At 37.9% G+C, this 56984-nt stretch carries 64 protein-coding genes, 1 pseudogene and 1 riboswitch (2 of these 66 cut by a window edge); of the genes and pseudogenes, 45 read left to right on the top strand and 20 right to left on the bottom strand.

All coding sequences use genetic code 11. From position 1 onward, the window contains the following. From BMSHG_RS15145 to BMSHG_RS29290, 3 genes are all read left to right on the top strand, one after another. A protein-coding gene (locus BMSHG_RS15145) for a Ger(x)C family spore germination protein (protein ID WP_019155297.1) crosses the window boundary here: on the top strand, window positions 1-108 show its end. It extends 1116 nt beyond the left edge of the window; the window shows 108 of its 1224 coding nt (coding positions 1117-1224); its start codon lies off the left edge, out of view; it ends in the stop codon at window positions 106-108. 67 nt (window positions 109-175) lie between these two features. Beyond that, window positions 176-1318, top strand: a complete 1143-nt coding sequence (locus BMSHG_RS15140; protein ID WP_019155296.1) for a DEAD/DEAH box helicase — start codon at window positions 176-178, stop codon at window positions 1316-1318. Between the two features lie 81 nt (window positions 1319-1399). Further along, window positions 1400-1531, top strand: a complete 132-nt coding sequence (locus BMSHG_RS29290; protein ID WP_019155295.1) for a hypothetical protein — start codon at window positions 1400-1402, stop codon at window positions 1529-1531. Window positions 1532-2051: 520 nt separating this feature from the next. On the opposite strand, the gene BMSHG_RS15130 is transcribed toward BMSHG_RS29290, so the two are convergent. Further along, window positions 2052-3563: an FAD-dependent oxidoreductase gene (locus BMSHG_RS15130; protein WP_392397255.1), complete on the bottom strand. Its 1512-nt coding sequence runs from the start codon at window positions 3561-3563 to the stop codon at window positions 2052-2054. Window positions 3564-3721: 158 nt separating this feature from the next. Continuing rightward, on the bottom strand, window positions 3722-3862 hold the full coding sequence (locus tag BMSHG_RS28730) for a hypothetical protein (RefSeq protein WP_019155293.1): 141 nt from the start codon (window positions 3860-3862) through the stop codon (window positions 3722-3724). A 126-nt stretch (window positions 3863-3988) separates the two neighbouring features. Between BMSHG_RS28730 and rraA the strand changes: the two genes are divergently transcribed. The 12 genes from rraA (at window position 3989) to BMSHG_RS15065 (ending at window position 14811) form a co-directional block, all read left to right on the top strand. Next, window positions 3989-4465 (top strand): ribonuclease E activity regulator RraA, encoded by a 477-nt coding sequence (gene rraA, locus BMSHG_RS15120; protein WP_019155292.1) that lies wholly within the window; start codon window positions 3989-3991, stop codon window positions 4463-4465. Window positions 4466-4535: 70 nt separating this feature from the next. Continuing rightward, entirely contained in the window at window positions 4536-5150 is a 615-nt protein-coding gene (gene safA, locus BMSHG_RS15115; RefSeq protein ID WP_019155291.1) for a SafA/ExsA family spore coat assembly protein, read from the top strand. A gap of 144 nt (window positions 5151-5294) precedes the next feature. Beyond that, window positions 5295-5639: a lmo0954 family membrane protein gene (locus BMSHG_RS15110; RefSeq protein ID WP_019155290.1), complete on the top strand. Its 345-nt coding sequence runs from the start codon at window positions 5295-5297 to the stop codon at window positions 5637-5639. Window positions 5640-5655: 16 nt separating this feature from the next. Further along, window positions 5656-6303 (top strand): PspA/IM30 family protein, encoded by a 648-nt coding sequence (locus BMSHG_RS15105; RefSeq protein ID WP_019155289.1) that lies wholly within the window; start codon window positions 5656-5658, stop codon window positions 6301-6303. A 159-nt stretch (window positions 6304-6462) separates the two neighbouring features. Then, window positions 6463-7188 (top strand): cell wall-active antibiotics response protein LiaF, encoded by a 726-nt coding sequence (gene liaF / locus BMSHG_RS15100; protein WP_019155288.1) that lies wholly within the window; start codon window positions 6463-6465, stop codon window positions 7186-7188. Further along, entirely contained in the window at window positions 7185-8216 is a 1032-nt protein-coding gene (locus BMSHG_RS15095) for a sensor histidine kinase (protein ID WP_019155287.1), read from the top strand. The genes liaF and BMSHG_RS15095 overlap by 4 nt, the downstream gene beginning before the upstream one ends. Next, on the top strand, window positions 8209-8841 hold the full coding sequence (locus tag BMSHG_RS15090; RefSeq protein WP_019155286.1) for a response regulator transcription factor: 633 nt from the start codon (window positions 8209-8211) through the stop codon (window positions 8839-8841). Before BMSHG_RS15095 ends, BMSHG_RS15090 begins: the two co-directional genes overlap by 8 nt. 754 nt (window positions 8842-9595) lie before the next feature. Next, window positions 9596-10924: a polysaccharide biosynthesis protein gene (locus BMSHG_RS15085; protein ID WP_019155285.1), complete on the top strand. Its 1329-nt coding sequence runs from the start codon at window positions 9596-9598 to the stop codon at window positions 10922-10924. Between the two features lie 312 nt (window positions 10925-11236). Next, window positions 11237-11749, top strand: coding sequence for a DoxX family membrane protein (locus BMSHG_RS15080; RefSeq protein WP_019155284.1), 513 nt, complete (start codon window positions 11237-11239; stop codon window positions 11747-11749). Window positions 11750-11895: 146 nt separating this feature from the next. After that, a complete protein-coding gene (locus BMSHG_RS15075) occupies window positions 11896-12426 on the top strand; it encodes an RNA polymerase sigma factor (protein ID WP_019155283.1) in 531 nt (176 codons plus the stop codon). A gap of 241 nt (window positions 12427-12667) precedes the next feature. Beyond that, entirely contained in the window at window positions 12668-13657 is a 990-nt protein-coding gene (locus tag BMSHG_RS15070) for a DMT family transporter (protein ID WP_019155282.1), read from the top strand. A gap of 317 nt (window positions 13658-13974) precedes the next feature. Next, window positions 13975-14811 carry an SDR family oxidoreductase gene (locus BMSHG_RS15065; RefSeq protein WP_019155281.1) on the top strand — a complete coding sequence of 279 codons (837 nt, stop codon included), beginning with the start codon at window positions 13975-13977 and terminating at the stop codon, window positions 14809-14811. A 26-nt stretch (window positions 14812-14837) separates the two neighbouring features. Here the strand turns inward: BMSHG_RS15065 and mscL are convergent, their stop codons facing one another. After that, window positions 14838-15209 (bottom strand): large conductance mechanosensitive channel protein MscL, encoded by a 372-nt coding sequence (gene mscL / locus BMSHG_RS15060; RefSeq protein ID WP_019155280.1) that lies wholly within the window; start codon window positions 15207-15209, stop codon window positions 14838-14840. A 130-nt stretch (window positions 15210-15339) separates the two neighbouring features. Here mscL and BMSHG_RS15055 point away from each other — a divergent pair, with 130 nt between their 5' ends. Together BMSHG_RS15055 and panF are read left to right on the top strand one after the other, a co-directional pair. Then, window positions 15340-15624 carry a YhdT family protein gene (locus BMSHG_RS15055; RefSeq protein WP_019155279.1) on the top strand — a complete coding sequence of 95 codons (285 nt, stop codon included), beginning with the start codon at window positions 15340-15342 and terminating at the stop codon, window positions 15622-15624. Next, window positions 15621-17054 carry a sodium/pantothenate symporter gene (panF, locus tag BMSHG_RS15050; RefSeq protein WP_019155278.1) on the top strand — a complete coding sequence of 478 codons (1434 nt, stop codon included), beginning with the start codon at window positions 15621-15623 and terminating at the stop codon, window positions 17052-17054. The genes BMSHG_RS15055 and panF overlap by 4 nt, the downstream gene beginning before the upstream one ends. A 190-nt stretch (window positions 17055-17244) precedes the next feature. Here the strand turns inward: panF and BMSHG_RS15045 are convergent, their stop codons facing one another. From BMSHG_RS15045 to BMSHG_RS15030, 4 genes are all read right to left on the bottom strand, one after another. Then, window positions 17245-17517: an acylphosphatase gene (locus tag BMSHG_RS15045; RefSeq protein WP_019155277.1), complete on the bottom strand. Its 273-nt coding sequence runs from the start codon at window positions 17515-17517 to the stop codon at window positions 17245-17247. Between the two features lie 127 nt (window positions 17518-17644). Next, window positions 17645-18877: an aminopeptidase gene (locus tag BMSHG_RS15040; protein WP_019155276.1), complete on the bottom strand. Its 1233-nt coding sequence runs from the start codon at window positions 18875-18877 to the stop codon at window positions 17645-17647. Between the two features lie 336 nt (window positions 18878-19213). Continuing rightward, window positions 19214-19933, bottom strand: a complete 720-nt coding sequence (locus tag BMSHG_RS15035) for a YebC/PmpR family DNA-binding transcriptional regulator (RefSeq protein ID WP_026073480.1) — start codon at window positions 19931-19933, stop codon at window positions 19214-19216. 148 nt (window positions 19934-20081) lie between these two features. Beyond that, complete coding sequence (locus tag BMSHG_RS15030) at window positions 20082-22169, bottom strand: DNA topoisomerase III (protein WP_019155274.1); 2088 nt, start codon at window positions 22167-22169, stop codon at window positions 20082-20084. A gap of 89 nt (window positions 22170-22258) precedes the next feature. Between BMSHG_RS15030 and BMSHG_RS15025 the strand changes: the two genes are divergently transcribed. Next, window positions 22259-22708 carry a GNAT family N-acetyltransferase gene (locus BMSHG_RS15025; protein ID WP_019155273.1) on the top strand — a complete coding sequence of 150 codons (450 nt, stop codon included), beginning with the start codon at window positions 22259-22261 and terminating at the stop codon, window positions 22706-22708. A gap of 26 nt (window positions 22709-22734) precedes the next feature. Here the strand turns inward: BMSHG_RS15025 and BMSHG_RS15020 are convergent, their stop codons facing one another. Together BMSHG_RS15020 and BMSHG_RS28725 are read right to left on the bottom strand one after the other, a co-directional pair. Further along, entirely contained in the window at window positions 22735-23058 is a 324-nt protein-coding gene (locus BMSHG_RS15020; RefSeq protein WP_019155272.1) for a YbjQ family protein, read from the bottom strand. Window positions 23059-23178: 120 nt separating this feature from the next. After that, window positions 23179-23343, bottom strand: coding sequence for a hypothetical protein (locus BMSHG_RS28725; protein WP_019155271.1), 165 nt, complete (start codon window positions 23341-23343; stop codon window positions 23179-23181). 162 nt (window positions 23344-23505) lie between these two features. Here BMSHG_RS28725 and BMSHG_RS28830 point away from each other — a divergent pair, with 162 nt between their 5' ends. The 5 genes from BMSHG_RS28830 to BMSHG_RS27640 all read left to right on the top strand — a co-directional run bounded on the left by BMSHG_RS28830 (window position 23506) and on the right by BMSHG_RS27640 (window position 26649). Further along, window positions 23506-23649, top strand: coding sequence for a hypothetical protein (locus BMSHG_RS28830; RefSeq protein WP_019155270.1), 144 nt, complete (start codon window positions 23506-23508; stop codon window positions 23647-23649). Window positions 23650-23915: 266 nt separating this feature from the next. Further along, window positions 23916-24710: a flagellar motor stator protein MotA gene (gene motA, locus BMSHG_RS15005; RefSeq protein ID WP_019155269.1), complete on the top strand. Its 795-nt coding sequence runs from the start codon at window positions 23916-23918 to the stop codon at window positions 24708-24710. Continuing rightward, window positions 24703-25461 carry a flagellar motor protein MotB gene (motB, locus tag BMSHG_RS15000; protein ID WP_026073479.1) on the top strand — a complete coding sequence of 253 codons (759 nt, stop codon included), beginning with the start codon at window positions 24703-24705 and terminating at the stop codon, window positions 25459-25461. The genes motA and motB overlap by 8 nt, the downstream gene beginning before the upstream one ends. A 483-nt stretch (window positions 25462-25944) precedes the next feature. Then, entirely contained in the window at window positions 25945-26163 is a 219-nt protein-coding gene (locus BMSHG_RS14990; RefSeq protein ID WP_019155266.1) for a hypothetical protein, read from the top strand. Window positions 26164-26403: 240 nt separating this feature from the next. After that, window positions 26404-26487: riboswitch (cyclic di-GMP riboswitch) on the top strand. 27 nt (window positions 26488-26514) lie between these two features. Beyond that, the gene (locus BMSHG_RS27640) at window positions 26515-26649 is read left to right on the top strand and encodes an anti-repressor SinI family protein (RefSeq protein WP_019155265.1); all 135 of its coding nucleotides are present in this window, start codon (window positions 26515-26517) and stop codon (window positions 26647-26649) included. Window positions 26650-26836: 187 nt separating this feature from the next. Here the strand turns inward: BMSHG_RS27640 and BMSHG_RS14980 are convergent, their stop codons facing one another. After that, entirely contained in the window at window positions 26837-27160 is a 324-nt protein-coding gene (locus BMSHG_RS14980; RefSeq protein ID WP_026073478.1) for a helix-turn-helix domain-containing protein, read from the bottom strand. Window positions 27161-27423: 263 nt separating this feature from the next. On the opposite strand from BMSHG_RS14980, the gene map reads away from it, so the two are divergent. Both map and BMSHG_RS14970 read left to right on the top strand, forming a co-directional pair. After that, window positions 27424-28173, top strand: coding sequence for a type I methionyl aminopeptidase (gene map / locus BMSHG_RS14975; protein WP_019155263.1), 750 nt, complete (start codon window positions 27424-27426; stop codon window positions 28171-28173). Between the two features lie 60 nt (window positions 28174-28233). After that, window positions 28234-29214: an HD-GYP domain-containing protein gene (locus tag BMSHG_RS14970; protein WP_019155262.1), complete on the top strand. Its 981-nt coding sequence runs from the start codon at window positions 28234-28236 to the stop codon at window positions 29212-29214. A gap of 63 nt (window positions 29215-29277) precedes the next feature. Here the strand turns inward: BMSHG_RS14970 and BMSHG_RS14965 are convergent, their stop codons facing one another. Continuing rightward, a complete protein-coding gene (locus BMSHG_RS14965) occupies window positions 29278-29502 on the bottom strand; it encodes a DUF1128 domain-containing protein (RefSeq protein ID WP_019155261.1) in 225 nt (74 codons plus the stop codon). A 235-nt stretch (window positions 29503-29737) separates the two neighbouring features. Between BMSHG_RS14965 and BMSHG_RS14960 the strand changes: the two genes are divergently transcribed. From BMSHG_RS14960 to BMSHG_RS14950, 3 genes are read left to right on the top strand one after another with little or no spacing between them, the layout of a single operon-like run. After that, window positions 29738-30211, top strand: coding sequence for a low molecular weight protein-tyrosine-phosphatase (locus tag BMSHG_RS14960; RefSeq protein ID WP_019155260.1), 474 nt, complete (start codon window positions 29738-29740; stop codon window positions 30209-30211). Window positions 30212-30264: 53 nt separating this feature from the next. Then, on the top strand, window positions 30265-30603 hold the full coding sequence (locus BMSHG_RS14955; RefSeq protein WP_019155259.1) for a YtxH domain-containing protein: 339 nt from the start codon (window positions 30265-30267) through the stop codon (window positions 30601-30603). 23 nt (window positions 30604-30626) lie between these two features. Next, complete coding sequence (locus tag BMSHG_RS14950; protein ID WP_019155258.1) at window positions 30627-31454, top strand: YihY/virulence factor BrkB family protein; 828 nt, start codon at window positions 30627-30629, stop codon at window positions 31452-31454. 46 nt (window positions 31455-31500) lie between these two features. Here the strand turns inward: BMSHG_RS14950 and BMSHG_RS14945 are convergent, their stop codons facing one another. Continuing rightward, window positions 31501-33420, bottom strand: coding sequence for a heavy metal translocating P-type ATPase (locus BMSHG_RS14945; protein WP_019155257.1), 1920 nt, complete (start codon window positions 33418-33420; stop codon window positions 31501-31503). Window positions 33421-33630: 210 nt separating this feature from the next. Further along, entirely contained in the window at window positions 33631-34797 is a 1167-nt protein-coding gene (locus BMSHG_RS26295) for an MFS transporter (RefSeq protein WP_019155256.1), read from the bottom strand. Between the two features lie 127 nt (window positions 34798-34924). Between BMSHG_RS26295 and BMSHG_RS14935 the strand changes: the two genes are divergently transcribed. Next, window positions 34925-35305: an OsmC family protein gene (locus tag BMSHG_RS14935; RefSeq protein WP_019155255.1), complete on the top strand. Its 381-nt coding sequence runs from the start codon at window positions 34925-34927 to the stop codon at window positions 35303-35305. A gap of 166 nt (window positions 35306-35471) precedes the next feature. Further along, on the top strand, window positions 35472-36221 hold the full coding sequence (locus BMSHG_RS14930; RefSeq protein ID WP_235776393.1) for a YfkD famly protein: 750 nt from the start codon (window positions 35472-35474) through the stop codon (window positions 36219-36221). Window positions 36222-36262: 41 nt separating this feature from the next. Here BMSHG_RS14930 and yfkAB read toward each other — a convergent pair whose 3' ends face one another. Beyond that, entirely contained in the window at window positions 36263-37384 is a 1122-nt protein-coding gene (yfkAB, locus tag BMSHG_RS14925; protein ID WP_019155253.1) for a radical SAM/CxCxxxxC motif protein YfkAB, read from the bottom strand. A gap of 215 nt (window positions 37385-37599) precedes the next feature. Between yfkAB and BMSHG_RS14920 the strand changes: the two genes are divergently transcribed. The 8 genes from BMSHG_RS14920 (at window position 37600) to rlmD (ending at window position 46712) form a co-directional block, all read left to right on the top strand. Further along, window positions 37600-37785, top strand: a complete 186-nt coding sequence (locus BMSHG_RS14920; protein WP_019155252.1) for an SE1561 family protein — start codon at window positions 37600-37602, stop codon at window positions 37783-37785. A gap of 868 nt (window positions 37786-38653) precedes the next feature. After that, window positions 38654-40198 carry a fumarate hydratase gene (locus BMSHG_RS14915; RefSeq protein ID WP_019155251.1) on the top strand — a complete coding sequence of 515 codons (1545 nt, stop codon included), beginning with the start codon at window positions 38654-38656 and terminating at the stop codon, window positions 40196-40198. A gap of 203 nt (window positions 40199-40401) precedes the next feature. After that, complete coding sequence (locus BMSHG_RS28720; RefSeq protein ID WP_173391070.1) at window positions 40402-40929, top strand: CueP family metal-binding protein; 528 nt, start codon at window positions 40402-40404, stop codon at window positions 40927-40929. 118 nt (window positions 40930-41047) lie between these two features. Further along, window positions 41048-41971: an ArsR/SmtB family transcription factor gene (locus tag BMSHG_RS14900; protein ID WP_019155248.1), complete on the top strand. Its 924-nt coding sequence runs from the start codon at window positions 41048-41050 to the stop codon at window positions 41969-41971. 11 nt (window positions 41972-41982) lie between these two features. After that, entirely contained in the window at window positions 41983-43221 is a 1239-nt protein-coding gene (locus tag BMSHG_RS14895; protein WP_019155247.1) for an MFS transporter, read from the top strand. 76 nt (window positions 43222-43297) lie between these two features. Then, window positions 43298-44110 (top strand): delta-lactam-biosynthetic de-N-acetylase, encoded by an 813-nt coding sequence (pdaA, locus tag BMSHG_RS14890; protein ID WP_019155246.1) that lies wholly within the window; start codon window positions 43298-43300, stop codon window positions 44108-44110. 333 nt (window positions 44111-44443) lie between these two features. Beyond that, window positions 44444-45292, top strand: coding sequence for a DNA-3-methyladenine glycosylase family protein (locus BMSHG_RS14885; RefSeq protein ID WP_019155245.1), 849 nt, complete (start codon window positions 44444-44446; stop codon window positions 45290-45292). A 34-nt stretch (window positions 45293-45326) separates the two neighbouring features. Next, complete coding sequence (gene rlmD, locus BMSHG_RS14880; protein WP_019155244.1) at window positions 45327-46712, top strand: 23S rRNA (uracil(1939)-C(5))-methyltransferase RlmD; 1386 nt, start codon at window positions 45327-45329, stop codon at window positions 46710-46712. A gap of 5 nt (window positions 46713-46717) precedes the next feature. On the opposite strand, the gene BMSHG_RS14875 is transcribed toward rlmD, so the two are convergent. Both BMSHG_RS14875 and BMSHG_RS28715 read right to left on the bottom strand, forming a co-directional pair. Continuing rightward, window positions 46718-48208, bottom strand: coding sequence for a recombinase family protein (locus BMSHG_RS14875; protein ID WP_019155243.1), 1491 nt, complete (start codon window positions 48206-48208; stop codon window positions 46718-46720). Continuing rightward, on the bottom strand, window positions 48205-48357 hold the full coding sequence (locus BMSHG_RS28715; RefSeq protein ID WP_019155242.1) for a hypothetical protein: 153 nt from the start codon (window positions 48355-48357) through the stop codon (window positions 48205-48207). The genes BMSHG_RS14875 and BMSHG_RS28715 overlap by 4 nt, the downstream gene beginning before the upstream one ends. Window positions 48358-48613: 256 nt before the next feature. Between BMSHG_RS28715 and BMSHG_RS14865 the strand changes: the two genes are divergently transcribed. Together BMSHG_RS14865 and BMSHG_RS14860 are read left to right on the top strand one after the other, a co-directional pair. Then, window positions 48614-49228, top strand: a complete 615-nt coding sequence (locus BMSHG_RS14865; protein WP_019155241.1) for a DUF4352 domain-containing protein — start codon at window positions 48614-48616, stop codon at window positions 49226-49228. 61 nt (window positions 49229-49289) lie between these two features. Next, window positions 49290-49619, top strand: a complete 330-nt coding sequence (locus BMSHG_RS14860; protein WP_019155240.1) for a hypothetical protein — start codon at window positions 49290-49292, stop codon at window positions 49617-49619. 384 nt (window positions 49620-50003) lie between these two features. Here the strand turns inward: BMSHG_RS14860 and BMSHG_RS14855 are convergent, their stop codons facing one another. The 4 genes from BMSHG_RS14855 to BMSHG_RS26290 all read right to left on the bottom strand — a co-directional run bounded on the left by BMSHG_RS14855 (window position 50004) and on the right by BMSHG_RS26290 (window position 52861). Next, window positions 50004-50822 carry a hypothetical protein gene (locus BMSHG_RS14855; protein WP_019155239.1) on the bottom strand — a complete coding sequence of 273 codons (819 nt, stop codon included), beginning with the start codon at window positions 50820-50822 and terminating at the stop codon, window positions 50004-50006. Between the two features lie 95 nt (window positions 50823-50917). Further along, complete coding sequence (locus BMSHG_RS14850; protein WP_019155238.1) at window positions 50918-51184, bottom strand: hypothetical protein; 267 nt, start codon at window positions 51182-51184, stop codon at window positions 50918-50920. Then, window positions 51181-51348, bottom strand: coding sequence for a helix-turn-helix domain-containing protein (locus BMSHG_RS14845; RefSeq protein WP_019155237.1), 168 nt, complete (start codon window positions 51346-51348; stop codon window positions 51181-51183). The genes BMSHG_RS14850 and BMSHG_RS14845 overlap by 4 nt, the downstream gene beginning before the upstream one ends. A 946-nt stretch (window positions 51349-52294) precedes the next feature. Continuing rightward, entirely contained in the window at window positions 52295-52861 is a 567-nt protein-coding gene (locus BMSHG_RS26290; RefSeq protein WP_019155236.1) for a TetR/AcrR family transcriptional regulator, read from the bottom strand. A gap of 170 nt (window positions 52862-53031) precedes the next feature. On the opposite strand from BMSHG_RS26290, the gene BMSHG_RS14835 reads away from it, so the two are divergent. The 5 genes and pseudogenes from BMSHG_RS14835 to BMSHG_RS14815 all read left to right on the top strand — a co-directional run. After that, window positions 53032-53865, top strand: a complete 834-nt coding sequence (locus tag BMSHG_RS14835; protein WP_019155235.1) for an oxidoreductase — start codon at window positions 53032-53034, stop codon at window positions 53863-53865. 85 nt (window positions 53866-53950) lie between these two features. Next, window positions 53951-54460, top strand: a pseudogene (locus BMSHG_RS28885) (SAR2788 family putative toxin); the annotation flags it as partial. A 9-nt stretch (window positions 54461-54469) separates the two neighbouring features. Beyond that, window positions 54470-54997 carry a hypothetical protein gene (locus BMSHG_RS14825; protein WP_392397254.1) on the top strand — a complete coding sequence of 176 codons (528 nt, stop codon included), beginning with the start codon at window positions 54470-54472 and terminating at the stop codon, window positions 54995-54997. 648 nt (window positions 54998-55645) lie between these two features. Continuing rightward, complete coding sequence (locus BMSHG_RS28825) at window positions 55646-56023, top strand: hypothetical protein (RefSeq protein WP_019155232.1); 378 nt, start codon at window positions 55646-55648, stop codon at window positions 56021-56023. 97 nt (window positions 56024-56120) lie between these two features. Beyond that, window positions 56121-56984, top strand: partial view of a DUF6994 family protein gene (locus tag BMSHG_RS14815; protein WP_019155231.1) — the 5' portion only. 27 nt of this gene lie beyond the right edge of the window; the window shows 864 of its 891 coding nt (coding positions 1-864); the start codon lies at window positions 56121-56123; its stop codon lies beyond the right edge, outside the window.

The following is a 56984-nucleotide window of genomic DNA, read 5'->3' as shown; positions in this document are numbered from 1 at the left end:
GAGGAGTTTACTCGTGCGGACGTTGAAGTCAATGTTCATTTGGCGCTCCGGAGAAGCGGAGTTCGAAATAAGAGCTTCTTATCTGAGTTACCTAGTAGTGAGGAATAGTGGTAGCTTTTTCTATCCTTTTTCTGTATCTTTAGAGAGGAACTAGTGATTGTAAAAGGAGAAAACGATGAGTGAGTTAATACAAGATAAGCTGAAAGGCTTTATTCAAGATGTATGGAAAAAAGAACAATTCGGCATGGCTACTCAAGTACAGGAGAGTGCCATTCCGTTAATTTTAGATGGAAAAGATGTTATTGCTGAATCTCCAACAGGAACAGGCAAAACACTCGCCTATTTATTACCTGTTTTAAATCAAATTGATCCAGATAAAAGAGCGATTCAAGCAGTAGTTTTAGCATCGTCCCAGGAACTTGTGATGCAAATTCTTCAAGAAATTCAAAAATGGAGTGAAGCAAGTGGTATTCGTTCTGCTTCTTTTATTGGCGGAGCGAATGTTAAAAGGCAGCTCGAAAAATTAAAAAAGCATCCCCATATCATTGCGGGAACACCGGGTCGACTATATGAATTAATAAAGCAAAAGAAAATCAAAATGCATGAAGTTAAAACAATTGTATTAGATGAAGGGGATCAATTGCTTACACATGAGCATCTGCCAACCGTCCAAAATATTATCCGTTCTGCATTAGCTGAGCGTCAAGTCGTTCTTTTTTCGGCGACCCTATCCGCTTATGTGGAAAAAGAGGCAAAAGATCTAATGAGAGAGCCTGAAGTGATTCGAATTGAAAAAGACGAAACGATTGCGGCAGGAAATGTGGAGCATATTTATTTTACAGCTGAACAGCGGGAGAAAATTAAGCTGTTGGAAAAAGTGTCCCGTTTGCCTGATGTGAAGGCGCTCGTGTTTATAAAGGATATCGGGAGTTTAACGGTTGCAAGTGAGAAGCTCGCCTTTGATGGAATTGACACAGCTATATTGCACAGTGATCTAAACAAGGATAAAAGAAAAAATGCCTTAAAGGATTTTAGGACTGGAAAAGTGAATATGTTACTCGCTACTGATGTGGCTGCAAGGGGCTTAGACATTAAAGGAGTAACCCATGTCGTTCACTTAGATTTCCCTAAGGATTTGGAGCAATATGTGCATCGTTCAGGACGTACGGGACGCTTTGGTGCAGATGGAATTGTTATCTCCCTTGTAACCGATCGTGAAGAAAGGGAATTAAAGAAATACGCTCGTGAGTTCGGTGTAGAAGTTAATCGTAAGATGTTTTTTAAAGGGGATATTGTTAGCCCTGAAGACAGAAGGTAAATTTTACTTTTGTCAGATTGCATGAGGTGCGTGTCGACGACTCATACTACCTATGAATTGATCGAGAAGGAGTTGAAATCGTTGGGACGCACAAAAATGGGCAACGCCAATGCCGAACGCAATAAGAATAAAAAACAAAAACAAAAAGTGAGCTCTGAATTAGTGGAATTTACGCCAAAAGACGAACGTAACCAGAAGCGAATTGTCGATTAGAATGGGTAGGCGATCCATAGATAAGGACTACCGATGTAGTCGCGAAACAAATTGTCCGCATACAAAGATGTGTATGCGGACAATTTATGTTTTCGTACAGTAGAGGGTCATGAGGACAAACTTTGGTAAAAAAGCGGTGGAGTTTGTCCACATAAGAGGTTCATGAGGACAAACTCCGGAAGAAAAGCGGTGAAGTTTGTCCACATAAGAGGTTCATGAGGACAAACTCTGGAAGAAAAGTGGTGAAGTTTGTCCACAAAAGAGGTTCATGAGGACAAACTCCGGAAGAAAAGCGGTGGAGTTTGTCCACATAAGGGGTTCATGAGGACAAACTTTGGAAGAAAAGCGAAGAAGTTTGTCCACATAAGAGGTTCATGAGGACAAACTCCGGAAGAAAAGCGAAGAAGTTTGTCCACATAAGGGGTTCATGAGGACAAACTCTGGAAGAAAAGCGGTGGAGTTTGTCCACATAAGAGGCTCAAGAGGACTTCTTTCCAAACGCACATCTTATTTTGTTTTTCTATTTTTCCCATTCAATTTTCTCCAGCGGATTCACAGCTGGACCATCAAGAACTTCTCCGTCAATGGAAAATCGAGAGCCGTGGCATGGGCAATCCCATGTTCGTTCGCCATGATTCCATTCGACCTCACATCCTAAATGAGTACAGGTTGTATCTAAAATGTGTAACTGTCCGTCCTGATCCTTGTAAGCACCACAACGTCTGCCGTCCACCATAACCGGTGAGCCCTCATCAATCGCTAGTTCATCTGGAGTTTTCGGAATAAACTCAAGTTTCCCTTGAATAAAATGTTTTGCGACATCGGCATTAACACTGATAAATTTCTTCACTTCTGGATCAGCATGGAATCTTTGAGGTGTAAAGAGTTGCTCATAGGGGTTGTCCTTCTTTACAATCAAGTCCTTCAAAAGACGGGCTGCAGCTGTTCCATTCGTCATTCCCCATTTACGATAACCAGTTGCAATTAACACCCGCGGTTGGTTTTCTGTAATCGCCCCAACATAAGGAATTTTATCCAATGTGTACATATCTTGAGCAGACCAACGATATTTGTATTCTTCAATTCCTAGAACATCGTCTGCAAACTTTTCTAAATTTACATAATGCTGAAGTGTATCGATTCCTTGGCCAGTTTTATGCCCTTCTCCACTTATTAATACGAGTTGTTCCCCGTTTAAAGGTGTGGCGCGAAGGGAACGAGTCGGGGAATCAGCACTAATATACATTCCACCTGGGAAAGGTTTTTTCGTTTTCAAGCCAAGAATGTACGCTCTTTCCACATACATTCGTGCAAAGAAAAGCCCTTTTTTATCGCAGAAAGGAAAATGAGAAGCTGCCACGATGTACTGGCAGTTTATTTTTTTGCCATTGCGAAGCATAATTTGTGGATGTTCGCCATCATCAATATCGATAGCAGTCGAGTTTTCAAAAATAGTTCCACCTGCTTCAATGAACAGTTTTACAAGTTTATGCAGATATTTAAGTGGATGAAACTGTCCTTGTTGAGGCATCACTAGAGCAGATGTTATATCAAGATCAAAAGGAATTTGATTGACAGTTGAGTGATTAATCCCAAGCTTCTCGTAAGCTAGCGCCTCTTTTTCAATTTTGCCCTGCCCTTGATTGGTCGTAGCATAAATAATGGCGTCTTCATCACGATAGTCACAATCAATGTTATGCGTTTGAACCATTTGCCAGATAAAATTAAGAGCATCCGTATTGGCGTCATAGTACATTCGTGCTTTTTCTTCACCAAAATGCTCAATAAGCTCATCATAAATGATATTGTGCTGAGCAGTAATTTTTGCAGTCGTATGACCAGTGGTTCCAGTCAGAATCCTTCCAGCTTCAATTATCGCTACTCCCAGTCCTTCCTTTGCTAAAAGGTAGCCAGTTGTGATGCCGGTAATTCCGCCACCAACTATGGCAACATCAAAGGTCTGATCTTCTGTCAGTTTATTAAAAAGTGGTAGCTCGAACTCTCTCCAATACGATTCTGGAAAAGTTGGCATTTGATTATTTGCATTCCCAGTCATGATACCCCTCCATAAAAAAGCATACTGAACATAATTTTTCCAACTCATTCAAATTTATGCATTTAGCTAACCATGCAAAAAAAGAGTACAGAGAAACTGTACTCATTAAGAACAGGCAATTTATTTGCCAATGTTTAGTCATCTTTTTTAGGTAGACGGTCAATTCTAGTAGAATCCTCGGTATTAAGAGAAACCATCAAAAAGTAAACGAAAACGCCTCCCACTATAAAGAAAACAATCAGAAAGCCAATTAAGGTGGACGTCCATTCAAGCATCAAATTCCTCCCTATGAGTATTTAAAAATGCTTCTTCCATACATATATGCGAGTATTTTTTGAAAAGAAGAGGAATTCACCATATCGATCAAGAATAATGTAGGAAAACGTTGAGGGGGAGAAAGCGTGAAAACAACGGATTTATGTGATCAATATGCTAGTGAACTACAAGTTATCGGGTCTGAGTTTCAATCCTATGGCAAGCGGAAAAGTTTTTCGGGTCCGATCAAAACAGTAAAGGTTTTTGAAGATAATGTGCTAGTAAAAGAGGCTCTTGAAACGATTCCCTCAGGTTCTGTCCTTATCGTTGATGGGGGAGGCTCTAAACGACGAGCATTATTAGGGGATCAACTGGCAGAAATTGCTCAAAACAGAGGCTTAGCAGGAATAATCATTAATGGTTGTGTACGTGATTCGGAAGAACTCTCTCAAATGGATGTGGGGATTTTGGCATTAGGGACCCATCCATTAAAAAGCAAGAAAGAAGGCAAAGGTGAGAAAAATATCCCTTTAAGCTTTCTCTCTGTAAACTGGAGTCCTGACGATTATGTTTATGTAGATCCAGACGGCATCGTCTTGTCCACAAAAGCTCTCGAAAATTAAACTTTGGCAATAACATCCATGTTTTATTTTTCACTCTTTGTTGAATTCTATCAACGAGGAGGAGTGAAGAATGCTGAAAAAAAGTGTCATAGCAATAGCATTATTATTAGCTGTATTAACGGTTCCAACGATTTCACACGCCCAGCGAGTACATACGGTAAGTCCAGGGGATTCCCTTTGGAAAATCTCAGTTTGGTATCAGGTGGGATTGTCTGAAATCATCTCTGCCAATCCACAAATTAAAAATCCAGCGTTAATTTACCCTGGTCAAAAAGTGACGATTCCAGATTACGATGCTACGAAAAGCATTGAAAATCAAGTAATCCAACTGACGAATCAAGAACGGGCAAAATATGGTCTTAAGCCATTAAAAGCAAACTGGGAACTGTCGCGGGTAGCTCGGTATAAGTCAGCCGATATGCGAGATCGAAATTACTTTTCCCATACTAGTCCAACCTATGGTTCGCCCTTTGATATGATCAAAAAATTTGGCCTTTCCTATCGAAGTGCTGGTGAGAATATTGCAGCAGGCCAAACTTCCCCTGAACAGGTGGTACAAGCATGGATGAACAGTGAAGGACATCGGGCGAACATCTTGAATTCTGGTTACACCGAAATTGGAGTAGGTTATGCGGAAGGCGGATCGCAACGACATTATTGGACACAAATGTTTATATCGAAGTAAGGAAAAACGTCGGGAAATCCCGGCGTTTTTTTGTGGGCCGACGATCGACTAGGACTCAAGACCGATACGAAAATAAAGCTCAGGCTCGTTATGAAAGGTTGGAAAACGAGATAAGATGGTAACAAGAAAGGAGGCAACAAACAAATGAAAAATTTCTGGTTGCTTTTAGCAGGAGGTATTGCGGCTTTAGTATTGCTATCAAATTTAGGTCCACTGATTGGATTGGCGGTTAGTTTAGCTGTCCTCTACTTTATCTTTAAACAATTTTTAAAGACAGATTCTTTCGGGTGGAAAATCGTATTAGGAATTGTTGGTGTTTTCGTGTTATTAACAGCAGCTTCCAATATTCCAGCGATTATTGGCATCGTAGCAGCATACGTTCTATTCGTTGTATATAAAAAGTGGAACAATCAAAAACCAACTTACAAACAAGACAATGACCCTTTTCAAAACTTTGAAAAGCAATGGTCTGAATTAAATAAGAACTAATAAAGGAGAATGTCCCATGTCTAACTTATTTACACGCATTAAAAACACTGTGATGGCAGATTTAAATGAAGTACTTGAACAAAAAGAGAAAAAAAATCCAATTGCATTGTTAAACCAATATTTACGTCAATGTGAACAGGAAACAGAAAAGGTGCGAAAGTTAATCGCAAGACAGTACCAATTAAGAGAAGAATTTGCGAATGAATATGAGAAGGCGGCTGAGTTGGCGAAGAAACGTAAACAGCAGGCGGAAATTGCAGATAAAGCTGGTGAAACGGAATTGCATCAGTTTGCAGCAAGAGAAGCAACTCATTATGAAGAACTGTCGATGCGCTTACATCAAACATTAAGTGAAGCAGCGACTGAACTGCAAAAATTAGAAGCGAAGTATGAAGAGATGAAGCATAAATTAAAAGATATGCATATTCGACGCATGGAATTAATGGGTCGAGAGAATATTTCTAGAGCGAATCACAAAATGGATCAGGTCATAAACGAACATTCTTTTTCGGAAAAAGCGACATCACGTTTTGGCGAGATTGAATCCTATTTAGAACGTTTAGAAAAAGACATCAATCAGTCTTACCATCAAAATACGATAGACGCTCGCATTGCAGAGCTTGAAAAAGCCATGCACAAAGACGAAAAAACAGCGAATTTTTAAGTAAAAGCATGAGCCCTTGAAAATCTCTTGAAATGAGGAGATAGGGAGTGCATACTAAATGAAGATAGATGCGTTTTTTCGCTAAAACTCGAGTGATTTTCGAACGGGCGTAGGAAATATCTACGCCCGTTCGGCTGAGCTAGAAAGGAGAGGTACATCATGCAATTTAAAATGAAAGACGATTACGCAAATAAAGCTATTCCACTTGGGATTATTTTACTTCTTCTTGAGGTATCGTTTTTTAATAGTGGTGTGATCTTTTCTCTTCTAGTTGCCATGACTATGATTTATGTGGGAAGAAAAAGAAAGGGAAGTACGACGGGGAAGGTATTCTTTTGGTGCGGAATCTTTTTCTTTGCGATGAGCATTTTAAGTATGATGACCTTTAAGTTCCTCTTGTTGGCCATCGTCATTCATTTTATTATTGAGTATTATCAATCAAGAAAAGAACCAAAGACCATTCAACCCATTATCGAAAAAGTAGCCCCTGAAGAGATTGTGATAGAGAAAAAACCTTTTTTCGATAACTCGATACTAGGGGAGAGAAAAACTCCTGACCATGTATTTGAATGGAATGATATTAATATTCAATCAGGTATTGGGGATACCAATATTGATTTAAGCTACACCGTTTTACCAAAAGGAGAAACGGTTATCTTTATTCGCAATTTTATTGGGAATGTTCAAGTTCTTATTCCATATGATATTGAAGTTAGTGTTCATCATTCTTCAATTGTGGGGAAAGCATCTGTTTTTCAATATGAAGGCCCAAAAAGGTTTAACCAATCGGTACAATACGAAACAGCTGGATACCAAAAGGCTGAGCAGAAGGTAAAAATTTTCACCTCATTTCTAGTTGGAGATTTAGAGGTGAAGAGAGTATGAATATTATACAAAGACAAATCGGATGGGGCATTTTAGTTGCTCTATTTGTGTTCTTTGTTGTTACTTTGTCGTTTATTTTATCTTTTCCATCTGTCGGATTTCAGGAACTTTGGAAACGAAACTTGATGGATATTCCAATTTTATTATTTATTCCAAGTTTGAGCCTTGCCATTGGTCTTGTATTTGGAATTGTATCTGGACTATTTTGGAAAAAACAGTTTCAAACTCTTGATGCTGCTTTGCATGAGGTAGAAGAGGGAAGAAACTTAGATATAGATGAAGAAGGATTTGAAGATAAAAAAGCCATACTGCAGCGGATTAAGAAAATTCAACGGCAGATGTCAGAGCAAGTACTCCTTTCACAAAAGCTAGCGAATGAGAAAGCAGAGGATCAAGAAAACCGTATTCAAGAGATTATTTCGCAAGAGAGAAATCGATTAGCAAGGGAATTACATGATTCGGTGAGCCAGCAACTTTTTGCTGCTTCGATGCTCATGTCTGCCATCAATGAGACAAATGAACATGAATCCAAGCAATTAAAAATGGTCGAAGGGATGATCCATCAATCTCAGCTAGAAATGAGAGCGTTGCTTCTTCATTTGCGACCAGTTGCCCTGAAAGGAAAAACGTTGCAAGAAGGGATAGAGGAGCTTCTGATTGAACTTTCGCAGAAGGTGACGATGGAAATTCATTGGAAGGTAGAAGATTTTCCTCTCAATAAAGGAGTAGAGGACCATCTGTTTCGAATTTTACAAGAATCGGTGTCCAATACATTAAGACACTCAAAAGCGACCGAAGTTGAAGTGCTCCTTATTAAGCGTGACGGATTTGTCATTTTACGAGTAGTGGATGATGGTATCGGTTTTGATGTGGAAGAATCGAAAGCCGGCTCGTACGGAATGCAAAATATGTATGAGCGAGCAGTAGAAATTGGTGGAACACTGAAAATCATTAGTGTTAAAAATAAAGGAACACGGTTAGAGGTTAAAGTACCGATATTGAAAAAGAAGGATGAGGCCAATGATTAGAGTATTGTTTGTAGATGACCATGAAATGGTGCGGATCGGTGTATCATCATATCTTTCTGCGCAACCTGACATCGAAGTAGTCGCAGAAGCAGATAACGGGAAAACAGCGATCGATTTGGCTCTTGAACTGCGTCCCGATATTATCCTCATGGACTTAGTGATGAAAGAAATGGATGGCATCGAGGCAACAAGAAATATCATTGAAAAATGGCCTGAAGCAAAAATCATTATTGTAACTAGCTTTCTGGATGATGAAAAAGTATACCCTGCTTTAGAGGCAGGGGCGACTTCCTATATGTTAAAGACCTCGAAGGCGAGTGAAATCGCCAATGCGGTGCGAGCAACCTACCATGGCCAATCCGTCCTTGAACCGGAAGTAACAGGGAAAATGATGTCAAAGATGCGTCAAAAGAAACAGACTGAACTCCATGAAGAATTAACGACAAGAGAGATTGAAATCCTTCTGTTGATGGCAGAGGGGAAATCGAATCAGGAGATAGCCGATGAGTTATTTATCGCATTGAAAACGGTGAAAACCCATGTTAGTAACATCTTAAGCAAACTTCAAGTTCAAGATCGAACTCAGGCGGTTATTTATGCTTTTAAACATTCTCTCGTAAAATAAAACCTTAAGGAAAGAGTTTACTCGTCAGGTAAACTCTTTTTTTTTGTAGGAATTAATATATTTTATATTCCCTCGATTTGTGGATAAAATGTTCGTATAAATCAATCGGTATGAAAAATAACAGGAAAAAATCCGCTTAATGAGCAACCATCATGAAAAAGAGCTGACATAACAGGAAAAATTCCTGCTATTCTCTGAAAAAATGCCAAAATAAACGTTTTTGCCCTTCATAAGCGGAAAATCTTCCGTTATTTCGCCTAAAAGGGCTTCCGTTGAGGAGCTAACAGGAAAAATTCCTGCTATTCTCTGAAAAAATGCCAAAATAAACGTTTTTGCCCTTCATAAGCGGAAAATCTTCCGTTATTTCGCCTAAAAGGGCTTCCATTGAGGAGATAACAGGAAAAACTCCGCTTAAGGGTGAGAGATGGTTGGAGCGAATAAGTCAAACCGGAAGCTTCCTACATGTTGTAGGAGCTTTTTTGCTCACAAACTGATAGAAATAATCTCCGGACTTGTCTCATATATTTAGAAAGATAAATGAAATGGACCGATTTCATCATGTGATGTTATTGGCTTTTGGCTCACTTTGAAAAACCATCTGTTCCGATAGCTAGAAGGCAGGCAGCTTTGACACGATGAAGCGTAAAAAGAAGTACGCACCACCCTCGAATTATCGTGTCAGAGTCAGATGAGTCAAAACGAATGTTCACCAATAACATGGCCACTTTATACAAGGTTAGGAGATGCATTCATCGTGAGTACGTTTGTAAAAGGATCTTTGCTGTTAATTGTTGCTTCCTTCATAGGTGAGTGTGTAGAGTTTGTGATGAATATGGTTCTAGCAAAGGAGCTAGGAGAAAGAGGACTAGGGTTATATATGTCGATTCTTCCGACTGTTTTCTTAATCGTCTTATTAGCTAGTTTTGAACTTCCTATTTCCATTTCAAAATTCATTGCTGAAAAAGATGCGAAATTTCATCGAAGTATGTTGAAATCAGCGATACATCTCACCATTGTAACGACTGCCTTTTTTATGATCCTATTTATTTTGCTTATGCCATTTTTAACGATGTTTCATGATTACCATCCATTATTTAAATGGCTTGTCGTCCTATTAATTCCGCTCATTTCTTTTTCTGCTATTGCACGTGGCTTTTTTATGGGGAAACATCAGATGGGCAAAATTGCAGTAGCTAACTTGATGAGAAAAATGGTTCAACTAGTGCTTCTTGTGTTTTTATTCCAACTTTTTAATTTCGACTCGCAAACCTCGATTTTGATCGCCTTTTTTACTTTTGTCGGAAGCGAAGTTGTCATTTTTCTTTACTTGATTCACATGTTTTATCTTCAATTTCAACAATTAAAAGGACGGCCTTCCAGCTTTATAAGTGGAAAAAATGTGCGGAAAAACTTAATTTCTGTATCAATCCCAACAACGAGTATTAGAGTTTTTCACTCATTGACCCATGCAGTCCAACCTTTCTTAATTAAAGCGGCATTATTGAACGCCGGAGTGAGTGCGACAGTGGCTACCGAGCAATTTGGACTGATGGCAGGAGTCGCCATGACAATTGGTTTTTTTCCTGGTTTTATCGCACACAGCCTTTTAATTGTGTTAATTCCAACCGTTTCAAAAGCTTATGCACAAAGAGATATGGACAGGCTGCAACAATTGCTTAGGCAAGTTATGACGTTCACATTTATGTATGGAATCCCTGTTGTCTTTATTTTTTATATCTTTGCAGAGCCTTTAACAAATTTATTCTTACATTCAACAACAGCTGCGGGATATTTACAGGTGCTACTACCATATTTTCTGCTCCATTTCTTTGTCATTCCGTTACAAGCATATTTAATTGGATTGGGATTAATGAAAGATGCTTTTCTACACAATATTTGGTCATCCATCGTAACATTTGGACTTCTTTACTTTTTAGGCTCAATGAGTCAATTCCAAATGGACGGAATCATCATTGGTATGAATACAGGAACCGTTTTGCTCACTCTTATGCACTATATGACAATATGTAAGAAGATTGGTGTATCCTATTACTCTTTGCGAAGAGAAGTTAATCAAATATAAAGGGAGATCCCTTTATTAAAATAATAATAGACAAATTTTATTCATTCTAAGTGAAAATGATCACCGATATCCATATTTTTGACAAAAATCACTTAATAAGGTGAATACGTGAAAATCCTTGATTATCAAGGGTTTTTTTGATGTGTTGAATTTTCACTCGAAAGGAAAAAAATGCAAGTTCAATAGTTTGTCAAAACTTTATTGCAGATCTGTGAATATTATCACAAGTATAATGTTATTCTCATGTTTAGATGATAATCTTTACTTGTAGTTAGAACTAATACATTCCATAAACCAAAGGAGAGATTTAAGATGATTGGTAAATTATTAAGAGAGAACAACATTGTTGCTGGTATTTTAACTGTCGTACGTATCTATCTTGGTTGGGCTTGGATGACTGCAGGTTGGGGAAAAATTACAGGTGGATTTGATGCAGGTGGTTTCTTAAAAGGTGCAGTAGCAAATCCGGTTATGCATGATGGTCACGCAGTTTACGGTGGCTGGGTATCATTTTTAGAAAGTTTTGCTCTTCCAAATGCAGGGCTATTTAGTACTCTTGTTGCTTGGGGAGAATTATTAGTAGGTTTAGGACTTATCCTTGGATGTTTAACAACAGCAGCAGCATTTTTCGCACTAGTAATGAACTTCTCATTTATGCTTTCTGGTACAGTTTCTCACAACCCAACAGATATTATTATGGGTGTATTCATCGCAGCAGCTGGTTACAATGCAGGTAAATTTGGTTTAGACCGCTATGTATTACCATATCTTCGCAAATTAGTAAACAAAGGCAACAATGAAGCAAGCCAATCAGTTAAAGCTTAAATTCATATAAATTAAAAACAAGCAGAGGGAATATTAATTTCTTCTGCTTGTTTTTTTAATTCATTAGAAAAATCTGTAGGGGTGCCCCTGATTTTTTCGTCCATTATAGTGAATGGCGCAAGTGGACGTTTTAAGGGGGATTACCAGTGTTAAATAAAATTACGGAAGAAATATTCGAAAATTGGATTTTAGAAAATGGCCCTTCATTGGCTAGATTTATATATAAACAAGTACATAACAAAGAGCTGTCAGAGGATTTATATCAAGAAGTGCTTATTTCTGCTTACCTCAATTTAGACAAGTTTGAGGAAAGAGCAAATTTTAAAAGCTGGATTTATAAAATTGCGATCAATAAATGTCGAGATTTTTGGAGAAAGCAGAAATCAGCTCAAAAATTTTGGGAAGAAAAAGTTTATCATTATGAAATAGAAAATACGATTCCGCTGCCTGAAGAGTATGTCGTAACGAGGAGTTCGGAAGATGAAATGATTGATAGAATAAATGAGCTACCTGTTATATATAGAGAGCCGCTGCTATTATTCTATTTTAAAGACAAGTCCTTGCTTGAGATCAGCTCAACCAAAAAAATACCGATATCTACCGTGAAAACGAGGATGAGAAGAGCGAGAAATCAATTAAAGGAAAAGTCACTTTTCAACGAAACGTTAGCAAACTAGTTTTATTAGAAAGAGTGAGTATTTTTCATCATGTGATTTTTGTCGGCAATTGTGAAGCTGTATGTGAGACTGCCTTATTTGAGGCAGTTTTTTTGTCGTATTAAAAAAAGGCACAAAGTATTTCCACGGAAATGATTGAAATTTGACGAATTAGAATAATAAGAATGATAAATAAAGTTAGAATATTAAAAACTTAATTGTTATAATGGAAATACTTTGAATAAGTCAGGAGGGTGAGGAATTGCGTCCAATATTACTTGGTTTATGCGCAGCATTCTTTTTTGCAACAACATTTGTCTTGAATAGAGCAATGGAAATGTCAGGAGGAAGCTGGATTTGGAGTGCTTCACTCCGATTTATTTTTATGATTCCATTTTTATTAATGATCGTAGTTCGAAGAAAAAATCTCAAGCCGCTTTTCCACATGATGAAAGAGAACCCAAGTGCATGGATGTTGTGGAGTTTTGTTGGTTTTGGGTTGTTCTATGCACCACTTTGTTTTGCCACAGTCTATTCTCCAGGTTGGTTAGTGGCAGGTACTTGGCAATTTACAATTATTGCAGGTTCTTTATTAGTACCATTTTTTTATGTAACGATACATACAAAAACTGGCACGCTCAAGAAAAGAGGAAGGATACCTGTTAAAGGGTTGCTATTCTCTCTAATTATCTTGGTGGGAATCGCTCTTATGCAGTTTGAACATGCTGGACATCTTTCTGCAAAAGAATTTTGGCTCGGGATTATTCCAGTCGTCATTGCTTCCTTTGCTTATCCACTCGGAAATAGAAAAATGATGGTGATTGTAGATGGTAGATTGGATGTTTTTCAAAGAGTCCTCGGAATGACATTAGCTAGCCTTCCCTTATGGTTATTACTTTCCATATACGGGTTAGCCACTGTCGGTTTACCGAGTCTGAATCAAACCGTTCAGTCTTTGATCGTTGCATTATCATCAGGTGTGATTGCGACAGTACTCTTTTTTAAAGCAACTGATATGGTGAAGGATAATATGCAGCAGCTAGCGTCAGTTGAAGCAACGCAATCGATGGAAGTGATATTTGCATTAATAGGGGAAGTTCTCTTTTTATCGATTGCTTTTCCATCACTTATTTCATGGGGCGGAATACTTTTAGTGGTAGTTGGAATGGTTCTACATAGCTATATCACTCATGCAGGGGCAGTGAAGGCCTCTCCTATTCAAACGAATGTAAACAATCTTGGCTCGAATTAATCACAGAATTAAATTGCTAGTGACAGTTTACAATTTTTTCAATACGCTGTTTTCGTAATGAATGTGGGTTTTTTCGTAAATGAGATTTTAGAACACACATTAATTTCGCTAACTTGAACCTAATTTAACGAGTAATAATAGCGCATTATTCTCCTATCTATAACTAAATAGCAACAATGTCTGCGAAAAAAGTCTTTCAATATAATCAATATGCCAAAAATGCATCCTATTGCAAAGGGTTTCAATTCAAGTGTCTATGCTTTAAAATGAAGGAGTTAACAAGCTGATTCTAGGACAAAGGAAATGGGGGAAGTACAGTGATTCCGATACATGAAAACCTACAAGGAAAAGTCGCTGTCGTAACGGGGGGAAGCGGAGTACTTTGCTCTGCTATGAGTAAAGAACTTGCGCGTCATGGAGTGAAGATTGCGATTCTAAATAGAACGGCTCAAAAAGGGGAAGAAGTCGTATCTGAAATTTGTTCCGCAGGTGGAGAAGCCATAGCACTCGCTGCAGATGTTTTGAATCGAGAATCGTTAGAAAAGGCGAAAGAAGAAATTGTTGAAAGCTTTGGAAGAGTTGACATCCTCATAAATGGTGCTGGTGGAAATCATCCAGATGCAATCACAGCGATGGAAACATTTGGTGAAGAAGTGGAAGGAAAATCATTTTTTGAATTAGAGGAAAAAGGATTTTCACAAGTATTCGCTAGTAACTTCACAGGAACATTTTTAGCAAGTCAAGTGTTTGGGAAAGAACTGCTAAAGCAATTATCACCGACCATTATTAATGTGTCATCGATGAGTTCCTATTCGCCAATGACGAAGGTTCCGGCTTATAGTGCGGCGAAGGCAGGAATTAATAATTTCACGATGTGGATGGCGACTCATTTTGCAGAGGCTGGTTTACGAGTGAATGCGATTGCACCAGGCTTCTTTTTGACGAAGCAAAATCGTGATTTGTTAATGAATCCAGATGGTTCATACACGGAGAGATCAAACAAAATTATGACGCATACGCCAATGAGACGTTTTGGGAATCCTGAGGATCTGCTCGGCACCTTGCTTTGGTTGGTAGACGATTCTTATTCCGGTTTTGTAACGGGCATTACTGTTCCCGTTGATGGTGGATTTATGGCTTATTCGGGTGTTTAGAAATAAGAGAGAGGATCGCCTCTCTCTTATTTTTCTTTTAAAAGGTCACGAATCTCTTTTAATAACTCTTCTTTTGTATCGACTTTAGGTGCTTCTTCCTTTACTTCTTCTTTTCGTTTCATGCGATTAATGAAACGGACGAATAAGAAAATGGAGAAAGCAATGATGAAAAAATTGACGATATTTTGGATAAAAAGGCCATATTTCACTTCAGCCTGACCAATGGTGACTGCGAATTCGGTAAAATCTAATCCGCCAATTAAAAGGCCAACTAAAGGCATAATCAAATCTTCTACGAGGGAAGTAACAATTTTACCAAAGGCTGTACCAATGACAACCCCAACAGCCAAGTCTATCACATTGCCTTTCATTGCGAATTTTTTAAATTCATTCCACATAGATATCCTCCTACTTTAAGTTCCTACATTTTTTCCACAAGTGCGATTGCCTATACTATAATGTAAAATAAAAACGATGTACAATAAATGGGGCAAAAGATTGAATCATTCTTTCGAAAGGAGGCCCTCCATGAATCATGACAGAGAAGAAAAAGACGCTCGATTTAAAATTGCCAATAGAGAGGCTTTAATAGGTGTCGTACTCGTAATCATTAATTTTGTCTGGTGGTTTGCTTTTGCTTACGGAATGGGTTCTGGATCTGTTGAAAACTATTCCTATGTAATGGGACTACCAGCTTGGTTCTTTTATAGTTGTGTTGGCGGATTTATCCTCATGGTTGTTCTTGTTACAGTAGTCGTGAAACTTTTTTTCAAAGAGGTTTCATTTGAGGATGAGGAGGGAGATGCATCATGAATTGGGCTGTTATCCTTCCATTATTACTCTTTTTAATAGCCATATTTATAATTGGCTTATGGTCTAGTAAATCTCTAAAGAATACTAATTCATTTCTACAAGATTACTTTCTTGGTGGAAGACAATTAGGTGGCTTTATCCTTGCGATGACAATGACGGCTACATACGGAAGTGCCAGTAGTTTCATCGGTGGTCCTGGCGCAGCCTATACACAAGGACTTGGATGGGTCTTATTATCAATGGCACAGCTGGCAACAGGATATTTTGTGCTTATGATCCTTGGGAAAAAATTCGCAATTATGACGAGAAAATATAAAGCGATCACATTAGTGGACTATTTAAAGGAACGCTATCAATCGAAATGGGTCGTAATATTAGCAGCCATAAGCATTATCGTGTTCTTATTTTCAGCGATGGCAGCTCAGTGGGTCGGTGGAGCGATATTAATTGAGTCATTAACTGGTTTAAGTTATACAAGCTCTCTTTTTATTTTTGCATTATCCGTTATGGTATACGTCATTATTGGTGGGTTTAGAGCTGTTGCTTTAACTGACACGGTGCAAGGGATTGTCATGTTTATCGGAACCTTCATCCTCTTAATCGCAACAATCATTGCAGGCGGGGGAATTTCCAATATTATCTCTGATCTTGCCACGGAGAATCCAAATCTTATTACACCATATGGCTTTGATGGTGGATTAACTCCACTTTATGTATCATCCTTTTGGATTTTAGTCGGTGTGGGGGTTGTTGGTCTTCCGCAAATTACGATTCGTGCTATGTCCTATAAGAATGCCAGAGCGATGCACCGAGCAATCATTGTCGGCACAATTGTGGTAGGGTTTATTATGTTAGGAATGCATTTAATCGGAGTATTTGCTCGTCCGATCTTACCTGGGATTGAAAAAGGGGATACAGTAATGCCATTATTGGCAATGGAAGTGTTGCCAGCATGGGTGGCAGGGCTGGTCTTGGCTGCGCCAATGGCGGCCATTATGTCGACAGTGGATTCTTTACTGTTATTAGTGAGCTCAGCAGTGGTAAAGGATGTGTATGTGAATTATATAAAACCAGATGCGAGCAATCAATTGGTGAAAAAGATTAGCTTAACGGTTACGACGGTGATTGGAATTCTCGTCTTCTTAATGGCGTTAAGTCCGCCTGATTTAATCATTTGGTTGAATTTATTTGCTTTTGGAGGATTAGAAGCGGCATTTATTTGGCCAGTGGTTCTTGGGCTTTACTGGAAAACGGGGAATAAGTATGGAGCTTTATCTTCGATGATGGTAGGGGTAGGGTCGTATATATTCTTTCATATCCGTCTACCAAATGCTTTTGGGATGCATACGATCACGCTCCCGATTATTCTGTCGTTTATTGCGTTCATTATCGGAAGCCTATTGACAAAAAGATTCAAACGAAGCTATTAAGCGGCTCTTTTTTGTTATCTATCAATAAGATCAATAATTTATTCTGGCAAGCAAATAACAACAGTGAAAAGAGCTACTGTCGTATAAATTGGAAAGGTCGGCATTAGGACCATTCTCATACCTACAATTCGTACGAAAACAGCCAATTAAAAAAAGCTCTTTCAACGATAGATTTATGTTGGAAGAGCTTTCAATATTTGATTTTAAAAGAATGAAAGGGTTCTGTATTCTCTATTTCTGTAAAATTGATATCTGTCACTTTAGAAAATGGATTTCCTACTTGTAAGCTCTCCATGAACTGTTCGAGATTTTCTTTTTCCCCAACAGCGACAATCTCGACGCCACCTTCTGAAAGATTCTTTACCCATCCTGTGATCCCAAACTGAGAGGCTTTCATTTGGGTAAAATAACGATATCCAACACCTTGAACTCTTCCGTGTACGGTAATATGATAGTGGACCAACCGGATTTCCCCCCTTTTTTCTATCTCTACTACTTCATATCGTCCCACAAACTTAACAACAATGCAATATTCAAACAGGGACTAAATGAAAAAGACGATACAAAAACGTATCGTCTGAAGTTCCTAATTAAAATGCCCAATCGCCCTTACGGAAGACAGGTTCTTCTGAGCCATCTTCGGTAATCCCATCGATATCCATGTCAGCAGAGCCGATCATGAAATCAACATGTGTGATACTTTCGTTTAAGCCGTTTTCAGCAAGCTCTTCACTCGACATTTTCTTTCCACCTTCAATACAAAATGCATAGGCACTTCCGATTGCAAGGTGATTAGAGGCATTCTCATCAAAAAGGGTGTTATAGAATAAAATATTAGACTGTGAAATTGGAGAATTATGTGGTACGAGAGCAACCTCCCCTAAATAATGAGAGCCTTCATCTGTTTCCACAAGACGCTTCAAGATTTCTTCTCCTTCTTTGGCCTTAACATCTACAATGCGCCCATTTTCAAATGTTACGGAGAATTGATCAATTAAGTTTCCGCCGTAACTTAATGGTTTTGTGCTAGCTACTGTACCGTTAACGCCTGTTTTGTAAGGAACGGTAAACACTTCTTCAGTTGGCATATTTGCCATAAATTCATGCCCTTTTTCATTGACGCTACCTGCTCCTACCCAAAGATGATTGTTTGGAAGTTCAATTGTTAAATCTGTTCCAGGTGCTTTATAGTGAAGTTTTTTATATCGTTTCGAATTTAAGTAGTTAACCTTTTCATGAAGGGTTTCATCATGCTTTTTCCAAGCTTCTACCGGATTATCTAAATCGGCACGAGTTGCCTTAAAAATGGCATCCCATAGTTTTTGAACACTTACTTCTGGAGTTTCATTCGGGAATACTTTCTCGGCCCATTTTTGAGAAGGGGCTGCCACAACGGTCCAGCTTACTTTGTCTGATTGAATAAATTTACGATATGTAGATAGAGCCTGTCCAGCTGCTTTTTGGAAATTAGAAATTCGTTCAGGATTTACGCCTTTAAGTAAGTCAGGACTTGATGAAAAAACAGAAATAAAGGCAGCTCCATTTTCTGCTAAATCAACAATTTCCTTGGCACGAAATTCAGGATATTCATGGAACGATTCATCTGGTGCAAGGTCATACTTTGTGCGAGAAACGACATCATCGCTCCAGTTGACAACAACATTATAAGCACCGGCCTCATATGCTTTTTTCACAACGAGACGAACAAATTCAGCGGAATCAAGTGCGGTGTTGATGACTAATGTTTGACCTTTTTGAATATTGACACCGACCTTAACCGTCAGCTCAGCATATTTCTCTAAATTCTTCTGGAAATTACCCATTAGATTAAATCTCCTTTGTTATTTAATGTAATCAAATTCTACATGTACGGTTTTCCATTGTACATTATGTAATCGACTCAATTATTTCTATAATACCGTTTATTACGGAAAAAATAAACAATTCAGTCTAAATCAAAATTTAGAGGGAAGGCTCTTTCGCAAACATCGTTGCTATTTAGAGAATAAAGCTCTATTTTTACTCGTTTAATTAGTATCAAGTGCAAAAATAATGTGTGTTCTAAAACCTCATTTACGAAAAAATCCACATTCATTACGAAAACAGCGATAAGAAAAGAACCGGCAAAAGGGCCGGTTCTTTTCTTATAATAGGGCTTCTTATTCTCCCAAATCTACATTATGATACACTTGTTGGACGTCTTCTAAATCCTCTAACGCATCAATCATTTTTTCAAATTGTGCCCCTGCATCATCTGGAAGAGTGACATCGTTTTGAGCAAGCATCGTTAATTCTGCTACTGTAAATTCTGTTACGCCGGCTGTTTTGAACGCTTCTTGCACAACATGGAATTGATCTGGTTCTGCGTAAACAATGACAGCGTCTTCTTCTTCAAGAATATCACGAACGTCAATATCTGCTTCCATTAAAAGCTCTAATACTTCATCAGCTGTTTTTCCTTCAATCCCAATAACCGCAGTTTTATCAAACATATAGGATACGGAACCACTGACGCCCATATTTCCACCATTTTTCCCGAATGCAGCACGAACTTCAGAAGCAGTACGGTTTACATTATTCGTTAAGGCATCGACAATGACCATTGAGCCATTTGGACCAAAGCCTTCATAACGAAGCTCATCATAGTTCTCGTCTGTACCACCTTTAGCTTTTTCAATGGCTTTATCAATAATATGTCTTGGTACATTGTATGTCTTCGCACGCTCTAAAACGAATCTTAACGTTTGGTTTGCTTCCGGATCTGGTTCACCTTGCTTAGCGGCAACGTAGATTTCCCGACCGAATTTAGCATATATGCGACTCGTATTGGCGTCTTTTGCCGCCTTTTTGTCCTTAATATTATTCCATTTACGGCCCATCATTGAACACTCACTTTCAACTCTATTTAAGATAAATAATAAGAAATGATATTTTCACAAATCATATTATACCAAACAATTGCTCAATCAGTCGATAACCGAGCGGAGCCCTTTTTCAAGTTTAGCAAGTGAGAGGTGAAACTGGAGTTTAATCCTTTTTCTCCATCGCAGCTTTTAATAGGTCACCTAAGCTTGTTCCAAAATCATCTTGTTGTGAATATTTTTGCACTAATTTTCGTTCTTCACGTTTTGTAACGGCTTTTTTCTTTCCTTCTGCCTTTTCTACGACATTACATGGTCGGCATTGGAAGTAAAGACCCGCTTTTCCTTCATGCATCTCCATTTTCTTATGGCAAGTAGGGCAGCGGCGGTTGGAGAGCTTCGGATCTTTTCTTTTGCGATAGCGACAATCAAGGCTCGAGCAGACGAGCATCTTGCCTTCCTTCGTCGTTCTTTCCTTAAGGAATGATCCACACTCCGGACATTTTGAGCCAGTTAGATTATGAGCCTTATACTGTTGGTTGCTCTTTTTAATTTCTGAAATGAGCTCCTCGGTTTGTTTACGAATGTTTTGCTTGAATACTTTAGGGTCACTTTTACCACGAGAGATGGCTTCAAGCTCCTTTTCCCATTTTGCGGTTAGTTCAGGAGATTTCAGTTCTACGTTTACAATATCAATTAATTGTTTTCCTTTAGCTGTCGTGAAGAAACGGCCATTTTTTCTATCGACTACTTCCGTTTGGATCAGTCGTTCGATAATTTCGGCACGAGTAGCAGGAGTTCCGAGACCATGCTTTTCCATTTGCATAAGAACATCTGCTTCAGAATATCTTGCTGGAGGTTCTGTTAGTTTTTTCTCTAGATTCACACTTTGAACGGTAAAGTTTTGCCCTTTTGCAATCTTGCCAAGCATTTTCCCATCAACGGTAGTTTCTTTTTGGGTCATTTTCTTAAATCCTGGGTCGATAACGACTGTTTCATTTACGGTGAAAATTTCTCCCCTTACTTCAATAAGTGCTTTAATTCCTTCGTACTTATATGGCTGATGGAATAAAGCGAGAAATCTCCTTACGATCATGTCGTATAACTTTCGTTCATCATTAGAGAGATCACTTAAATGAGAGCGTTCCTCTGTTGGAATAATCGCATGATGGTCTGTCACTTTTTCATTATTAAATACTCGTTTTGCTGCGACCTTCCCTTTACTTGCAATAAGTGGTTTAACTTCATCGCGGTAGCTAGATGCTAACCCGTGTAAACGATCAAGCATCGTTCCTTCCATATCCCTAGTTAAGTAACGGGAGTCCGTCCTTGGATAGGTCACGAGTTTATATTGCTCATAGAGCTTTTGCAAAACTGATAATGTTTTTTTAGCAGAAAAGCCAAAACGATTATTGGCATCTCTTTGGAGTTCAGTTAAGTCATATGGAAGTGGTTGTTGTTCGCTTTTTTCCTTACGCTCAAGTGATTGTACAATCCCTTTTTGAGATTTTATTTTTTCCACTATCTTCTGGGCCTTTTCCTGAGAAAAGATTCTTTTTTCTCCATTGACCTCCCAGCTTGTTTTCAAAGGACCGATTTGTGCTTCAATCGTCCAATATTCCTTCGGTACGAAGCTTTGGATTGTTTTCTCTCTATCTAAAATAAGGGAGAGGGTAGGCGTTTGCACCCTTCCAGCAGAAAGAGGTTCCTGAAATTTCGTCGTCAGTGCACGTGTGACATTAAGGCCGATGAGCCAGTCTGCTTCTGCTCGGCATACGGCAGATTCATAGAGGGTAACAAAGTCATTTCCTGGCTTTAGTTTTTGGAACCCTTCCTTAATGGAACGGTCTGTATGTGAAGAGATCCATAAACGTTTTATTGGTTTTTTCCAACGTACTTTGTCTAAAATCCAGCGAGCAACTAGTTCACCTTCTCGACCAGCGTCTGTAGCAATGATACAATCCTTAATATCTTTACGTTTTGATAAATGTTCAATCGCTTTGAATTGATGGCTCGTTTGTTTCATGACCTTTGTGCCCATCTGCTCCGGGATAATTGGAAGATCTTCAAGATTCCAATTTTGAAATTTTTTATCATAGTGCTCTGGCATTTTTAATTCAATGAGATGCCCAAGTGCCCAAGTGACAATATATTGATTTCCTTCGATATAACTTTTATGAATTTGTTTACACCCAAGGACGCGGGCAATTTCACGAGCAACACTTGGTTTTTCGGCAAGTACTAAAGATTTCATTTGTTCACCTATATTTCCTTTTTATATTCCTTCTTAGTATAACGGATTATAGAGGAGATTGGTAATGAGGTAGAAACGGGAGGTAGTAGATGATTACAGAATTTGCTATTAAAAAATATGGTGAAATCGTTCTCGAGTTACAAAAGCAATCTTATCAAATCGAAGCAGAGCTTATCGGGTCTTATGAGATTCCCCCCTTACAGGAAACGCTAGAGCAATTGGTAAGTAGTGATGAGGTATTTATGGGTTATTTTATAGAGGAAAAATTAGTAGGGGTCTTATCCTATAAGATAACGAAAGGGGTGATTGATCTTCATCGGGTCATGGTCCATCCTGAATATTTTCGAAGGGGCATTGCAAAGAGCTTGGTGGATGATGTAGAACGAAAGCATGGAGACGCAGCTTTCATGATTGTCTCAACTGGTGCGAAGAACCTGCCTGCGATAGAGCTCTATAAAAGGTTAGGGTTTGATAAAATCGATGAGAACGTGTACGGGGAGATTGCCGTAACCAATTTCAAGAAAAAGCTCTCAAGATAAGCTTTGTCTTGAGAGCTTTTAAAAAATTAATATTGATCCTTGATGAACACGGCTGTTCCGGTAGCAACACACATCATCATTCCATCTCGTAAAGTTTCGAAATCAAGGTCAACACCAACGACTGCATTTGCTCCTAATCTGCGAGCTTGGTCTTCCATTTCACGAATGGCTATTTCACGACCTTGGGACAGTTTATCTTCATATGCACTGCTGCGCCCGCCAATTACGTCGGTGATTCCTGCTAAAAAATCACGAACGACGTTTGCGCCCATTATTGCTTCTCCAGTGACAATTCCTAAGTAACGCTCAATTTCTTTCCCTTGCAATGTCGGTGTAGTCGATACTAACATTCCTGTTTCCTCCTCTGTGCGGCCTATAGGGCAAGCACTTTCCAATTGTTATAACGATAATTAATACGTTTTGAAAATTAGGAGGTTTCGTTTTATAAGAATGTTTCTTTTAAGGCTATTTCACTCCACATCTTCCTGCTCCAGACGATTTTTGAATGCTTCTTGAACAACGATAAACTCTTCATCTCCAATGGCGTCCTTCGATTTGCGCTCGACTTGTGTATTTTCAGGGAATTTTCCTGGGTGGCCTTTTCGTTTATGATTGAATTCCTTCCCTCTTGACATTTTCCACACTCCTTTCTGTTTTTCATATATTGCCCTTTTTTTAAGGTGAAATTCAGTCGTATCGAAGCAATGATTACTGTCAGATTTGCTAACAATTTGATTGCGCATCCTTCATCCTTATTGGTAACTTAAGTGTAAAATAAACGAATATAGGGTGAGAGTATGATAATCGAACAATTAACCTCCATTGATGAAGCTATTGAAGAGCTTTCAGAACTTCTCATAAAGGTTGTAGATGAGGGAGCTTCAGGTATATTCAGGCGGGAAAAATTCCATATTTTGTCCAATCGGCAAATGGGGAATTAGAACCAACCATTATTTATTACAAAACGATTTAGATAAAGGAAAGGCACGATCATTTATTATGCCTTTTCTTTATCTATTTTTATTTGGTTTTTTTCGCTAAAACATCGTAAAACCGAGAAGATAATTTTGAAAAATCATCAGGAAAACTAAAAATATCGTAGTTCTTGTCGAAATAAGTAATAGGATTGAAACGATCATTTAAAACTAGAAAACATTGAAATCATAGGCATAGTCAAATAGTCGCATAAGGGATAGGTGGAACAAAAATGGATAAAACGTCGATAATAGGCTTAATCGTAGCAGTACTTGGTGTTGGAGTAGGAATGGTCTTAAAAGGAGTAGGAGTAGGGGTTTTGGTAAACCCTGCTGCCATCTTAATTATTATTTTAGGAACGATCGGTACGGTGACCATTGCCTTTCCGACCTCTGAAATAAAAAAGGTTCCGAAACTATTTGGGATAATTTTTAAAGAGAGAAAACTAATGAACCCAACTGATTTGATTGGGATGTTTTCCGATTGGGCGCAATTAGCTCGTAAAGAAGGACTCCTTGCATTAGAAGCAAAAACGTCTGAAATTGACGATGAATTTTTAAAAAATGGTCTTTCTTTAGCAGTTGATGGGCAAAGTGCGGATTACATTCGCGATGTTCTGACAGAAGAAATAGAAGCGATGGAGGAAAGACATCATCAGGGCGCACTTATTTTTAGTCAAGCAGGAACATATGCACCGACGCTTGGAGTACTAGGTGCCGTTGTCGGATTAATTGCTGCACTACAAGATATGAGTGATATTGATGCACTTGGTCATGCCATTAGCGCTGCCTTTGTCGCAACCTTACTCGGAATTTTCACTGGTTACGCATTATGGCATCCTTTTGCCAATAAACTGAAAAGAAAATCTAAGGTAGAAGCAAAATTAAAGTACATGATGATTGAAGGTGTACTTTCTATCTTAGAAGGAGAAGCTCCAAGAGTGATTGAACAGAAATTAGCTTCATACTTACCAGCTAGTGAAAGGAAGAATTTCCAAGAGGAAAGCGGTGAGAAGAAGGGTGAGTAAACGAAGAAAAAAGGAACAGCACGAAGAACATATAGACGAATCGTGGCTGATCCCATATGCAGATATTTTAACATTACTATTGGCATTGTTTATCGTGTTATTTTCAATGAGTACGATAGATGCGCAAAAGCTAGAAAAAATGTCGCAAGCTTTTAATCAAGCACTTTCTGGTGGTACTGGTATCTTGGATTACCCAAGTCCAATGCCTGAAGATGAGGCTCAGGCCATTGATGATATCGAAGGACAAGAAGATAGTGAAGACAAGGAAAAGGCTGAAAGAATTGAAAAATTGGAATTAGAGAACATTCAAAAAAAGGTAAACGCCTATATTGCTGAAAATAAGCTAACAGATAAGCTCGACACCTCATTAACAGATGAAGGACTGCTGTTAACGATCCGTGATAATGTCTTATTCGCATCTGGTAGTGCGGACGTTAGACCGGAAGATGTGCATACGGCTGATGAGATATCCGAACTTCTTGTTATGAGTCCACCGCGGAATATTATTATTAGTGGCCATACAGATAATGTGCCAATAAGCAATCCTCGTTTTGAATCGAACTGGGAGTTAAGTGTGATGCGAGCGATTAGCTTTATGAAAATTGTGCTGAAAAACGATAAACTGGATCCGGCATGGTTCAGTGCGAAAGGGTTTGGTGAATTCCAACCTGTAGCAAGCAATGCAACAAGTGAGGGAAGAGCAAAGAATCGTCGTGTTGAAGTCCTAATATTGCCGATAACTTCTGAATGAAAAAAGTAGTACAGACCAAAATGGTTTGTGCTACTTTTTTTATATTATTCAGTCGGAACTTTTTTTGCTTCTTTATCAGGCTTACACATTCGGTCAAGTAAGAAACCGAGTCCAATCATGGAAGCGATAGGGATAACGAAATTTAGGATATGAAAAAATGTCATTTAAACACCACCTTTCTTATGTTTTTTAAGTTTATTACTGTTATTATATTATTATTTAGATAATTCAGACAATATTTCTATACATCATTAGACCTAAATTCAAACAATTTTTACTCAGGGGCATATTTGATTAATAGTAGAAATAAAATGAAAAAAGTAAGAGATTTGAAGGATGTGGACGAAATAAAGAGAAAAACGTTCGTTAAAACGAAAAAATGACAAAATTTCCATATTTCAAAATCTTTATAAAAGGAATAAAATGATACTATATTCTTAATTAAGAACAATTAGTAATTCTAAAAGAACAGGTGAGAGGGTGATGCGATTGTACCGGAAGAATTGTGATAAATGTAATAAACCTTCTTTTAGTAGCAGCGAGTATGGAGAGTGGTTATGTCCTGTATGCGGGCATGATTTAACGGCACAACCATTTTTCGATGCCGTGACATTTGAGCAATTATACATAAAAACGCTGTCTGGTTCGACTTCTCTTAGCTTTAAAGGTAAAGAGGAAAATGAAAACGGTATTACTAGATAGATTTTGATAGATGACTATACTACTGTTTTTTAGAGAAATAAATTTCGACACGAATTGACATTGATGTCAACGCCGTAATGCCATTTGCTTATTTGATGATTTATTCCTGTAGCTAGTTGACGAAAATTGTTAAAAAATAAATTTCGAAATATTCTAACGGCTGACAAATAGTTACACTTTTATTGATTAAAACGAAGTAGACTATAAGTGGGATAACTTTTAGAGTAAAAAATAAAGGACGCAAGAAAAAGGCAAACCTGTTGAAAGATGGGGGCGCAAAGTCTCAGGTCTAAGGTAGGGAACTATGACGGCTGGACTGCTGAAATTCGTGCTGGATTTTAGGGGGAAAAAATGGTGATAGAAATGAAAGGAAGAATTGAAGGATTGGATATGGAATGGTTGGAACTAATTAAAGAGGCAAAAAAACTCGGAATTGAAAAGGAGGAAGTTCGCGAATTTCTTGCTAACAAAACCGTCAAGCAATAATGTTTCAAGCAGCTCAACAAATATATATCACTACGGAACATCTTTTCTGACTTCATTTTGGATCTACTTTTGAAACCATCACCGCTCAATGAAACCTAATATATAAGGTACACGAATAAAAAACCTGTTCTTTTAAAGAACAGGTTTTGCTTGTGTTAGTGTCACTCCGCCTTTGCTTCCATCATACTTATTTGTCTTGATTGGCTCTCCATTTATTAAACTCAAGATATTCTCTAAATTGTTCTTTTGTAATACCGGAGTCCATAGCTTCTTTTACAATCTTAATCCATTCTGAATCAAGATCTTCATCATTTAAGTGTTCATGGATTAAGTAATCTACTGGAACATGGAGAACGCCAGCAATTTTCTCGAGAAATTGAATGGACGGGTTATTTTGTAGATTTCTTTCTAATGAACTTAAATAAGATTTTGCCACTCCAGCTTGTTCAGCAAGCTCTGAAAGCGACATCTTCTTTTCAAGTCTGAGTTTTTTAACACGATCACCAATCATCAAAAATCACACATCCTATCAAAATGTATACTTTAATAATATCAAAGATTGAAAAACAGTTCCATATTTAGAACAAAAAGTTCTTTTGAATTTTTAAGCTTTTCATAGTTATTAAATAATATTTATCTACATAGTAGAATATTAATTCATTCATGACAATGCATAATTTGACACATTTCGAAAATTAAAACATTTTGATTGTCACTTGAAAAGTATTACAATGGTGAAAGGTACTTTGTACTTGTATAAAGGAGGATCTAGCGATGATTGTTTTAAAATCACAAAGAGAAATTGAGATGATGAAGAAAGCTGGTGAGGTGCTGGCTTCTGTTCATAAAGAAATTGCCAAAATGATTCAACCAGGAATTACGACTTGGGAAATAGAAGAATTTGTTGATTCTTTTTTACAAAAACATGGGGCGACTGCGGAACAAAAGGGCTATAAAGGCTATGAGTTTGCTACATGTGCGAGTATTAATGATGAAATTTGTCATGGCTTTCCAAGAAAGGAACCATTAAAAACTGGGGATATTGTAACAATTGATATGGTTGTAAATTTAAATGGGGCTTTAGCAGACTCAGCTTGGACATATGCAGTCGGTGAAGTATCGGAGCGTACGGAAAAGTTATTACATGTAACGAAAGAAGCCCTTTATAAAGGAATCGAACAGGCTCAAATTGGAAACCGCATTGGTGATATCGGTCATGCGATCCAAACGTATGTGGAGGGAGAAGGATTTTCTGTAGTTCGTGATTTTATCGGACATGGAATCGGTTCAGTTATCCATGAAAAGCCTGATGTTCCACATTTCGGTCTTCCTGGAAAAGGACCGAGAATAAAAGAAGGAATGGTCTTTACAATTGAGCCAATGGTTAACATGGGTCAGTATGAAATGAAGATGGATGCCAACGGCTGGACCGCCCGTACGATCGATGGAAAATACTCTGCTCAATATGAGCATACAATTGCGATTACGAAGAACGGGCCTGTTATTTTAACGGACCAAGAATAAAGACAAAATTCATTTCCAAGATTAAACTTTTCTAAAATGGGTTTGACGAGGGAGAAGCGCATGAGACTTATTAGTATTGATGAATATAACCCAAAACTAATGCAGCTTGCGAGGCCAATTTTTGATAAACATAGACGTATATTGCTAGGTGCAGGGAGAACGATACATCCTGCTTATTTAGAGAGATTAGTGGCACTAGATATACGCTATCTATTTATTGAGGATGCAACTTCCTATGGAATCACGATGGATGAAATGGTCGATGTCCCAACGTGGATGGAAGCAATTGAGGTATTGAAAAATGTTTTTGAGGCCGTCACAGAGAAAAAAGAACTTCCCATTCGTGATTTGCAAAAGCAAGTTGTCCTCCTTGTGCAAGAGGTGGCAAAAAGAAAAGCGCTTTTTCTTATCCCCACATCTTCTTTAGCAGAAGAATTAAGGGAGTATGCCCATTCTATCAATGTCTCTCTGCTCGCACTTCAATTAGCCAAAAAACTAGGGGTCTCTCAAAAATCATTAAACGACTTAGCGTTAGGTTGTCTTCTTCATGATATTGGAAAAGTGTTTGGGCAAGAATCTGAACACCATGCTAGAAGTGGTTTTGAATTTTTGCGAAAAATAAGAGAGGTTAGTCTTTTATCCGCACATGTTGCCTATCAGCATCATGAGGCAATCGATGGAAGCGGTGAGCCAAGAGGATTAGTAGAAAAGGAAATCCATGAATTTGCGCAAATTTGTGCAATTGCCAATGTTTACGACAACGCCCTATCAAAGGACGGACTAGCACCGCATCAGGCATTGGAATATATTATGACGAAGAGTGGTACTCTTTTTCCACCTGCTCTCATTAGTCTTTTCGTACAACAAGTGCCAAGCTATATTCCAGGAACAAAGGTCAGACTCAATAATGGCCGCGATGTGATTGTAACGAAGATAGTCGGAAACATACAAAGACCGTTCGTACGCTATTTAGATACGGAAGAGGAAATTTCTTTAGGCGACCATCACACATTGTTGATTACGGAAGTTTTGGATTCGTAAGGATTTAGACATATAAGAAAGGGCGTTCCAAAGGATTTGCTATGGAACGCCCTCTTTATGTAGCTATTGTTTTCTCAGATTGCCAAGTTCTTCAGCAAGAGCTTGCATTTCATTTGGGCTGAAGGAGTTCTTTTTCATGACTAGTTCATAGATTTCTTTTAACTCTTCGTACATATTTTCATCAAAATGTGAGGGTTTAATTGCTCCAAGATTCAACACTTTAAGCTTTTCTTTAATTTTCTCAATCATATACTCCACATTTTCTACCGATGCTGTTGATAAATTCATTCATTTTCCACCTTTCCTATGATGGTATTTGTGATACCTCTACTATTTAGTATTCTCTATGGTTTTGTCCCATTCATGAATCATTCTTTAACTTCCTTTAGTGAATAGTAACATCTTTCCTTGTTTAATGACAGGCTGTTCCATGAATTTAATGAGAGATTATCAGGAAATCTCATCAAACAGTTGCATCTTTGTAGGGAAATCGAAGAGAATGGTAATTGGAGGGATGTTACATATGGTAAAAGTGTTGTTTGTATGTCTCGGAAATATTTGCCGCTCACCGATGGCAGAGGCGATGTTTCGAGATGTGGTAAAGAGGGAAGGACTTGAAGGAAATATTGTGGTTGACTCAGCAGGCACTGGTGATTGGCATATTGGACAACCACCCCATGAAGGAACAAGAACGATCTTAAAGAGCAATCGCATAGATTTTGAAGGAATTAAAGCAAGGCAAGTCGAATCAAAAGATCTTGAGGATTTTGATTATATTATTGCGATGGATAGTGATAATAAGAGAAATATTGAAAAATGGAAATCAGCATTTCCAACAGCAAAGATTGAATTGCTATTGGATTATGTTCCACATATGAAGGACAAAAACGTTCCTGACCCATACTATACTGGGAATTTCCAAGAAGTCTTCGATTTATTGCAGCAAGGCTGTGAAAAACTATTACAACATATAAAACAAAATCATGATGTTAAGTAAAGCGCGGTATGAAAAAATCATTGTTTATGGAAACAGAAAGGAAGGACATGCTAATGGGGAGTACAGATAAGTTTTGGAAAGGGATTTTACTTGGAGCAATAGCAGGCGGAGCGATTAGTTTGCTTGATCGGGAAACAAGAAACTCTGTTGTGGAAAGTTGTAAATCAGGGGCCAAAAACGTCACTCATTTTGTTACTCATCCGAGTGAAGTCGCAGAAAAACTAAAAAATACAACGACTCAATTGCGTACTACGGTGGAGCAAGTAAGTGAGGACGTCTCTTTTATTGCGGAAAAGGTGGAAGAAATTAGAGAGGTAACACCGACTGTCGTGGGAATTGTTCAAGACACGAAAGAAGCATTTACACATGACCATGATGAGGAAGAGGTTTAACTAGGGAAAATAGGGGTGGAGTAATGGCCTTATTAAATATGAGAGCTCTAATGTTATTATGGAAGAGAATTGGCGAAGACGATGTCATGGGTTTAGCGGCTCAGTTGGCTTATTTTTTTCTTTTATCGTTATTTCCGCTTCTTATTTTTTTAGTCACACTGTTGCCCTATTTGCCAATTACTCAGGAAGAAATGCTTAACGTTATTGGTGATTTTGCACCTGGCGAGACGATGACTCTGATTGAAACAAATCTAAATGAAATAATGGGTCAACAAAGCCGGACCCTTCTATCCTTCGGGATCATTGCCACGATGTGGTCTGCTTCAAATGGAATTAATGCCATTATTCGGGCTCTAAACAAAGCGTATGAGGTAAAAGAAAGCCGTTCCTTTATTGTAGCAAGAGGGATGGCCATCGTTTTTACAGTTGCGATGATCTTTGTTTTTATTATCGCATTATTACTCCCAGTCTTCGGTAAGCAATTGGGAATGTTTTTGTTTACGCAGCTTGGATTATCCAGTCATTTCTTAAGTTTTTGGCATTTATTACGATGGCTTCTTAGTTTTTTAATTATCTTCATCGTCTTTTTGGTTCTCTATTGGATTGCGCCAAATAAAAAGTTTAAGTGTATTGATGCGACCCCAGGAGCGGTTTTTGCCACCGTAAGTTGGTTAGCGGTGTCCTGGGGATTCTCTTACTACGTCAGTAATTTCGGCAACTACTCTGCCACGTATGGCAGTATCGGAGCCGTTATCGTGTTATTGATTTGGTTTTATTTAACCGGCATTATTATCATTCTTGGTGGAGAAATAAACGCATTAAATCAATTTTTAAGAGATGATTCATGTTAAAAAGAACTGTCGACTAAGATTCGACAGTTCTTTGCGCAACAGCTTGTTAGGATTTTAATAATCGTAACCCATTTAAAATCACTAATATCGTACTTCCTTCATGACCAATCACACCAAAAGGAAGGTCGATGAATTGCAGGAAGTTGGAGATAATCAATACCATAATAACGGAAATGGAAAAAATAATGTTTTGCTTAATAATTCGGTTCATTTTGTCGGATAGCTGTATGGCCTCAGCGATTCGAGGTAAATCATTTTTCATAAGCACGACATCTGCTGTTTCCAAAGCAACGCCTGACCCATCTCCCATGGCGATTCCGACGTTAGCCGTTGCTAACGCAGGTGCATCATTGATACCATCACCAACCATCGCCACATGTCCGAATTTCTCCTTTAATTTCTTTAAATTCTCAACTTTGTCCTCAGGTAAGCACTCAGCCACATAATCAGTGACATGGCTTTCAGACGCAATGGCTTTTGCTGTATTCTCACTATCACCAGTTAGCATGAATGTGTAAATTCCTTTTTGTTTTAACTGATCAATCGCGATTTTTGTTTCTTCTCGGACTACATCCTTCAAGGCAATTAAGCCAACGATTTCTCCGTTTTTTTGTGCAAAAACAATCGTTTTTCCTTCTACAGCTAAATTGGATGCAACACCATTTAAGAAGGCGTCAGCTTCTTCTTTTCCAACAAAATCAGCTTTTCCGATTTTCCATAATTCTTGCTCGTAAGTGGCTTTAACACCATATCCTGAAACGTCTTCAATACCCTCTGGTTGAGTGAGGGGTTCTTGTATATGTTCCTTAGCATATTTAACGATCGCATTGGCTAACGGATGATTGGAATGACTTTCAATGGCGGCTGTTTTTAATAGGAGCTCCTGTTTAGATATTCCTTCTCCTGTTAATAGATCGGTTACTTCAGGCTTACCTTTTGTTAAGGTGCCTGTTTTATCAAAGGCGATGGCACGCAAATGACTTAAATTTTCTAAATGGACACCACCTTTAAAAAGAATCCCCCGCCTTGCCCCCGTCGAAATGGCAGACAAGGTTGCTGGCATGATCGAGGCAACAAGTGCGCAAGGAGAGGCAACGACCAATAAAATCATCGCTCGATAAAAGGTTTCGGTCCAGCTCCAACCTAATAAATAATGAGGCAAGAACATCATTAGAGCGACAACTGAGAGAACGACTTTGACATAAGTTCCTTCAAATTTTTCAATGAAAAGCTGCGAAGGGGACTTTTCACTTTGAGCAGACTGAACAAGTTGAATGATCTTTTGAAAAAGCGTATCGTTACTTTCTTTCGTGATTTCAACGGTAATCGAACCATTGAGATTAACAGTTCCGGCAAAGATCTCCTCGTCTATCCCTTTGGAAACGGGGATCGACTCGCCCGTAATCGCCGCTTCGTCCAGATGGCTCTGCCCTTTAACGATTTTTCCATCTGAAGGAACTCTTTCACCAGGCTTTATGAGAATGAGATCGCCAATTCTTAATTCAGAAACAGGGGTGATTTTTTCGATCCCATTTGTCACGACTAATGCTTCTTGTGGTTGTAATTCCATCAGTGCTGAGATTTCCTTATGACTTTTATTCATCGTATAAGTCTCAAGGGCACCACTTAAGGAAAAAATAAAAATGAGAATGGCCCCCTCCGTCCAGTACCCAATAGTGGCGGAACCAATAGCTGCGAAAATCATGAGCATTTCTACATTTAGCTCTCTTTCCGCAATCGTGCTTTCAATCCCTTCCTTTGCTTTCGCATATCCTCCGATGATAAATGCTAATACAAAGGAAATGATTGAGACGGTAGTAAGCTCATTTTTTTCAAGTATCCAGCCGACAACAATCAATACCCCGCTGATGATTGCTGCAATCAGTTCGGCGTGTGGCCATATTTTATCAAAAAGACTTTCTTCACTGGATTGTGCATTTGTTATTCCCTTTATTTCTACATCCATTTCGATATCCCCCTATGATAACAAATTTCAATTAGTTATTTCTAATTGAGAAAAATAATCAACATCAATACCCTAATAAAACACGAAAGCCGTCACCTGATAGGCAACAGCGGAAATGCAATCGAAATTCTTATTTATATTTATTCTAATTATATCATGATTGGTACATAAGTAAAGCCTTTTATTTTTGGCTCATTTCGTGCGAGACCCTTATTCGTAGGAATGTATTTCATGATTCTGTGGTCGAAAGAAAAACAAGGCGATGAAAATGGAAAGAAGCATAAGAGAAATCAAATAAAAGAAGCTCACGCCTTGTGCATATTGAATCATCATTCCACCGATGAATGGACCGGTGATGCTCCCAAAACTAAAAAATACACTACACATAATATTCCCTGCTGGCAATAGCTTTTTAGGGAGGAGATCGGCCATATAGGATATCCCGAGTGAGAAGGTGGAACCGACAAGCATCCCTGCGATAAAAAAGCATGAGAACAAGGCGACTTCTGAACCTTCAAAGATTCCAGCAACGATAAAGGTGAAAAAGCCTGAAATCATGACGAAGCGTAAAATTCTCTTTCGGCCATAACGGTCGCTCAAAAGTCCGAGGGGCATTTGAAAGACAATCGTACCAATCGCAAAAGCTGGTAAGATAATCGAGACAGCATTAATATCGATGCCAATGCGTAAAGCATAAACCGGAAAATTTCCATTTAAGGTTGCTTCGAGAAACCCATAGCCAAATGGAGGAAGGAAGGCAACCCAAGCGTATTTCCACACTTGACCGAATCGTTGAAACGTACCAAAAAAAGAGGTTGCGTCTGACGAATCTTGCTCAGGAATTTCATTTTTTAGGAGAAAAATTGTCACCCATGCAGCAAAGCTTAACCCTGCAGAAATGATAAATGGCAGAGATTCATTGATCACTAAAAGCCTTGTCATCATCGGTCCAATCGCAAATCCTAAACTAAAAAAGAGTCCATATAAAGCAATGTTTCTGCCCCGATTTTGCGCAGTGGAAAAGGATGTAATCCACGTCTGTGTGCCGAAATGAAGCATATTATCCCCAATTCCGATTAAAAGCCGTAACACAAACCAAAACCAAAGTGACTTCCAAAATGGGAAAAGAAATAGGGATAGTAGTACAATCAGTCCTCCGAGAATGATGATTGGTTTATATCCAAATTTTCTGAGCGGTTTTTCTAAAAAGGGTGAAATCAGTAAAATCCCGATGTAAATACTCGTTGCATGTAAACCATTAATGGCTGATGAAATGCCATCTTGTTCGAAAATGATGGCAATGAGCGGAAGGATCATCCCTTGCGAAAAACCAGAGATGGCGACAATTCCGACGAGAACCCAGAGACGAATGTTCATATGTATACCTCGTTATCTATGTATTCTCCCTGATGGTACATGAGATAATGAACTTTTGGCAAGTAGATTTTTGTCAATGAAGCTCGCTCTCTGTATGATAGAAGTAGTGACGAGGAGGATGATGAAGATGGAATTTCATATGAAGGAAGTTGGCTTTTACACAGAAACAGCAAATGGAAGACTAAATATTGCAGGGGATGAGAGTCATGGGTTCCGCCCATTTCAATTATTGGTTTCATCAGTAGCTGTTTGTAGTGGAGGAGTCATGCGAAAAATATTAGAGAAGAAACGGATTCCGTATGAGGATGTCCACATTAAAGCAGATGTCATCCGAAATCCAGATATGGCTGACCGAATTGAGAAGATTCACCTTCATTTTACCCTTACTGGAATTGAGATCACGGAGCCGCAAATGGAAAAAATTATGGCGCTAACGACGAAAAACTGCTCTATGGTCCAATCTGTTATGGGCAGTATCGAAATTGAGGAAACTTTTGAGATTAAATAATGCTAACAAAATGTTGGATAAGATGTAAGAACTCTGAAAAAACTATGGACAGGAGTTAATTCCAATTTATGTGAGGTTGAAATTGACTCATCCATTAGTGAAAGGAGTTCAGCTCATCATGAAAAAATTGGTTTCTGGTATCGTTGTTGGATTACTTATAATACAAATGTCTGTAATATCAACCTCGGCTGCCGCAAAAAAAGAAGCAGTCAAGATTCCGAATTCAGTTTTAAACATAACGAAGGAAAATACGTATCCGAATCCGACGCAGGATTTGCCAACATTGCAACCAAGCGAATTAACGGAAGAACTCATTTCTAGTTCTAAAGTGAAAATTGAAAATCCTGATCTGATTCGAATGCTCAATGAGACGAATGTAAATAGTACGCCATTTGCCTTTGGTTACCGAGCTGTTATCTATTTAGGTCAGTGGCCTCTCAATTATGAATCAACAGAGACCTCGCCAAATTGGGAATATCAAAAAATTAATACGAACTATTATGATAACCGTGGTGGAAAAGCCAATTATCAGATTCATTACGTTCAAGAAGCTCAAAAGGTCGTGAAGGGTGGATTGACGGCCAAGGTTCCCCAAGCTGAAGATGTAAAAAAAATGATGCTCCTTAAGGCGGCGGAGAAGTTGAATCTGCCTCTTGCATTTGAAACAGTCGTCGGTGCAGGTACAAAAAAGGATCAGTATTATAATATCCCGCCAAAAAGATTAGGATATTTATATGGATACGTCCCAGCAGTGAATGAAAAAGGCAAGGTTACGTACGGCGAAGTGTATTTAATGCTTAAAGGAAATAAGAAAATGATCGTCGTCAAAAACGTAACCTCTCAAGGCATTGGTGCATGGATTCCGGTACAAGATTATGTGTCATTCGGATTTGTCGCAACAGAACGTCCGAGATAAATAGAAAAACGTCGAATCATTTGGTTCGACGTTTTTGTTGTTTAGAGTGCGATAGTAGCTGTTCTTTTTTGAAAATCAATGTCCTGGTAGTAGCTGTTCTTCACTAACACATTCGGTCCTAAACAGCGAACGGCTGGACAATGGCAGTTTAAACTTTTCGCTAAATCGGTTTGCATCCATTTTTCATAGGCATCCTGTAAGGAATTTCTTTGGATATTTCCCAGTGCAGGAGTATCTCCAAAATCGGTGACAATCACATCCCCTGTGAAAATATTGACATTTAATCGAGAGCGTCCGTCTGGATCATTACGAACAGTTACCTTTTTACTATTGTAAAGTCGTTTTAAAAGGGTTAAATCTTCTTCCCTTTTATTGCATGGATAAAAAGGGAGTGTTCCAAAGAGCATCCACGTTTCTTCGTCGCGAATATCCAATAGATGATGGATGGCTGCACGAACTTCGTCTAAACTTAATACTTCCAAATTTGAAGCAAAATCTGATGGGTACATCGGGTGAATCTCGTGTCTTCCGCATTTCATTTCCTCAACGATTTGACGATGGATGTCTTCTAAATGAGGTAAGGTCCTTTTGCTCAACATTGTTTCCGCTGACACCATAACGCCAGCTTCGGAAAGGGCACGGCTATTTTCGATCATCCGTTGAAAAAGAACTGCCCTCTGCTCGAAAGTAGGCTTACGTTCCATCATCGCAAATCCACCTTCAACGAAGTCCTCTAACGTTCCCCAATTATGAGAAATATGTAACACGTCTAGATAAGGTGCAATTTTTTCATAGCGCTCAAGGTCAAGGGTTAAATTCGAGTTCATTTGCGTTCGAACTCCTCTTGAATGGGCATACTGAAGTAAAGGAAGCACATATTGCTCAACGGATTTTTTCGAAAGCATTGGCTCTCCACCTGTGATGCTTAAAGAACGAAGAGTAGGAATTTCATCTAATCGTTTTGCGAGCAGTTCAAATGGAAGTCCGTTTGGATCTTTCGGCTGCAAAGTATACCCAACAGCACAATGTTCACAACGCATATTGCATAAAGTGGTGGTAGTAAATTCAATATTCGTTAACGTTAGTTTCTTATATTGCTCGATATCCATATAAGCTTCCCATGGATCGAAGCTTGGGGTAATAGCTTTTTTACTTGCGTTCATCGTAACAAAACTCCTTTTAACAAAATGGTCATGGAAGACCATGTTGAAATTCACTTCGTAATTATCAGTTTGCGGGCGAGTTCTGTCAATGCTTTTCTTAAAAATATATGCTGGGAAACCTATAGATAGCAGGAATGTTGAAAATCAATATTGCGTATTAAGCGTCTTTTCTGTAGGATGGAAGACGAGTATTTGCAAAAAGGAGCGAATTTGTAGTGGGTAGTCCAATTAAAGAACAAGGCGATCAAGTCGTTTTTTTAAAGCAACGATTAACAATGTTTATGGACCTTTTAGATGCGATAGAGCCTGAAAGTACAGAATTAGAGGACATCGATCGTCTAATTTCGATCATTGATGACCTTGAATCAAAATGTCGTGAATTCAAAAACCGAGACGAATAGGTTTTATGAGGATGTTCTGTAGAGAGCATCCTTTTTTTTTATTGTGGGGTAACCGGGGTTCATGAGGTGGACAAAGTCGAGAGAGTATCGGGAGAAGAATGTCCTCATAGGGTGTTCATGAGGACAAAGTCGAGGGTGGATCGGGAGAAGTTTGTCCTCATAGAGGGTTCATGAGGACAAAGTCGAACGAAAAGGAAGAAAGTTTGTCCTCATAGAGAGTTCATGAGGACAAAGTCGAACGAAAACGAGAAAAGTTTGTCCTCATAGAGAGTTCATGAGGACAAAGTCAGACGAAAACGAGAAAAGTTTGTCCTCATAGAGAGTTCATGAGGACAAAGTCAGACGAAAAGGAAGAAAGTTTGTCCTCATAGAGGGTTCATGAGGACAAAGTCGAACGAAAACGAAGAAAAGTTTGTCCTCATAGGGTGTTCATGAGGACAAAGTCGAACGAAAAGGAAGAAAGTTTGTCCTCATAAGGGTTTCATGAGGACAAAGTCGAACGAAAAGGAAGAAAGTTTGTCCTCATAAGGGTTTCATGAGGACAAAGTCGAACGAAAAGGAGGAAAGTTTGTCCTCATAGAGAGCACAGAATGAAAAGAGGGGTCAATTCCAGCTGCAATCCCTTACAAATTGTCTTCTTAATCACTAAATTCCCCATCAATATCTTAAAAAAGTTTTCCCATTTCCAAAAAAAGATCAGGTTCACTTGTCTTTCTTTCAATTGCTGATAGGAGTATAATAAAAACCGAGGAATTATTGAAATATTCGCAAATGATTAATCTAAAGCGTTTACTTTTAACTGAGGGTAAAAAGGTAGCAGCGCTTCACGAAAGAAAGAGTTTTCCAAAAAGGGAAAGGGGAATCACGGATGAACATCGAAAAATTTCAAGACAGTATGTATGAGTTAGTTGTTGAAACTTCCACAAACTTGCCTAAGGACGTTCGTCGTGCGGTTAAAGCGGCTAAGGAAATGGAGAGCGCAGGAACTCGTGCAGCGATGAGCCTAGCGACTATAACTAATAATATAAAAATGGCGGATGATAATGTCTCACCGATTTGCCAAGATACAGGACTGCCAACTTTCAAAATCAAAACACCAGTAGGAGTCAACCAAATTGAACTCAAAAATGCGATCCAAAATGCGATTGCGCAAGCTACAAAGGATGGTAAGCTTCGACCGAACTCAGTTGATTCATTAACAGGGGAGAATAGTGGAGATAATCTTGGGCTTGGACTTCCGGTCGTCAAATTTGAGCAATGGGAAAAGGATTATATTGATGCTCGCCTTATTTTAAAAGGGGGCGGCTGTGAAAATAAAAATATTCAATACAGCTTACCTTGTGAACTTGATGGATTAGGTCGTGCAGGACGTGACTTAGACGGAATTCGTAAATGTATTATGCATTCAGTGTATCAAGCACAAGGTCAAGGATGTAGTGCAGGTTTCATTGGTGTTGGGATTGGGGGAGACCGTTCTTCTGGCTACGATCTCGCTAAAGAACAACTTTTCCGATCAAATGATGATGTGAACCCACATGAAGACTTGCGGAAATTAGAAGAATATATTATGGAAAATGCCAATGAATTAGGAATTGGAACGATGGGATTCGGTGGTGAAACGACATTACTTGGTTGTAAAATTGGTGTCATGAATCGTATTCCGGCCAGTTTCTTCGTATCGGTTGCTTATAATTGCTGGGCATTCCGTCGTCTAGGGGTAAAAATCAATCCAGAAACTGGCGAGATCCATGAATGGCTCTACCAAGAAGGAGATAAAATTGATTTTGGTCAAGAGGCTGAAAAAGAAACAGCTGCAACGAGTGAAACAGAAACAAAGGTAATTACTCTAAAAGCTCCGATTACAGAAGAACAAATCCGTGAATTAAAAGTCGGGGATGTTGTTCGTATCGATGGCAGAATGTATACAGGTCGTGATGCCATTCATAAGTATTTATCCGAAAATGACGCACCTGTAGATCTAAATGGGCAAATCATTTATCACTGTGGTCCAGTAATGCTCAAGGATGAAGACGGAAATTGGCATGTTAAAGCTGCAGGTCCAACAACAAGTATTCGTGAGGAGCCTTATCAAGGGGACATCATGAAGAAATTCGGTATTCGTGCGGTTATTGGCAAAGGTGGAATGGGACCTAAGACGTTAGCGGCACTTGAAGAACATGGTGGTGTCTACTTAAATGCCATTGGTGGGGCAGCCCAATATTACGCTGATTGTATTAAATCTGTCGATGGTGTTGATCTCATGCAATTTGGAATTCCAGAAGCAATGTGGCATTTAACAGTAGAAGGATTTACGGCAGTTGTAACGATGGATGCTCACGGAAACAGTCTTCATCAGGATGTAGATAAATCCTCCTTAGAAAAATTAGCTCAATTTAAAGATCGCGTATTTTAATAAAGGCAGTCTTCGTAAGAACTGTTTATTTCTTCGAAAAGGGCCTTAATCAAAGGAAAATGAAGACCTGATGAATGTCAAGGGTCTTCATTTTTTTGTCTTAAAATGTTGAAGATATTGTGTCAAGTCGTAGAGATCGATTTTCAAGGGTGGGAGAAATAGTATAATACGATAATAGGGAAAATTTATTGAGAGGTGACAGAATGAAGTTCAAAATTTTGACTCTTATTTTGTTTGCCAGCATGTTGTTAGTAGCTTGTAATTCTGGAGATGATACGAGCTCTAACGAGAATGAGTCGGTAGACATAAAGCAACTAGTAAATGATTATAGTACTAAGAGTATTGAGAATGAAAAAGCGTCTATTACCGCTACACAATTGATCGTTACTGACGAAGACAATAAAGAAACGGTATATGACCTCCCAGAGGATGAATTCTTTGTATCCATTGCTCCTTATATCAATGACACCCATCCCTGAATGAATCATAACTTGACAGGTTGTCAAGGAGAATTGGTAGAACAAGAATTTGATGTGTTCATTGAAGATGAAGATGGAAATGTGATCGTAGATGAAAAAATAACGTCCCTAGAGAATGGATTTATCGATTTATGGTTACCACGTAAAAAAACGTATGCTGTTACGATTGCCTATGATGGTAAAACCGTTGAATCTGACCTTTCTACTTTTGAAAAAGATGGGACTTGTATAACAACGATGCAACTGAATTAAGCCACGAACAAACGCTTGTACTTAATGAGCGTTTGTTTTTTTTTGAGAAAATATTGCATTTTTCTGATTAGTTCGTTTATAATCGAACTAATTAGTTAGATGGGGGTCGAACAAATATATGTCTTTTTCGCTTGAATTACGTTTTCATCCAGTGTATGAATTGCTAAATAGTTTGCATGTCTATACCCAGCCTAGTTTTTATAAAAAGGTTGAATTGGGGACAAAATGGAGGAACGAGATTAAGAAAACCATTACTCCAGAGTTTGCAGAAGCTTTAGAATCTGAACAAAAGGAGGGGCTAGGCCTTTTATATGAGTACATTTTTAGCATGGAAGTAAAAAATTTTACGATTGAGCAAATTATTCAAGAACTTCTCAGAACAGAAGAACATGAAGTAATAGATTTCTCCATAAAGCATTTACATGTTCCAGAAGATAAACGAGCTTCCTATCAAGGCACCTTTCAAAAAAGTCTTCAGATATTGCAAAGTTGGAATGAAGAATACTTTCGACATATAGACCCCAACATCCTTTCCACATTAGAACTGGATTTCAAGCAAAAATTAAACCAGTTAGACACTGAGAACCCAATTGAATTTGTCGAGAAAGTTACGAATGGACTACTTTTGAAAGGATTTACGGACGTAAAGAAGGTCGTTCTTTATCCTGTGTACCACGCAAGTCCGATCAATACGTATTCCCATTATCAACATATTCATTTTTATGGTTATCCTGTTGATCTAATCCCTACGACTGAAGAGCCTTCGCCAAGATTGATGAGAAGGAGTGTGGCTTTGTCAGATAAAAGCCGTCTGCAAATTCTTCGATATCTTGTTCAACATGAACGCAGTTTTACAGACATCGTAAAGTTCATTGGTCTAGCAAAAAGTACTGTGCATCATCATTTAGTTATTTTGCGGGCAGCTGGTTTCATTCAAGTTATCATGTCTCCCGATTCTTCTGAACGCTTCTGCCTAAGGGAAGAAGGCTTGAAGGGAATTTATGAAGATTTTCAGCAATTTTTAAAACCGAATAGGGAGTAGGGGGAAGAGGAATGAAGGAGTTATTTTTGGATCGGAAATTTGTGTTTCTTTGGCTGGCGTTAGCCGCATCTGGATTAGGGAGCACGTTTGCAACGTTTTCGATCTCATGGCTAGTTTATGACATGACTGGATCAAAAATGGCGATGGGGAGTATTTGGCTATCGTTCATGTTGCCAAATATCATGATTCAAATGTTTGCTGGCCCTTATCTGGATCGCTGGGATCGTAAAAAAGTGATGATTTTTTCGGAGTGGTTTCGAGCTGCTGTTTTTCTCATTCCGATTATTCTATTGCCGTTGGGTCTTTTGCAATCGTGGCATTTGTATCTCGTTTCGGTCGCAATTGGTTTAGCGCAACCTTTATTTTACCCAGCAAGTATGGCGTATGTTGCGGACATTTTACCAAAAGATAAATTAACAAAAGGGAATTCTATTTTAGAAGGAACAGGACAGCTCATGACTTTATTAGGCCCAACATTAGGGGGAATATTGATTTCTGCTTTTCATGTAGAATTGGTTCTTATTGTCCTGATTTCAGCTTTAGGAATTGCGGGCGTATTATTAATGATGAACCCGAGTTCGAAAAAAGAAAAAGTGGAGCAAAGAGAAAGCTGGTTTGTCCAATTTAAAGAAGGGCTCCAATTTTTCCGTATTTATCCTGTCTTGTTCTGGGTCGGCGTCATGATGATGTTTATCAATTTCAGTTCTGGGGCTGCGCAGCCAATGTTTTTACCGTATATCACCGATGAATTAGGGGGAACGGCCTTTCAATATGGACTTTTCACTTCTGCTTTTTCTTTAGGAATGGTCGGCGGCTCATTAGTAACAGGGACATTAAAAGAACCGAAAAATCGAAAGCGGGTCATGCTCGGCTCCTTATTTATGAATGGCCTATTTTTACTCGGCTTAGCTTGGACACCTTATTATTGGGTTGCGGTCGTCTTTTCTTTCGGGCAAGGTTTATTTGCGTTTATTTTTAATATCAACAATACGACCTTATATCAACAAAGAGTGCCTGATCATTTGAGAGGTAGAGTGTTTTCTGTGCGAATTTTACTTGCTCAAGCAGGCATTCCATTTGGTGCAGCTTTAGGTGGTGTATTTGCAGAAGTCTTTTCGATCCCTCTTTTGTTTGCGGTATTAGGAATGTTGACGATCATAACAAATTTAATTTGCTGGATGCATCCGATTTTTGAAAAACTTAATGATCAAACCATTGTGAAGACAGAAGAACATAAAGTTTCACAATAAATGTTAATAACTGTAAATCATCTTTTCCACCTTCCTAACAAAAAATAAGGAAAAAGTGTTAGGAGGACGGTTTTTCATGAGAAGATATATAGGGTTATTATTCGTGTTTCTGCTTGTTGCGACACCAGCTTTTGCAAGTGTCAGCAATGCTCCCGTTCAATGGGGCTTTAAAAAGGGAAAAGATGAGCAACCAGCTGAAGCAGGTAAAGAGCTAGATGAGCTATTGGATAAATATGATGCTTTTTATAAAGGAGATCCGGATACGAAAGATATTTATTTAACCTTTGATAATGGCTATGAAAATGGCTATACAGCAAAATTTCTAGATGTTTTAAAAAGTGAAAAAGTGCCTGCTACTTTCTTTGTCACCGGTCATTATTTAGAAAGCCAGCCAGAATTAGTAAAGAGAATGGCGAAGGAAGGTCACATCATTGGTAACCATTCTTATTATCATCCAGATTTAACAAAGGTGGATGATGACCGTTTAAAAAGGGAGCTGGAAAAGGTACGTGCAAAGACGGAAGAAATTACAGGGATTAAAAATATGGTGTACCTTCGTCCGCCACGAGGAGTTTTAAGCGAGCGAACGTTAAAGTTAGCAAAAGAAGCAGGGTACACACATGTCATGTGGTCCGTTGCTTTTGTTGATTGGAAGATCGATCAACAAAAAGGAGCGCAATATGCCTACGATAACATCATGAGACAGATTCATCCTGGTGCTGTTATTCTCCTGCATACCGTTTCGAAAGACAATGCCGATGCTTTGGAACAGGCGATTCAAGATTTGAAAAAGAAAGGTTATACATTTAAAAGTCTAGACGATCTCACAAAAAGAAAATCAACGAAAAATCCGATGTTATTTTCAAAGAAAAAGACCCACCAGAATTGAACGTCTTTTCGTTCGTTTTCGAGTTATAACGGACATGGTTGAATGGAGATAAAAGGAGAAATTCCGCTTAAATGTTGAATACCCATAGGAATAGCTTAAATAGAGGAAGAAATTCCGCCTATCGACTTGAAAAAAGTGAAGAAAGGCGATTATCGCATGCGTAAGCGGAAAAACTTCCCTTATTTTCCCCGAAATGAGCACCACTTGAGATATAACAGGAAATTTTCCTTTTAATTTATGGAAGATAAGCTGCCCTTCTTTAGTGAGGGGCTTTTTTCGTATTTTAATTCAAAAAATGCTATAATACGAGCAAATTATGTAGGTGGGATTAACATGCGATTTTCAGGTCCATATAATTTTGATTTGGTATTAGAGCGGCTTTCCCTTGATCCGCTTCATTCCATTGACAAGGTGAGAAGGAGCGTTAAGGTACCGCTCCTTCTCACCAGCGAGCCAAAGGTCGTTGAAGTTACAGCAGTAGGTACAACAGATGAGCCCGAATTCGAGATCAAAAAGGCGGATGAGGAGATCATGGAAAGATTAACGCACATTTTTCAATGGAATCGCTCATTAACGGAAATTCATGAACATTTTCAATCAACCGATCTTCAGCCGATTTTTGATCAGCATCGAGGCACTCCCCTTGTATTGGATTTTGATCCTTATAATTGTCTTCTAAAGTGTATTATCCATCAACAGTTGAATTTATCTTTTGCGCATACATTAACAAAAAGGTTTGTAAAAACATTTGGCTTTGAAGTGGATGGTGTTTATTTTTACCCACAACCTGAAACAGTGGCAAGTCTAAAAGTAGAGCAATTAAGAGAACTTCAATTTAGCGGACGGAAAGCAGAATATGTGATTGGAATTGCTCAGGCGATCGTGGAAGGGAAGCTTGAATTAAATAACCTCTACGATAAATCTGATGAAGATATAATGAAAGAGTTAATTACGTTACGTGGAGTTGGACCTTGGACGGTGCAAAATCTACTGATGTTCGGATTGGGAAGACCGAATCTATTTCCAGTTGCCGATATAGGCTTGCAAAATGCGATGAAAAAGCTGTACAACCTTGAAAGGAAGCCAACGCTTGAAGAAATCGACTTTTATAAAAAGGATTGGGAGCCATATTTAAGCTATGCCTCCCTCTATTTATGGAGAAGTATTGAAGAAGCTATGTGAATTATTGTAGAACGAATAGATGGAGATGAACAACATGAAAAAAGAACAAACGGTGAAAATACAGCCAAAGCAGACATTTCCGTTGACGATTAAGCGTCTCGGGATTAATGGAGAAGGAGTCGGTTATTTCAAGCGACAAGTCGTGTTTGTTCCCGGCGCATTGCCCGGAGAAGAAGTTGTGGTAGAGGCAACAAAAGTACAACCAAAGTTTGCCGAAGGGCGGATCAAAAAAATCAGGAAGAAATCGCCTTATCGGGTTCAGCCCCCATGTCCAGTTTATGAGGAGTGCGGAGGGTGTCAGCTTCAGCATTTACGCTATGATCAGCAGCTGAAAGAAAAGCGAGATATTGTGATTCAATCTCTTGAGCGACATACGAAATTACCAGTAGCGCAATTGGACATTCGTGACACAATTGGGATGGATGATCCATGGAATTATCGCAACAAAAGTCAATTCCAAGTAGGGAGTCGAGATGGACAAATACTTGCTGGACTATACGGAATCAATTCTCATAAGCTTGTCAATATCCAGCAATGTGTCGTCCAGCACCCGCTTACAAATAAGGCGACAGAAGCGGTAAAACGAATTTTACAGGATTTAAATATTCCGATTTATAATGAACAGACGAGAAAAGGGATGGTTCGAACCATTGTCGCTCGTGTGGGGATTCAGACAGGAGAACTGCAAATCGTCTTAATTACAGCACAAAAAAATCTTCCGCAAAAAGAAGTGCTTGTTCAAAAAATTAAACAAGCTGTTCCAGAAGTAAAGTCAATTGTCCAAAACGTAAATGGTCAAAAGACTTCCCTTATCTTTGGCGAAGACTCTGTGACATTAGAAGGTGCTGATTTTATTCAAGAGACCCTAGGTGACCTTCAATTTGAGCTATCAGCAAGGACTTTTTTTCAGCTCAATCCTGAACAAACAATCAGACTTTATAACGAAGTGAAAGATGCTGCGAAGTTAACCGGTTCTGAAAAGGTCGTTGATGCCTACTGTGGTGTTGGCACAATTGGATTATGGATTGCCGACAAGGCAGGGGAAATCCGTGGCATGGACATCATTCGAGAATCAATTGAAGATGCGAAGAAAAACGCGGAACGCCATAATATCAAGCACGCTCAATATGTGGTTGGAAAAGCGGAAGAAGTTATGCCGAAATGGGTCAAGGAAGGATGGAGACCTGATGTGGTGATCGTCGACCCACCGCGGACGGGATTGGATCAGCAACTCTTGAAAACCATTTTACAAGTAAAACCGAAAAAAGTTGTGTATGTCTCTTGTAACCCGTCTACTTTAGCAAAGGATATGGCTATCCTAGCGCCAAAATATAAGGTTGAATACATGCAGCCAGTGGACATGTTTCCTCAGACGGCACATGTTGAGTGTATTTCACAGTTAGTTTTAAAAAATGATTGAGGGAATTATAACCCCTCAACCTGTGCAAATTTATAGTAAATCCTAACATCTTTGTTTTCTGTTACTTCGATTTTATCAACAAAACGTAGCAACATCTCGGATGTTAACTTATTGAACTGTAAAAAACCTTTAAGTTGTTCTATGATGGCAGAGATTTTACTTGTTTCGTGACTTTCTGCCATCTCCTTTTTTATCTCAACTTTCTCTAATTCAAGTTGTTGTAGCTTTTCTTGTACCATACTTACAAAGTCATCATAATCCTGTTTAGATATATCCTCGCTAATGAACTTTTGTAAAGCGTTCCGCTTTAGTTCCATTTGTTTCTGAACCTGCTTTTCAATGGACTCTAGTCTAGACTCGTTCTTTTTTGCGGTAGCCTTGACCTTTTTTTCAATTTTACTTTCTAGGTTAGGATGGTCTAAACTACTAGACATGTTCTTGAGGTCATCAAGGATTATTTCAGTAAGTTCTAGTTCCTTTACTGCATGGTTTGAACATGCTTTATTTCCGTGTTTAGCATAAGTACCACAAATATAACCTTTACGATTAGCACGATACCACATGCCATTTCCACATTCAGAACAATAAGCAATGTTTGTAAAGAGGTGCTTTTTCTTTCTAGTTCCGCCCCTACCACGTCTAGCTTTTTGTTCAAGTAATTTTTGTACTTGTTCAAACACATCTCTTGAAATGATAGGCTCGTGAGCGTGAGAAATGGTTATCCATTCGTTTGGATTGTTTGCTTTACGTGTCTTGTTTGTTACGTTCATAGTAGTCTCTCTGCCTTGTACAAGGTCTCCTACATAGTGGGGGTTCTTTAATATCTTTTTCACAGTAGAACCTTGCCAATACAAACCTGCATTAGATTTCCCTACAACTTGTGATGGCGTTGGAATATCTCTATTGGTGAGATACCTTGCTATTTTGTCATGCCCCCAACCTTCTAGGTACTTGTCAAAGATGTCACGAACAATATCTACTGTGTAATCATCTCTAAGAAGTAGTTTTCCTTCATGAAGGTTATAACCATAAGGGGGAATACTCCCCATAAATTTACCGCTTTTGTACTTCATTTGATAAACAGATTTAATACGGTCACTAATACGTTGACTTTCACTCTCATAAATCCAAGCATAAAGACCGAACATGGCTTGTTTTGAGAAGTCTTGTGTATCAACTTTCCCATCTAAAGTGATTAAGCGAACACCTTTTGTTTCAGCTATTCGTTTAAGCTGATATAGTAGTTCAACATTCCGCCCTAATCTGCTTAACTCTTTAGCTACTATTACATCAAATTCTTCGTTTTCAGCGTCATGAATAAGTTTTTTTAACCCCTCACGATTGTCTGTAGTACCTGTTTGAACATCAGTGTAGAAGTCATAAAGGTCATAGTCATTTTCGTTGATGTAATCTAAAATCATATGTTTTTGATTTTCGGGTGACTCTTTTTGCCCCTCGTTATTAGTTGAAACTCGTACATATCCTGCTACTTTCATTTTTGTCGCCCTCCATTATTGATGGCGACTATATCTACTTGACTATCATTGTAAGCGGCAGATACAATCTTTTCAATTTCTTTCTCTAATTGATGAACGATTAATGATTTAAAATCCTGTGTCCCTGTAAAAACTCGTTGAATATTCATATTATCTCCCCTTTCAACCGTAGCAATCGTTCTATGTTGGGGATTAGTTGCGATAATTTTTTCAGTTTTTGTAATTGATAGAAGTTACTAGAATAAGGTCGAGTTAAGTATTCAACCTCGTATGTTGTCTGATAGTCCCGATGTTGTGTCATATCCTGAAAGTAATTGGTGAAAATGGTGGTTATATTTTCCTAATAGTGGTATAATGGACAAGGATTTTATTACATTAATATTACAAAAATTAGGGGGATTAATGATGGCTGAAAAGGTAAAGGTAAAGAAACCATTTTATAAAAAGTGGTGGGTTTGGTTAATCGCAGTTATTATCGTTATAGCTATTGCGGGTGGCGGTGAAGATACAGCAGAACAAGCAAGTACAGAACCTGCTGACACTGAAACAAGTTCTAATGATACTGCTAAAGAAGAAAACAAGGAAGAACCTAAGGAAGAAGAAAAGAAAGCGTTTGGTATGGGTGAAGAAGTTGCAGTTGAAAGCCTAGCATATACAGTGAACGGTGTAGAAGAACTAACAGAGATTAAAAGAGAGTATATGGACAGTCTTACTACAAGCGGTAAATTTTTAATCGTTGACCTTACTATCAAGAACAGTGATAAGAAAGCGAGATTTATTGATAGTGAGATGTTTAGATTAGTAGACGCTGACGGAACGGAGTTCAGTTCAAACACAGAAGCGGATATGTACATTAACAATGGCGATTTAGGTTTCTTTATGCAAGAAATTAATCCTAAAATGGACATGACAGGTAAGGTAGCTTTTGAAGTACCTGCTGACGCTACTGACTTACAACTACAGGTTTCAAGTGGATTTGGTTGGAGCGGTGGAAAATACGAGGTTATTAATCTTAAATAATCATCTAGGCACTTCTTTTTATAAGGAGTGCCTTTTTAAATTAACATACGAGGTGGTAAAAGTGAAAAGAACTACAGAGTTTGTTTTAGGTTTGCTTGGTGGTATTTTTGGGTTTGGTGGGTCATTTTTTGCTTTGTTTGTAGGGGTATGGTCAGAAGAGATTTCAAATTTAGGAAGTATGGCTTTTCTGTTCTCGATTTTAGCTATTGTAGGTTCTATAGTAGTTAAGTTCAAAGCTAAAATTGGTGGTTGGATGTTGTTAGTAAGTGGAATAGGAATTTTAATCTCAATTAGTTTATTCGGTGTTTTACCTGCATTATTATTAGTTCCAGCAGGACTAATGGGACTTCTTAGGAAGGACAAGAACAATAATATAGAAGTACAAGCATAAGGGTCATTTTTAAATTGGTGTACTTGCCCTCCGCTCCGCTACGGTCAAGGTACACAGGTCACTCGCTACGCTCGTGCCCTAATGTAGTTCTGCTTTATAATGGCATGTAAAAAGACTTTATCATTAGGGGAGCGGAGCGACCCTGTTAATTATAGGTGTATATCCACGTAGCAAAGCGGAGGGGATACTCACAAATATTAACCCATTGTTTTATAATTTATCTAAGAATAAAGAGTCAGTGTAAAACAGAAAGACCTAGAACCCCTTGTGGCTCTAGGTCTAACAAGCATTTTTACTTAGTCTAATAGGGACGGCTTTTCCTGTACAGAATACCTAAAACAGTCGGTTTTACTCGTACGTACAAAACACTCTTTTAGGTTAGGATTAGCAACCTTTTAAATGTTCCTCAAACATTGCCCTTAAACCTCTTGTATAGTCGTCCTGTCCGTCACTATCCTTTCTATACATTAGGTCAGGATATACATAATACAATAAACTACCACAACTCTCAGTAGTCATAATTAGGCCTTTCTTTGTCAGACTCTTTACAATCTTAGTAAGTTCATCAGGGTTATGATTAATAGCTTTGGCTAAATCACCTCTATTCATTTTCCTGATGACACTAAAATCTTTCTCGTCAGGGTTATGACAAAGAAAACACTTTTCAAAGTGGAAATAGGGCAAAATCTTATAAAGAAACCCTAACTGATTAAGCGGCAGCTCATCTACAATTATGCTTAACCGTCCCTTTAGTAGCTTTGTAAAAGGTTTCTTTAATAATTTCCCCATACAGTGGAAGTTTTCATTAATGTAAAAGACTTTTGAACGCCCTTCTTTTGTTGGAATAAGTATAGAAAGGTATTCTAGCCTTTTTATTATCTGTTTTGTCTGTGTTGACCCCCTACCTAGTATTGCTTGTATGTCTTTTTGATATAAGGGTTTACCTGCGTTGGATAATTTCCCTTTGCCATTCTGCTTTAAGTAGTGAAGTAGTTTCATAACCGCTCCACCTTCTGTTAATGAAAGGTGTTGTGTAACTTCCATTATAGGGTCATGGTAACAGGCAACAAACGGAATGATGTTCTTCTTCCTGTAAACGGTTCTTTTTTGTCTTTCCTCCCATGCCCTTTTTTGTTCCTCTGTCACGTAACTAGCTACATTAACAGTCTCACCTGTCAGCGTGTTTTTCATTGGAATACTCATTTTAATAATAACCTCCTGTATTGTCATAGTCCCTTTAGTAATCGTTGCATGTGTTATAGTAGTTGCGTAAAAAAACCCACCGTAAGGGTGGGGGATTAGATTTCAACGCCATCAGGTAAAGCGTCCTTTATGTCGTTATCTGAATAGCCTTTATCTCTCAGGTAATCTACTAAAGAACTGATTAGAACTAAGTAAGGATAGCCTGAATATCTCCTATCCTCATAAGGCTTTGAAATGGCGGTTAGTTGATGTAGTTGTATCTTTGTCTTAACCCCTTCAACCGTAAATACAATGTTAAACTTTTCAAGAACTCTAGCAGTTTGTTCAAGGGTAAGAGTATGAGATAGATTTTTTATAATCATTTAACCTCACCACCTTTTAAAAAGTTCTCTAGTTCTTCCTGAATAACCCTAATTGAACCTCCGATTTTAACGATTGGAATTTCTCCGTTCTTAGCAAGTGCATAGACTTTGCATTTTGATAGTTTCAGTATTTCAGCTACTTCATTAACAGTAAGTATTTTCATATAATCCACCTTCCAAGTTTTATTTGTTCAATATCAATATAAGAAAGAAATAAAAAAATCTAACAAAGAACGTAAAACAGAATATATTTGTCTAATTCTGATAAAATTAGACTGGTAAGTCTGTTGTACGTCATAAGAAAATATATTTTAGGCATTGGGGCAGGGCGAACGTAGGTGTTTTATAAAGAAAAATGAAGGTATCTAGGTATAAATGTTCGCAGATACTAACGGAGCAATTAAAGGTATTAGTAAAAAATAATAAAAGAGAAAAGGGACACCCATTTTAAAGGTTATAATTGCGGTAGGTAAGGGATGACGTACAGGATTAATTTGTGAAAATATGGTACGGAGGGGACAAGGGTTACGGTTCTTGCTTAGAACCTAAACAATTCATTCGGTAGTGGGTAGGGTTATAAAGATATTAGTGTTATCATGTCTGTTAGTGTTAGGATTAAAAAAGAGCGGTTCATATTTACCGCCCTAAAGATTAAGTAGTATAGTCACCATAATTCTTATTAGTTGTCTGTGAAATATACTCGACACATGTGGAAGTAGTGACGGAGTTGGTGTTGAAGGTGTAACCAAAAAATAAACTCTTCCGAAGGAAAATAGAAATTTCCGATTCGGAACCAATATCATCCCGGTTTTACCTCAATAGGAATCCGGGATTTTCTCTTCTCTTTTTCGATAGAAACTCAATACAAAATCTATAGTTTTTCCTTCTCCTTTTCTCCTCCATCCTTGCTGTAACAGGCTTTTTTCAATAGTTCATGCCTTTCTTATAACTATAGCTATCTTTTTTCCCTATTTTTTCTAAGAATTCGATTATCCAGCTAATTATATAGTTGTTATTAAAGGAATAAACTGGATTTTTAAGAGACTCCAGATTATTCGGTGTTTATTGGAAGAAGGAATATAAAGAAAGCGTGTATTAAAAACAGATTTTTCACTTTTTTTTGTGAGGATTGTTTAATGTAATATCTGAGTATATCTGAGCTAACTGTTCAGGTGTCTCTTTTGCTCCTCCGCTAACCCATCTTTCAAGCATATGCCACACTCCGGCAGAATTAAAAATAGTGTAATAATCCAAAAAGAGAGCATCAAATCCATCTAATATATTCGCTTTATATCTTCCATTTAAGCCAGGCATATACATATCAAGGTGTTGCAGAAGTATGATGAAAAGATTATTTCGTTGGAGTAAATGTAAAAAATGGATGTGTTCACTCCAAAAAGTAAAGTATTTTGTTGCCATTGTATAAGGAGTCAATGATTGATCATTCTCAAATTCCTTTTCGACCTGTTTCATCAACTCATTAATATATTCATATAGTACATCATCTTTCGAATCGAAATTTCGATAAAAAGTTTTACGAACTAAATCTGCTTTGTCTGTAATCTCTTTAATGGTAATTTTGTCATAAGCTTTCTCTTTCATTAGTTCTAATAGTGCATCAATAATCCACTTTCTTGAACGTATGGAAATGGGATTGTTGCTTTTATCTTTAACCACTAAATCTCCTTCTTTCTTAACAAATGACTCAAATTATCCTATTTGTATCACTTGTTCTAGATGTATTGACTCTCCCTTTCTTCAATTATTATAATTTATTTACCGAAGTGACACAAGTGTGTATAAGTAAACAAACGTGTCACTTATAGGTGAGAAGGAGGAGAGGGAAAATGACAGAAGGAAACAAAGGGGTCGTTCTCATAACAGGAGCTTCAGCAGGGATGGGTAAAGCAACAACTGAATTATTATTAGAGAAAGGCTATGTAGTTTATAGTGCGGCAAGACGAATAGAGAGAATGCTAGATTTGGAGGCGAAGGGAGCTAAATTAATTGCATTAGATGTTACAGATGAACAATCAATGGTTAATGGAATAAATCGGATTATGGAGGAACAAGGAAGAATTGATGTGTTGTTTAATAATGCAGGGTATGGTTCCTATGGGGCTGTAGAGGATGTGACTTTGGAGGAAGCTAGAAGACAATTTGAAGTGAATTTATTTGGATTAAGTCGATTAACTCAGTTAGTCTTACCACATATGCGAAGACAAAAGTCAGGGAAAATAATTAACAATTCTTCAACTGGAGGAAGAATTTATACTCCTCTAGGAGCATGGTATCATGCTACAAAGCACGCTCTCGAAGGATATTCAGATTGTCTACGTCTGGAGGTTGCTCCATTTGGTATTGATGTAGTTGTTATTCAACCAGGATCTATTAAAAGTGAATGGTCCAATATTATGTTGGAATATGTTCAAAAGACATCTGGCAAAGGAGCATATGCTAATATGACCAACGCTTATATTAAAATGGCGAGCAATATGATTAATCAAGCAAGCTCACCATATGTGATTGGAAAAATTGTTATGAAAGCAATTGAAGCAAAGAGGCCAAAAACTAGATATGCTGCAGGGCAATTTGCAAAGCCTATGCTATTTTTTAGAAGAGTTTTAACAGATCGAATGTTTGATCGTCTGCTGTATCTAATGTTAAGACAATCAGTATGATTAAATACAAGGAATGATATTTTAATATTAAATACTCTAAACAAAAGCCAACTGTTTTTCGAAGGAATGGTCGGTTGGCTTTTATACTTTAATTGTAAGTGCGAAGTTAGATGACGTGTATGGTAATACGATTGATAAAAAATTTGATATTAAACTTTTATCAGTAACTGAGGAAGCTAATTTTATAGCTAGTTTTATTGACCAAGAAACTGGAGAAGAATATTTGTATGATAGTGCAAAGTTACAGGCATCAATTTGGCCTGTAGTTGGTATTATCGTTTCTTTTATAGCAAAGCAAGGTCTTAAACAAGCTGTGAAAAAATGGACTAATAGCATTGTTACTTCTATGATTCACTCAGTCCCAGCTGTAGCAAAAGAAGCAGCTAAAGATTTAGGATATACTGAGGTAAAAAACCAGTATTCACATGGGGCTAAAAAATTTTATAATAAAAAAGGAAAACCTAAATATATTTCAATAGACCAAGATGGTCATAATGGTGGTGCTTGGAAGGGAGCCAGCTCTATAAAAAACTTAGGTTCAAAGAAAACACGTTCAGGAACCTACGACGTTGAATTAAAGAGAATAGGAGACTGATAAATTTTGGTGAAATTACAAGACTTTACTATTGATTTTGATTGTACTGGACAGACTCCTTTTTTCCAAGTCCATCAAGACAATAGAATACGTTTTATTATTGATAAGTTAACTATAGCTGACCTGAAATTAATTATTCATCAAGTCTTTAATGAGGGTAAAGACATTAATGCTATCTTTATTTCTGAATATATTTTCAATGGAAGACGTAAATCAGCCAAATCAAAAGTTGGTCAAGTTATTTATTTGAAAAATTGGAAAGAACACGTAGTATTAGAAGATGATACAAATGATGGAATCGTCTATGCTACTATAAAAAACGTTGATCCTGTAGATGTATATAACTATTGTTTAATTGCGAGAAAAGGACTATCAACAGCATATATCTCATTCTATTCCGATGAATACTTATTATATGTAAGCACTGATGTTATTGATATTATTTCAAATGAGGGTACTAACATTGCCAAGTTAAAAGATAACTATAAAAATCTTTATGATACTTTTCATGAAGGCAATGAAAATACTTATTGCTAATTAAACAAAGTAGCCCTGTACTGAAAAGAGCTATCCTTTAAGTGACTGACCCCCGCTATTGAGACAGGATCAAGATCAAAACATCTTTTAAGTAACCAATTGTCGGTATTCTACTATATAGCTGTCACTTTCCACTTCCCCAAGCTAAAAAGTTGGTATTTAAACGGCAAAGGATGCGGGAAGAGCAGGGGGCAGTTACGATATGTAATAAAATCAATACGAATCCAGGCTGGATCCAATACGGGTCCAGTCTTTTTCTTATGCTCAATATCTGTCCAATCCTTTGTCCGACAAGGGTTTCAGTCATTTTCCCAATCCGTAGGATTCCAATCTCTATTCAATGTGTTTTCTAACCGTAATACCGTAAGCCCAATTGCTACACTTCCAATCTTCTCCATTAAGGGAAGGCTTTATTATCAGAGGATAGTTAGTGTGGCTTTGAAATAAAGTTGAACTGTATATAAAAAGTCGCACCGTCTTGAAAAAGTTTATTCTTTTGCAAAAAAATGAGCTAAAAATTCTAATCCCTTTAATTGTTGCTAAATCACTTACTGTTTTTTTGAGGGTCTTTTAGTTTTTAGAAAATAAAAAAGACATCAAATAATTCATGGGAGTATAATGGTATGTATTAAAATAAGGAGTTTAAAAATGAATCTATACGAATTATTTCAAATGTGGGTAAATCATCCCAAAAAAGGTAGTGGTAGAAGAAATTTAGACAATACAGATGAACGTTGGAAAAAGGTATTACAAGATATTCGTAATTGGGAGAGCAGTGAAGATAAAAATGATAATGATTTTGCAAAATATCTACATTATACGGGGAAAATAAGAAGAGTTCATTTAGACCTATTTGATGGTATCGTTAAAAATACACTCCGATATTTTATCCCAGGTCTAACTGTTAACAGGATTGATAAGAGGCGAGTTAATTTTGATTATGAGTCATTTAATGAGTGTGTCGAAAAACTATTTGATGACAACAATATCCACATTCCATTCAGAAGAAAGTTTGACCATTTCTAGTGGTATGCGAATAGATAGAAGTGATGGCTTTATTGAAGGTTGTAGTTGTGGCGTATGACAATGAAATATTCAAAGATGAATTTGGAGGATATTTATTATGTTAGATATTAAGACTAATTATTTGAGTGAAATTGGTTGTGGGAAATTTACAGCTGACTCATTGTCAATAGTATTAGCTGATGTTGTTGCTGAGGAAAAATGGATAAGGAAAATTAATAAAGTGCCTTACGTTGACCCTGACTCAAAGTGTCTCAAATTATATCAGGACTTATCTACATATTATAATGGTCTTAAATTACCAAATGGAAACCACATTGAGATTGTTGAAGTAAAAGAGCGTAATAAAGGAAAGAGAAATAGTTTCTATGAACTAATAATTAACATTATTAAAGAAAAAAATGATGCCAAAACAATAATTGCTCAAATGGGATTGGGGTCAGATTACATCGGTCCATCAATATATTGGGCTTGTGAAGCTGGAATGACGGCAGAACATATAGGAATGTTTCTAGAAACAACTAGAACTTTTGGAGGGCATATTATTTGGCCTCGATGGATTGGAACACCAAAGCAAAATGGGGAATTTGGCTATCAATTCATAGGTGATTTTAAATCTATCAATATATTTAGAGGTGGAGAAAAAGGATTATATGATAGAATCGATCTTACCTTATTTGATTTGAAAGAGTGGTACTTAGGACAAACTTGCAAACTAAAATTTTCCTATGACAAAAACAAAATATGGTTAGAACAATTTGTCGATTTTGAAGGGTTTATTAATTTTTTTAAACTAAATAATTATGTGTGCGAAAAAGAGTATAAAATTAAAAATCTCTGTTCCTATCACGAAGGTGATAAGTTTAAATACTTGAGTCCTAACGATGTGTATCCGACATCAATTCCAAGAGAGGAAATAGCTTATAGCAAATTTGCTGATTCAAGCTTGTATTTAACCAAAATG

Source organism: Robertmurraya massiliosenegalensis JC6 (assembly GCF_000311725.1).
GTDB classification, from domain to species: domain Bacteria; phylum Bacillota; class Bacilli; order Bacillales; family Cytobacillaceae; genus Robertmurraya; species Robertmurraya massiliosenegalensis.
The sequence above is the reverse complement of the archived record's forward strand: the minus strand, read 5'-3'. Positions and strand labels throughout refer to the sequence as shown.

Bases quoted from the DNA above. Each gene is read 5' to 3' on its own strand.
- motA (WP_019155269.1), top strand. From the start codon at position 23,916: ATGGATAAAACGTCGATAATAGGCTTAATCGTAGCAGTACTTGGTGTT.
- BMSHG_RS14845 (WP_019155237.1), bottom strand. From the start codon at position 51,348: ATGAAAATACTTACTGTTAATGAAGTAGCTGAAATACTGAAACTATCA.
- BMSHG_RS27640 (WP_019155265.1), top strand. From the start codon at position 26,515: ATGGTGATAGAAATGAAAGGAAGAATTGAAGGATTGGATATGGAATGG.
- BMSHG_RS14945 (WP_019155257.1), bottom strand. From the start codon at position 33,420: ATGGATGTAGAAATAAAGGGAATAACAAATGCACAATCCAGTGAAGAA.
- yfkAB (WP_019155253.1), bottom strand. From the start codon at position 37,384: ATGAACGCAAGTAAAAAAGCTATTACCCCAAGCTTCGATCCATGGGAA.
- map (WP_019155263.1), top strand. From the start codon at position 27,424: ATGATTGTTTTAAAATCACAAAGAGAAATTGAGATGATGAAGAAAGCT.
- BMSHG_RS15080 (WP_019155284.1), top strand. From the start codon at position 11,237: ATGATTGGTAAATTATTAAGAGAGAACAACATTGTTGCTGGTATTTTA.
- BMSHG_RS14935 (WP_019155255.1), top strand. From the start codon at position 34,925: ATGGAATTTCATATGAAGGAAGTTGGCTTTTACACAGAAACAGCAAAT.
- BMSHG_RS15105 (WP_019155289.1), top strand. From the start codon at position 5,656: ATGTCTAACTTATTTACACGCATTAAAAACACTGTGATGGCAGATTTA.
- BMSHG_RS14900 (WP_019155248.1), top strand. From the start codon at position 41,048: ATGTCTTTTTCGCTTGAATTACGTTTTCATCCAGTGTATGAATTGCTA.
- BMSHG_RS14970 (WP_019155262.1), top strand. From the start codon at position 28,234: ATGAGACTTATTAGTATTGATGAATATAACCCAAAACTAATGCAGCTT.
- BMSHG_RS14915 (WP_019155251.1), top strand. From the start codon at position 38,654: ATGAACATCGAAAAATTTCAAGACAGTATGTATGAGTTAGTTGTTGAA.
- BMSHG_RS14950 (WP_019155258.1), top strand. From the start codon at position 30,627: ATGGCCTTATTAAATATGAGAGCTCTAATGTTATTATGGAAGAGAATT.
- panF (WP_019155278.1), top strand. From the start codon at position 15,621: ATGAATTGGGCTGTTATCCTTCCATTATTACTCTTTTTAATAGCCATA.
- BMSHG_RS14930 (WP_235776393.1), top strand. From the start codon at position 35,472: ATGTCTGTAATATCAACCTCGGCTGCCGCAAAAAAAGAAGCAGTCAAG.
- BMSHG_RS15140 (WP_019155296.1), top strand. From the start codon at position 176: ATGAGTGAGTTAATACAAGATAAGCTGAAAGGCTTTATTCAAGATGTA.
- BMSHG_RS14885 (WP_019155245.1), top strand. From the start codon at position 44,444: ATGCGATTTTCAGGTCCATATAATTTTGATTTGGTATTAGAGCGGCTT.
- BMSHG_RS15055 (WP_019155279.1), top strand. From the start codon at position 15,340: ATGAATCATGACAGAGAAGAAAAAGACGCTCGATTTAAAATTGCCAAT.
- BMSHG_RS15035 (WP_026073480.1), bottom strand. From the start codon at position 19,933: ATGGGCCGTAAATGGAATAATATTAAGGACAAAAAGGCGGCAAAAGAC.
- BMSHG_RS28730 (WP_019155293.1), bottom strand. From the start codon at position 3,862: ATGCTTGAATGGACGTCCACCTTAATTGGCTTTCTGATTGTTTTCTTT.
- pdaA (WP_019155246.1), top strand. From the start codon at position 43,298: ATGAGAAGATATATAGGGTTATTATTCGTGTTTCTGCTTGTTGCGACA.
- BMSHG_RS14955 (WP_019155259.1), top strand. From the start codon at position 30,265: ATGGGGAGTACAGATAAGTTTTGGAAAGGGATTTTACTTGGAGCAATA.
- BMSHG_RS15030 (WP_019155274.1), bottom strand. From the start codon at position 22,169: ATGAAATCTTTAGTACTTGCCGAAAAACCAAGTGTTGCTCGTGAAATT.
- BMSHG_RS14895 (WP_019155247.1), top strand. From the start codon at position 41,983: ATGAAGGAGTTATTTTTGGATCGGAAATTTGTGTTTCTTTGGCTGGCG.
- BMSHG_RS15020 (WP_019155272.1), bottom strand. From the start codon at position 23,058: ATGTTAGTATCGACTACACCGACATTGCAAGGGAAAGAAATTGAGCGT.
- BMSHG_RS28830 (WP_019155270.1), top strand. From the start codon at position 23,506: ATGATAATCGAACAATTAACCTCCATTGATGAAGCTATTGAAGAGCTT.
- BMSHG_RS15090 (WP_019155286.1), top strand. From the start codon at position 8,209: ATGATTAGAGTATTGTTTGTAGATGACCATGAAATGGTGCGGATCGGT.
- safA (WP_019155291.1), top strand. From the start codon at position 4,536: ATGCTGAAAAAAAGTGTCATAGCAATAGCATTATTATTAGCTGTATTA.
- BMSHG_RS28825 (WP_019155232.1), top strand. From the start codon at position 55,646: ATGAATCTATACGAATTATTTCAAATGTGGGTAAATCATCCCAAAAAA.
- BMSHG_RS15095 (WP_019155287.1), top strand. From the start codon at position 7,185: ATGAATATTATACAAAGACAAATCGGATGGGGCATTTTAGTTGCTCTA.
- BMSHG_RS15025 (WP_019155273.1), top strand. From the start codon at position 22,259: ATGATTACAGAATTTGCTATTAAAAAATATGGTGAAATCGTTCTCGAG.
- BMSHG_RS14865 (WP_019155241.1), top strand. From the start codon at position 48,614: ATGGCTGAAAAGGTAAAGGTAAAGAAACCATTTTATAAAAAGTGGTGG.
- BMSHG_RS14990 (WP_019155266.1), top strand. From the start codon at position 25,945: ATGCGATTGTACCGGAAGAATTGTGATAAATGTAATAAACCTTCTTTT.
- BMSHG_RS14850 (WP_019155238.1), bottom strand. From the start codon at position 51,184: ATGATTATAAAAAATCTATCTCATACTCTTACCCTTGAACAAACTGCT.
- BMSHG_RS26295 (WP_019155256.1), bottom strand. From the start codon at position 34,797: ATGAACATTCGTCTCTGGGTTCTCGTCGGAATTGTCGCCATCTCTGGT.
- rlmD (WP_019155244.1), top strand. From the start codon at position 45,327: ATGAAAAAAGAACAAACGGTGAAAATACAGCCAAAGCAGACATTTCCG.
- BMSHG_RS14965 (WP_019155261.1), bottom strand. From the start codon at position 29,502: ATGAATTTATCAACAGCATCGGTAGAAAATGTGGAGTATATGATTGAG.
- BMSHG_RS28725 (WP_019155271.1), bottom strand. From the start codon at position 23,343: ATGTCAAGAGGGAAGGAATTCAATCATAAACGAAAAGGCCACCCAGGA.
- BMSHG_RS15110 (WP_019155290.1), top strand. From the start codon at position 5,295: ATGAAAAATTTCTGGTTGCTTTTAGCAGGAGGTATTGCGGCTTTAGTA.
- BMSHG_RS28715 (WP_019155242.1), bottom strand. From the start codon at position 48,357: ATGAATATTCAACGAGTTTTTACAGGGACACAGGATTTTAAATCATTA.
- BMSHG_RS14980 (WP_026073478.1), bottom strand. From the start codon at position 27,160: ATGATTGGTGATCGTGTTAAAAAACTCAGACTTGAAAAGAAGATGTCG.
- BMSHG_RS15130 (WP_392397255.1), bottom strand. From the start codon at position 3,563: ATGCCAACTTTTCCAGAATCGTATTGGAGAGAGTTCGAGCTACCACTT.
- liaF (WP_019155288.1), top strand. From the start codon at position 6,463: ATGCAATTTAAAATGAAAGACGATTACGCAAATAAAGCTATTCCACTT.
- BMSHG_RS15040 (WP_019155276.1), bottom strand. From the start codon at position 18,877: ATGGGTAATTTCCAGAAGAATTTAGAGAAATATGCTGAGCTGACGGTT.
- BMSHG_RS14960 (WP_019155260.1), top strand. From the start codon at position 29,738: ATGGTAAAAGTGTTGTTTGTATGTCTCGGAAATATTTGCCGCTCACCG.
- BMSHG_RS14855 (WP_019155239.1), bottom strand. From the start codon at position 50,822: ATGAGTATTCCAATGAAAAACACGCTGACAGGTGAGACTGTTAATGTA.
- BMSHG_RS14875 (WP_019155243.1), bottom strand. From the start codon at position 48,208: ATGAAAGTAGCAGGATATGTACGAGTTTCAACTAATAACGAGGGGCAA.
- mscL (WP_019155280.1), bottom strand. From the start codon at position 15,209: ATGTGGAATGAATTTAAAAAATTCGCAATGAAAGGCAATGTGATAGAC.
- BMSHG_RS14835 (WP_019155235.1), top strand. From the start codon at position 53,032: ATGACAGAAGGAAACAAAGGGGTCGTTCTCATAACAGGAGCTTCAGCA.